This window comes from Achromobacter spanius (genome assembly GCF_029637605.1).
Classification (GTDB): Bacteria; Pseudomonadota; Gammaproteobacteria; order Burkholderiales; family Burkholderiaceae_B; genus Achromobacter; species Achromobacter spanius_E.
In genome coordinates, this window is record NZ_CP121261.1 from 3,245,413 (window position 1) to 3,303,083 (window position 57,671).

At 65.4% G+C, this 57,671-nt stretch carries 49 protein-coding genes (2 of these 49 only partly in view); 35 read left to right on the forward strand and 14 right to left on the reverse strand.

Annotation, left to right across the window (positions count from 1 at the left end):
- The 7 genes from P8T11_RS14495 to fes form a co-directional block, all read left to right on the forward strand.
- Positions 1-43: the end of a DUF2946 family protein gene (locus tag P8T11_RS14495; RefSeq protein WP_268081292.1), read on the forward strand. It extends 362 nt beyond the left edge of the window; 43 of the gene's 405 nt are visible here — the last part of the coding sequence; its start codon lies beyond the left edge, outside the window; it ends in the stop codon at positions 41-43.
- 147 nt (positions 44-190) lie between these two features.
- The gene (locus P8T11_RS14500) at positions 191-2,287 is read left to right on the forward strand and encodes a TonB-dependent receptor (RefSeq protein ID WP_418910330.1); all 2,097 of its coding nucleotides are present in this window, start codon (positions 191-193) and stop codon (positions 2,285-2,287) included.
- A 155-nt stretch (positions 2,288-2,442) separates the two neighbouring features.
- The gene (locus P8T11_RS14505) at positions 2,443-4,620 is read left to right on the forward strand and encodes a TonB-dependent receptor (protein WP_268081290.1); all 2,178 of its coding nucleotides are present in this window, start codon (positions 2,443-2,445) and stop codon (positions 4,618-4,620) included.
- 39 nt (positions 4,621-4,659) lie between these two features.
- Complete coding sequence (locus P8T11_RS14510) at positions 4,660-4,947, forward strand: hypothetical protein (protein WP_268081289.1); 288 nt, start codon at positions 4,660-4,662, stop codon at positions 4,945-4,947.
- Complete coding sequence (locus P8T11_RS14515) at positions 4,934-5,257, forward strand: hypothetical protein (protein ID WP_268081288.1); 324 nt, start codon at positions 4,934-4,936, stop codon at positions 5,255-5,257. The genes P8T11_RS14510 and P8T11_RS14515 overlap by 14 nt, the downstream gene beginning before the upstream one ends.
- Positions 5,258-5,286: 29 nt before the next feature.
- Positions 5,287-6,915, forward strand: coding sequence for a PepSY-associated TM helix domain-containing protein (locus P8T11_RS14520; RefSeq protein ID WP_268081287.1), 1,629 nt, complete (start codon positions 5,287-5,289; stop codon positions 6,913-6,915).
- Between the two features lie 106 nt (positions 6,916-7,021).
- On the forward strand, positions 7,022-8,608 hold the full coding sequence (gene fes, locus P8T11_RS14525; RefSeq protein ID WP_268081286.1) for an enterochelin esterase: 1,587 nt from the start codon (positions 7,022-7,024) through the stop codon (positions 8,606-8,608).
- A gap of 25 nt (positions 8,609-8,633) precedes the next feature.
- Here fes and P8T11_RS14530 read toward each other — a convergent pair whose 3' ends face one another.
- Positions 8,634-9,413, reverse strand: coding sequence for an AraC family transcriptional regulator (locus P8T11_RS14530; protein WP_268081285.1), 780 nt, complete (start codon positions 9,411-9,413; stop codon positions 8,634-8,636).
- A 106-nt stretch (positions 9,414-9,519) separates the two neighbouring features.
- Between P8T11_RS14530 and P8T11_RS14535 the strand changes: the two genes are divergently transcribed.
- Entirely contained in the window at positions 9,520-10,428 is a 909-nt protein-coding gene (locus P8T11_RS14535; protein ID WP_268081284.1) for a DMT family transporter, read from the forward strand.
- Here P8T11_RS14535 and P8T11_RS14540 read toward each other — a convergent pair.
- The 4 genes from P8T11_RS14540 to P8T11_RS14555 all read right to left on the reverse strand — a co-directional run bounded on the left by P8T11_RS14540 (position 10,425) and on the right by P8T11_RS14555 (position 15,810).
- Positions 10,425-12,815: a TonB-dependent receptor gene (locus P8T11_RS14540; RefSeq protein WP_268081283.1), complete on the reverse strand. Its 2,391-nt coding sequence runs from the start codon at positions 12,813-12,815 to the stop codon at positions 10,425-10,427. The two genes, P8T11_RS14535 and P8T11_RS14540, sit on opposite strands and share 4 nt — an antisense overlap.
- A 190-nt stretch (positions 12,816-13,005) precedes the next feature.
- Positions 13,006-13,950, reverse strand: a complete 945-nt coding sequence (locus tag P8T11_RS14545; RefSeq protein WP_268081282.1) for a FecR domain-containing protein — start codon at positions 13,948-13,950, stop codon at positions 13,006-13,008.
- Positions 13,947-14,456 carry a sigma-70 family RNA polymerase sigma factor gene (locus P8T11_RS14550; protein WP_268081281.1) on the reverse strand — a complete coding sequence of 170 codons (510 nt, stop codon included), beginning with the start codon at positions 14,454-14,456 and terminating at the stop codon, positions 13,947-13,949. The genes P8T11_RS14545 and P8T11_RS14550 overlap by 4 nt, the downstream gene beginning before the upstream one ends.
- Before the next feature lie 82 nt (positions 14,457-14,538).
- On the reverse strand, positions 14,539-15,810 hold the full coding sequence (locus P8T11_RS14555; protein ID WP_268081280.1) for a PepSY-associated TM helix domain-containing protein: 1,272 nt from the start codon (positions 15,808-15,810) through the stop codon (positions 14,539-14,541).
- Positions 15,811-16,050: 240 nt separating this feature from the next.
- On the opposite strand from P8T11_RS14555, the gene P8T11_RS14560 reads away from it, so the two are divergent.
- Both P8T11_RS14560 and P8T11_RS14565 read left to right on the forward strand, forming a co-directional pair.
- Positions 16,051-17,052, forward strand: coding sequence for a Bug family tripartite tricarboxylate transporter substrate binding protein (locus P8T11_RS14560; protein WP_268081279.1), 1,002 nt, complete (start codon positions 16,051-16,053; stop codon positions 17,050-17,052).
- A 45-nt stretch (positions 17,053-17,097) separates the two neighbouring features.
- Entirely contained in the window at positions 17,098-18,075 is a 978-nt protein-coding gene (locus tag P8T11_RS14565) for a Bug family tripartite tricarboxylate transporter substrate binding protein (protein WP_268081278.1), read from the forward strand.
- A gap of 14 nt (positions 18,076-18,089) precedes the next feature.
- On the opposite strand, the gene P8T11_RS14570 is transcribed toward P8T11_RS14565, so the two are convergent.
- Positions 18,090-19,013 (reverse strand): LysR substrate-binding domain-containing protein, encoded by a 924-nt coding sequence (locus tag P8T11_RS14570; protein ID WP_268081277.1) that lies wholly within the window; start codon positions 19,011-19,013, stop codon positions 18,090-18,092.
- 241 nt (positions 19,014-19,254) lie between these two features.
- Between P8T11_RS14570 and P8T11_RS14575 the strand changes: the two genes are divergently transcribed.
- Positions 19,255-21,141 (forward strand): CocE/NonD family hydrolase, encoded by a 1,887-nt coding sequence (locus tag P8T11_RS14575; RefSeq protein ID WP_268081276.1) that lies wholly within the window; start codon positions 19,255-19,257, stop codon positions 21,139-21,141.
- The gene (locus P8T11_RS14580) at positions 21,138-21,635 is read left to right on the forward strand and encodes a GAF domain-containing protein (RefSeq protein WP_268081275.1); all 498 of its coding nucleotides are present in this window, start codon (positions 21,138-21,140) and stop codon (positions 21,633-21,635) included. Before P8T11_RS14575 ends, P8T11_RS14580 begins: the two co-directional genes overlap by 4 nt.
- Here P8T11_RS14580 and P8T11_RS14585 read toward each other — a convergent pair whose 3' ends face one another.
- The 3 genes from P8T11_RS14585 to P8T11_RS14595 all read right to left on the reverse strand — a co-directional run bounded on the left by P8T11_RS14585 (position 21,636) and on the right by P8T11_RS14595 (position 25,895).
- The gene (locus tag P8T11_RS14585) at positions 21,636-23,234 is read right to left on the reverse strand and encodes an aldehyde dehydrogenase (NADP(+)) (protein ID WP_268081274.1); all 1,599 of its coding nucleotides are present in this window, start codon (positions 23,232-23,234) and stop codon (positions 21,636-21,638) included. It abuts the gene before it with no gap.
- A gap of 52 nt (positions 23,235-23,286) precedes the next feature.
- Positions 23,287-24,627: an MFS transporter gene (locus P8T11_RS14590; protein WP_268081273.1), complete on the reverse strand. Its 1,341-nt coding sequence runs from the start codon at positions 24,625-24,627 to the stop codon at positions 23,287-23,289.
- 131 nt (positions 24,628-24,758) lie between these two features.
- Complete coding sequence (locus tag P8T11_RS14595; protein ID WP_268081272.1) at positions 24,759-25,895, reverse strand: iron-containing alcohol dehydrogenase; 1,137 nt, start codon at positions 25,893-25,895, stop codon at positions 24,759-24,761.
- Positions 25,896-26,003: 108 nt separating this feature from the next.
- Here P8T11_RS14595 and P8T11_RS14600 point away from each other — a divergent pair, with 108 nt between their 5' ends.
- Both P8T11_RS14600 and P8T11_RS14605 read left to right on the forward strand, forming a co-directional pair.
- Positions 26,004-26,951: a LysR family transcriptional regulator gene (locus tag P8T11_RS14600; RefSeq protein WP_418910303.1), complete on the forward strand. Its 948-nt coding sequence runs from the start codon at positions 26,004-26,006 to the stop codon at positions 26,949-26,951.
- 62 nt (positions 26,952-27,013) lie between these two features.
- A complete protein-coding gene (locus P8T11_RS14605; RefSeq protein ID WP_268081271.1) occupies positions 27,014-28,402 on the forward strand; it encodes an MmgE/PrpD family protein in 1,389 nt (462 codons plus the stop codon).
- Between the two features lie 26 nt (positions 28,403-28,428).
- On the opposite strand, the gene P8T11_RS14610 is transcribed toward P8T11_RS14605, so the two are convergent.
- Entirely contained in the window at positions 28,429-29,157 is a 729-nt protein-coding gene (locus P8T11_RS14610) for an IclR family transcriptional regulator (RefSeq protein WP_268081270.1), read from the reverse strand.
- A gap of 152 nt (positions 29,158-29,309) precedes the next feature.
- Here P8T11_RS14610 and P8T11_RS14615 point away from each other — a divergent pair, with 152 nt between their 5' ends.
- From P8T11_RS14615 to P8T11_RS14635, 5 genes are read left to right on the forward strand one after another with little or no spacing between them, the layout of a single operon-like run.
- The gene (locus P8T11_RS14615) at positions 29,310-30,755 is read left to right on the forward strand and encodes an FAD-binding oxidoreductase (protein WP_268081269.1); all 1,446 of its coding nucleotides are present in this window, start codon (positions 29,310-29,312) and stop codon (positions 30,753-30,755) included.
- A gap of 18 nt (positions 30,756-30,773) precedes the next feature.
- Positions 30,774-32,138 (forward strand): adenylosuccinate lyase, encoded by a 1,365-nt coding sequence (gene purB / locus P8T11_RS14620; RefSeq protein ID WP_268081268.1) that lies wholly within the window; start codon positions 30,774-30,776, stop codon positions 32,136-32,138.
- Positions 32,139-32,177: 39 nt separating this feature from the next.
- Positions 32,178-33,182, forward strand: coding sequence for a Bug family tripartite tricarboxylate transporter substrate binding protein (locus tag P8T11_RS14625; protein WP_268081267.1), 1,005 nt, complete (start codon positions 32,178-32,180; stop codon positions 33,180-33,182).
- A gap of 15 nt (positions 33,183-33,197) precedes the next feature.
- Positions 33,198-34,061, forward strand: coding sequence for a sulfurtransferase (locus P8T11_RS14630; protein ID WP_268081266.1), 864 nt, complete (start codon positions 33,198-33,200; stop codon positions 34,059-34,061).
- Positions 34,062-34,067: 6 nt separating this feature from the next.
- Entirely contained in the window at positions 34,068-36,404 is a 2,337-nt protein-coding gene (locus P8T11_RS14635) for a molybdopterin guanine dinucleotide-containing S/N-oxide reductase (RefSeq protein WP_268081265.1), read from the forward strand.
- Positions 36,405-36,417: 13 nt separating this feature from the next.
- On the opposite strand, the gene P8T11_RS14640 is transcribed toward P8T11_RS14635, so the two are convergent.
- Entirely contained in the window at positions 36,418-37,164 is a 747-nt protein-coding gene (locus P8T11_RS14640) for an IclR family transcriptional regulator (RefSeq protein WP_268082354.1), read from the reverse strand.
- 181 nt (positions 37,165-37,345) lie between these two features.
- On the opposite strand from P8T11_RS14640, the gene P8T11_RS14645 reads away from it, so the two are divergent.
- The 15 genes from P8T11_RS14645 to P8T11_RS14715 all read left to right on the forward strand — a co-directional run bounded on the left by P8T11_RS14645 (position 37,346) and on the right by P8T11_RS14715 (position 52,477).
- Positions 37,346-38,314: a Bug family tripartite tricarboxylate transporter substrate binding protein gene (locus P8T11_RS14645; protein WP_268081264.1), complete on the forward strand. Its 969-nt coding sequence runs from the start codon at positions 37,346-37,348 to the stop codon at positions 38,312-38,314.
- 6 nt (positions 38,315-38,320) lie between these two features.
- Positions 38,321-39,190 carry an amidohydrolase family protein gene (locus P8T11_RS14650; protein WP_268081263.1) on the forward strand — a complete coding sequence of 290 codons (870 nt, stop codon included), beginning with the start codon at positions 38,321-38,323 and terminating at the stop codon, positions 39,188-39,190.
- A 22-nt stretch (positions 39,191-39,212) separates the two neighbouring features.
- Positions 39,213-40,214 carry a Bug family tripartite tricarboxylate transporter substrate binding protein gene (locus tag P8T11_RS14655; protein ID WP_268081262.1) on the forward strand — a complete coding sequence of 334 codons (1,002 nt, stop codon included), beginning with the start codon at positions 39,213-39,215 and terminating at the stop codon, positions 40,212-40,214.
- A gap of 35 nt (positions 40,215-40,249) precedes the next feature.
- Positions 40,250-40,933, forward strand: coding sequence for an RraA family protein (locus tag P8T11_RS14660; protein ID WP_268081261.1), 684 nt, complete (start codon positions 40,250-40,252; stop codon positions 40,931-40,933).
- Positions 40,930-41,877, forward strand: coding sequence for an NAD(P)-dependent oxidoreductase (locus P8T11_RS14665; protein WP_268081260.1), 948 nt, complete (start codon positions 40,930-40,932; stop codon positions 41,875-41,877). The genes P8T11_RS14660 and P8T11_RS14665 overlap by 4 nt, the downstream gene beginning before the upstream one ends.
- A gap of 11 nt (positions 41,878-41,888) precedes the next feature.
- Entirely contained in the window at positions 41,889-42,959 is a 1,071-nt protein-coding gene (locus P8T11_RS14670; RefSeq protein WP_268081259.1) for a cyclase family protein, read from the forward strand.
- 72 nt (positions 42,960-43,031) lie between these two features.
- Entirely contained in the window at positions 43,032-44,018 is a 987-nt protein-coding gene (locus P8T11_RS14675) for a tripartite tricarboxylate transporter substrate-binding protein (protein ID WP_418910302.1), read from the forward strand.
- A 58-nt stretch (positions 44,019-44,076) separates the two neighbouring features.
- A complete protein-coding gene (locus P8T11_RS14680; protein ID WP_418910301.1) occupies positions 44,077-45,075 on the forward strand; it encodes a Bug family tripartite tricarboxylate transporter substrate binding protein in 999 nt (332 codons plus the stop codon).
- Positions 45,076-45,092: 17 nt separating this feature from the next.
- A complete protein-coding gene (locus P8T11_RS14685; RefSeq protein ID WP_268081258.1) occupies positions 45,093-46,010 on the forward strand; it encodes an SMP-30/gluconolactonase/LRE family protein in 918 nt (305 codons plus the stop codon).
- Positions 46,011-46,081: 71 nt separating this feature from the next.
- Positions 46,082-46,612 carry a TetR/AcrR family transcriptional regulator gene (locus P8T11_RS14690; RefSeq protein WP_268081257.1) on the forward strand — a complete coding sequence of 177 codons (531 nt, stop codon included), beginning with the start codon at positions 46,082-46,084 and terminating at the stop codon, positions 46,610-46,612.
- Entirely contained in the window at positions 46,609-47,772 is a 1,164-nt protein-coding gene (locus tag P8T11_RS14695) for an MFS transporter (protein ID WP_268081256.1), read from the forward strand. Before P8T11_RS14690 ends, P8T11_RS14695 begins: the two co-directional genes overlap by 4 nt.
- A gap of 256 nt (positions 47,773-48,028) precedes the next feature.
- A complete protein-coding gene (locus P8T11_RS14700) occupies positions 48,029-48,910 on the forward strand; it encodes a LysR family transcriptional regulator (protein ID WP_268081255.1) in 882 nt (293 codons plus the stop codon).
- Positions 48,911-49,066: 156 nt separating this feature from the next.
- Positions 49,067-49,990: a hydroxyacid dehydrogenase gene (locus tag P8T11_RS14705; protein WP_418910300.1), complete on the forward strand. Its 924-nt coding sequence runs from the start codon at positions 49,067-49,069 to the stop codon at positions 49,988-49,990.
- 82 nt (positions 49,991-50,072) lie between these two features.
- The gene (locus P8T11_RS14710) at positions 50,073-51,074 is read left to right on the forward strand and encodes a Bug family tripartite tricarboxylate transporter substrate binding protein (protein ID WP_268081253.1); all 1,002 of its coding nucleotides are present in this window, start codon (positions 50,073-50,075) and stop codon (positions 51,072-51,074) included.
- A gap of 353 nt (positions 51,075-51,427) precedes the next feature.
- Positions 51,428-52,477: a hypothetical protein gene (locus tag P8T11_RS14715; RefSeq protein WP_268081252.1), complete on the forward strand. Its 1,050-nt coding sequence runs from the start codon at positions 51,428-51,430 to the stop codon at positions 52,475-52,477.
- Positions 52,478-52,489: 12 nt separating this feature from the next.
- Here the strand turns inward: P8T11_RS14715 and P8T11_RS14720 are convergent, their stop codons facing one another.
- From P8T11_RS14720 to P8T11_RS14730, 3 genes are read right to left on the reverse strand one after another with little or no spacing between them, the layout of a single operon-like run.
- Positions 52,490-53,326, reverse strand: coding sequence for an alpha/beta fold hydrolase (locus P8T11_RS14720; protein ID WP_268081251.1), 837 nt, complete (start codon positions 53,324-53,326; stop codon positions 52,490-52,492).
- A gap of 43 nt (positions 53,327-53,369) precedes the next feature.
- Positions 53,370-56,087, reverse strand: coding sequence for a hybrid sensor histidine kinase/response regulator (locus P8T11_RS14725; RefSeq protein WP_268081250.1), 2,718 nt, complete (start codon positions 56,085-56,087; stop codon positions 53,370-53,372).
- Positions 56,080-56,910, reverse strand: a complete 831-nt coding sequence (locus P8T11_RS14730) for a response regulator transcription factor (protein WP_268081249.1) — start codon at positions 56,908-56,910, stop codon at positions 56,080-56,082. Before P8T11_RS14730 ends, P8T11_RS14725 begins: the two co-directional genes overlap by 8 nt.
- 387 nt (positions 56,911-57,297) lie before the next feature.
- Here P8T11_RS14730 and P8T11_RS14735 point away from each other — a divergent pair, with 387 nt between their 5' ends.
- Positions 57,298-57,671, forward strand: the 5' end (the start) of a protein-coding gene (locus tag P8T11_RS14735; RefSeq protein WP_268081248.1) for a ShlB/FhaC/HecB family hemolysin secretion/activation protein. It continues 1,360 nt past the right edge of the window; the window shows 374 of its 1,734 coding nt (coding positions 1-374); it begins with the start codon at positions 57,298-57,300; its stop codon lies off the right edge, out of view.

Consider the following 57,671-nt stretch of genomic DNA (forward strand, 5'->3'; position numbering starts at 1 on the left):
GCTAGGCGCGCGTGCCCCGCCTCTCGTCTCGGTATTTAGCTGATTCCCTTGCCGCCTTCGCGCGGCCTGTCTTCGCTTACCGAGAATTCTCATGACTTTTTCTTCCGCCAGGGCGCGCCGCGCCCTGAAGCGGCGCGTGGCCATTCGCGTCGCAGATCGCGCCACCAATCGCATGCCGAATCGCCTAGTGATGGGCGTGGCTGCCTCCACCGCGCTTGCCCTCACGTCCGTGCTGCACGCGCAACCCGCCCCCGTCGCCACCCTGCCCGTGATTTCCGTGTCGGGCGATGCGCCCTCACCCACCTTGCTGGAACCCACCGCCACCGGCAACCTGCTGGGCCTGACGCCGTTCGAGACCCCCGCCAGCATCGAGATCATCAGCAACGAGCAGTTGCGCGCGCGCGGCGCCACCACCGTCACCGACGCCATCACCCAGGCGGCGGGCATCAGCGCCATGCGTCATCCTGGCAACGGCGGGTCGTCCCTGTCGTCGCGGGGGTTCACCGATTCGAACTCCGTTGCCCAGCTGTATGACGGCGTGCGCCAGTACGGCGGCGTGGGCCAGACCTTCATCTATGACCCCTGGGCCGTCGACCGCATTGAAGTGCTGCGCGGCCCCGCGTCGGTGTTGTATGGCGAAGGCGCCATCGGCGGCGTCGTGAACGTGATCCCCAAAAAGCCCACGCGCGGTCCCATCGAAAACGAGTTGATGACGACCATCGGCACGCACGACACCCAGCGCTTCGGGTTCGGCAGCGGCGGCGCGCTGGATGACAAGTGGTCGTACCGGCTGGACATCAGCGGCAACCACACGGACTCCGGCATCAGCCTGGGGGACTCGCGCGACGCCGCCGTCACCGCCGCCTTGCGCCTGGACGTATCGCCCGCGCTGAACTTCACGTTGACGCAAGCCTATGCCTGGCAGGAACCCACCCGCTACTTCGGCACGCCCTTGGCGAACGGCACGATGGATTACGGCCTGGCCAGGCAAAACTACAACGTGGCCGACAGCAAGATCATCTACCGCGACAGCCGCACGGAACTGAAAGCGGAATGGTCGCCCAACGCGGCCACCACGGTCAGAAGCCGCGTCTACTACATCGGCAGCAATCGCGACTACCGCAACGCCGAAAACTACACCTGGCTGCCGGGCAACCTGATCGAACGTAGCGGCTACACCGAGATCGGCCACGATCAGGAGCAAACGGGCACCGTGACCGATGCCGCCTTCGACGGACATCTGTTCGGCCTGGCGAACAAGGTGGCGGTCGGCTTCGAACTGAACCGCGCATCGCTCAAGCACACCAACAATTCGCCGTACTCGGGCACGTCGGTGGTGGATGCCTATGACGTGGACCATGGCCGCTTCATCAACGTCGCGGGCACCACGCCGCGCTACCGCAACACGGCCAGCCAGTACGCGCTGTTTGCCGAAGACCGGTTGATGCTCAACAGCCGTTGGTCGATTCTGGCGGGGCTGCGCTACGACCATATCGACTTGAAGCGACGTGACCTGGTGGCCGACGAGACCGCTTATCGCACCACGTTCAGCAACGTCGGCTGGCGCGTGGGCACGGTGTACGAAGTGCTGCCCACCGTGTCCGTCTACGCGCAGTATGCCGAGGCCGCGGACCCAATCGGCAGCCTGCTCTTGCTGTCGCCGGCCAACAAGAACTACGAGCTATCGCAGGGCAAGCAGTTGGAGATCGGCGTGAAGCAGACGTTCTGGGACAACAAGGGCCAATGGACCCTGGCGGCCTATCACATCAAGAAGAACAACCTGGTCACGCGCGACCCCAACGACCCCGCGCTGCGCATCCAGGTGGGCGAGCAATCGTCGCGCGGCGTCGAGGCCACGCTGGGCGTGGAACTGACGCCCGCCTGGCGGCTTGACCTGAACGCAGTCGCGCTGCGCGCCCGCTACGACGACTTCAACGAATCGGTGGGCGGCGTTGCCGTGTCGCGCAGCGGCAACGTACCGACGGACGTGCCCGAGCGCGTGGCCAACGCCTGGCTCAGTTGGAAGTTCGCGCCGCAATGGACCGCCAGCGCCGGGGTGCGCTATGTGGGTAAACGCTACGCGGACGCGGCCAACCGATTGGAGATGGCGGGCTACACCACCACCAATCTGGCGCTGCAATGGGAGCCCCGGCGCGACCTGAGCCTGGCCTTGCGCGCATTCAACGTGTTTGACCGCCAATACGCCGAAACGGCCTACTACAACCAAACGCAATGGCTGGTTGGCGAGGGTCGCCGCGTGGAGCTCAGCGCGAATTACCGGTTCTGAAGCACCGGGTGGCGGGTGGAATCAAACCGCCGCCACCCGCCAAATCCTGACAAAAAGCTGACTTCCTTCGCGGGGGCATACGCGGATTGCGCTTCGTTTTATCGCAGATATAATTCCGTCCGATAAGCATTCTCATTTAGATTGGGGCGGAGATTTTGACCAAGAATATTCAAGCTAAGGGCGTGTTGCGCGCCAAATGGCTGGGCCCGGTCGCGGCCTTGCCTTTGGTCCTTCCTTTTTGCAGCGCCTGGGCGCAATCCAGCGCACCCACCACTACATTGCAGCCCGTCACGGTCACTGCGGGTTCTGTGTCGGACGCCGAACTGCCCCCCGCCTATGCGGGCGGACAGGTGGCGCAAGGCGCGAGGCTTGGGTTGATGGGCAACCAGGACGTGATGGACACGCCGTTCAACGTCACGAGCTACACCGCCGAACTCATCCAGAACCAGCAGGCCCGCACGCTGGCCGACGTGATGGCTAACGACCCGTCGGTGCGCTTCACCACATCCAGCGGCCACGCCTACGAAAACTTCCGCATCCGGGGCTTTGACGTCAATCAGAACGATGTGGCCATCAACGGCATGTACGGGCTGGCGCCCATGGGCCGCACGCCGCTGGAATTCGTCGAGCGCGTTGAAGTGCTGAAAGGCCCCAACGCCCTGTTCAGCGGCATGGCGCCCAGCGGCGCGGTGGGCGGCACCATCAACCTGGTGCCCAAGCGGGCCGGCGACACGCCCAACGCCACGTTCGGCGTCAACTGGCAGGCCGACGGGCAACTGGGCACCACCATTGACGCCGGCAAGCGCTTTGGCAGCAGCGGCGAATGGGGCGCGCGCGTCAACGGCGCCTTCAGCGACGGCGCCACCACGCTGGACGGCCAATCCAGAAAGCGCGAGTTCCTGTCGGCTGGGCTGGACTATCGCGGCAGCGCCTTGACGGCGTCCATCGATGCTTATCACAGCCAGGAATCGTTCACGGGCGGCACGCCGGCCATGTTCTGGTTCGGCGGATCTGTCGTGCCAGACGCGCCCGATCCCCGCATCAACCAGTTCAGCACGGGCTATGGCAGCATCCAGAGCAACGCCGTGGTCGCGCGTGCCGAATACCGCGTCAACGAAAGCATCTCGGCCTTTGCGGGCGTGGGCCGGCGCGACAGCCATCAATCCGGCTTGATCAACGGCACCCACGCGCGGCAGATTGACACCAACGGCAACTTCACGGGCATCATGATCGGCCAGCGCGCCTACACCGACGCCACCTCGGCCGAAGCGGGGCTGCGTTCACGCTTCAAGACCGGCAGCGTGGGGCACGAACTGGTACTCCAGGCGTCCATCCTGGACCTGGAAGACGGTTCGGCCACCGGCACGGCGTCCACCTTCCGCTCGAACATCTATGACCCGATCACACCGGTCATGCCGGCGGTGCCGGGCAGCGCGCCCAAGACGGCTGAGAACACCCTGACCAGCCTAGCGCTGGTCGACACGATGTCCTTTCTTGACGACAAGCTGCTTGTCACGGCCGGGCTGCGCAACCAGCGCGTAAAGACCACGAACTTCGACAAGCTGGGCAACACCACGTCGCGCTACGACAAGGACGCCGTGACGCCGGCTGTTGCGGTCGTCATCAAGCCCTGGGGGCCGGATGTTTCGCTATACGCCAACTACGTGCAGGGCCTGAGCAAGGGCGACAGCGTCACCGACACCACGGCAAGCAACTACGGGCAGGTCTTCGCGCCGTACAAGACCGAGCAGAAAGAGCTGGGCATCAAGTGGAACGCGGGCACCTTCACCAACACGCTGGCGCTGTTCCAGATTGACAAGCCCATGCTGGTCACCGAGGGCACAACCGCCAACCCGACCTATGCGGACGGCGGCGAAAAGCGCGTGCGGGGCGTGGAATGGAACACCTTCGGCGAACTGGCCCGTGGCGTGCGCGTGCTGGGCGGCGTGACATATACCCAGGGCACGCAGGTCAAGACGTCGTACGGCCGCTATGACGGCAACACGGCCGTGGGCGCGCCGCGCTGGCAAGCCAACACCGGTCTGGAATGGGATACCCCGTGGGCGCCCGGCCTGACCTTGAGCGGCCGCGTGCAGGCAACATCCAGCCAGTACGCCGACTCGGCCAACAAGCTGCGCGTGCCTGGCTGGGGGCAACTGGACCTGGGCGCCCGCTATGCCACCAAAATCAATGGCCAAGACGTCGTGCTGCGCTTGAACGTCAACAACGTGTTCAACAAGTATTACTACGCAGGCATCTTCAGCGACACGACGCCCATCGCAACGCTGGGGCCGGCGCGTACCGTCACCGCGTCCGCCAGCATCAGCTTCTGATCAGCATGGGCGCGCCCTGCCCGCTTGCCGAGACCGACCATGCAAGTCGTGATTCCTCTTAGCCTGACCGTCATGTTCCTGGGTTGCCTGTGCCTGTATCTGGCCTCGCCAAACCAGCGATGGCGGGCAGCGCCCGCGCGCGCGCTGCCCGCCCGAAGCGCGGGCGCCGTCTTGCTGGCGCTTTCGGCGTGGGGCTGCTTGCACGCGTTCACAGCCGTCGCGGCCGTGTTCGTCTTCTGTACCGGCCTGATGCTGTGCTTCAGCCTCATTCCGTACCTGGGCGCATTCATCGACATGCGCAGAAGGGGTTCGCATGAAGCCGGCTGAGTCCACTACGCCAGGCAAGCCCGCCAAGCCCGCCCCCATCCAGCGCGACTGGATATCCAAAAGCCTGGCGGGCGCGGTGCTCGGCTTCGCGCTGGCGCTGGGGGCCAGCGCCTTGCTGGCGCACCTGACCGCCGACATCGCGCTGGCCACGCGTTCGCAGCTTGCCATGTGGTTGGTGCCGCCGGTGTGGCTGGGCGTGCTGGGCTTCGTCTACTTCTTTACCAGCGGCCTGCGCGCCTGGGCCTGGCTGGGCGGCGCATGCGTAGTCCTGACCGGCGCGCTGTTCCTGACCGGCGCGCTTGCGCTTTAAGAGCCCGCCATCATGCATGCCCAATACCCATGAAAGCCGACTACATCCGCATCTATAAATCGGTTCATACCTGGACCGGCATCCTGACGGGCATGGCGCTTTTCATCGCCTTTTATGCGGGCGCCTTGACGGTATTCAAGGAGCCGCTGGCCCGCTGGGCGTCGCCACAATCGACGGTGTCTTTCGTGCCGCTGGAAGCCGCACCGGACCTTATCGCCAAGACCCTGGCGGCGCGTCCCGACGTGGCCAAGGGTTTCACCATCCATCTGCAAGACGCCGAAAACGTGCCCGCCCGCCTGGGCTGGGAAGTGCGCGACGCGCAGGCCGACGATCACGATGAATCATCGGTGCGCCACTACGCCGCGCATCTGGATGCCAACGCTGAGCTGCATGTGGAGGACACCGCGCCCAGCGGGTTAGCGGCGTTCATCGACGTGCTGCACCGCGTGGTGGGCCTGCCCGTGGACAGCGACCCCAACCGCTGGATCATGGGCGTTATCGCATCCCTGTACGCGCTGGCGCTGGTGTCCGGCGTCATCGTGCTGCTGCCGTCACTGGTGAAGGACTTTTTCGCCTTGCGCATCGGCAAGAACCTGAAGCGCATGTGGCTGGACGCGCACAACGTGGTGGGCATTGTGTCGCTGCCGTTCCATCTCGTCATGGCGCTCAGCTCAGTGGTGTTCGCGTATCACGATGGCATTTACGACCTGCAAGACAAGCTGATGTACGACGGCAAGCTGGCGTCCGTGTTCCAGCGAGCGGGCGGCGCGGCGCCGAGCGGTGCGCCGCGCGACCCGGCCGCCATGCTGACGCCTTCCGAACTGGTGGCGCAAACGCGCGCGCTGGCGCCGGGCTTCGAGCCCAGCATGTTGCAGTATCAGCAGGTGACCGGGCCGCGCGCCATCGTGCGCATCTGGGGCAAGGACGACAGCGCGGTGTTGCCCCGCGCGCGCGGCGGCTTTGTGGCCATGGACCCGTACAGCGGCAAGGTGCTCAACAGCGATTACCTGCCGGGCAAGCAGGACGCGCCCAATCTATGGATCAGCAGTTTCTTTGCGCTGCACATGGCGTCGTTCGGTGGCGTGGCCGTGCAGTGGCTGTACTTCCTGCTTGGGTTGGCGGGCGCGTGGCTGTTCTATAGCGGCAATCTGCTCTGGATTGAAACGCGCCGCAAGCGGGCCGACCGCAAGACGGGCGCGGTGCCCGTACAGCGCCTGGACGCGCGGTTGATGGCGTCGGCCACCGTGGGCGTCTGCCTGGGCTGCGTGTGCGGGATCTCGCTGATGATGATCGCCTCGAAATGGCTGAACGGGCGGGTGGGCGACCTGAACGCCTGGTTGCAAGGCCTGTACTACCTGGCCTTCTTCGCGTGCGTGGCATGGTCGTTCTTGCGCGGCGGCGCGAAGGCGGGCCTGGACTTGCTGTGGCTGGCCGCGGCGCTGACGCTGGCCATTCCGCTGACCTCGCTGTTGGGTGCCTTGTTCCCCGGCACGGGCCTGTGGATGCATACCTCGCCCGCCGCGCTGGCCGTTGATGCCACGGCCTTGGCCGGCGCAGCGGCGTTTGCCTGGATGGGGCGCGCCACCGCGCGTCGCCTGGCGCTTGGGGCGGCCGACAGCGTTTGGGCCCGCAAGCCGCTTGCAGTCCAGCAGGAGTAACGGCGCGGCCCCTCTCTTTGTACTCACGTTAATGATATTGGATATCACGCTTGAGATATCAATTGAGATATCAGTTGAGATACCAGGCGTGCCTACACGGATGTTTATGCAGAAACAGAACGGTTCATATTGGCGCAATGGCGTGGCGTTGGCATCGCTGGCCCTGGCCTTGGCAAGCATGGCGCCGGGCATGGCGACGGCACAGTCCAAGCAAGGCGTGGTCACGCCGCAAGCCCACGCCGACGAGCGGATCAGCCTGCAAAAAGCAGAGTTTCTAGCCGGCACGTGGACGGCGGATAGCGGCGTGACGCTGGATCTGCTGGACGCCGCCGGCCGCCATGTGCGCCGGCTGAGCGACAACGAGAAGCCCGCCGGCATCCTGATGCTGGTGGCGCCCGCCAACGGCGTCTATACGGTGCGCGCGCAAGGCCAGGGCGCCTATGAATGGGCGGTGACCGAGCGCTTGCCCCTATCCGCGCAGCAGGCGCCGGCGGCAACGATAGACAGCCCGCGCCTGGCCGCGCTGGCCGCAACGCTGGCGCAAGGCGGCACCACCGACGCGTTCTGGAAAGACGTTGCCCAGCAAGGCACGCCGCTGGTTGAAGCGGTGGATGCCACGCACGACCGCATCACCTTCCTGTGGCGCGGCGCGCAACGCAATGTGCGCCTGTTCGGCGGCCCGTCGTCAGACCACGCGCAACTGTCCCGGTTGGGGAATTCCGACGTCTGGCATGTCAGCTTTGTCGTGCCCCGGTCGGCGCGCCTGTCGTATCGCCTGGCGCCCGACGTGCCGGAACTGCCGGGCTCGGGCATGGCGCGGCGGCGCGCCATCCTGGCCACGGCGCAGGCCGACCCCTACAACCCGAAGGTGTATCCCCAACAAGGCGTTGACGCCTTTCAGACCTACTCCGTGGTGGCGCTGGCCGACGCCCCGCCGCAGCCCTGGGTGGAACCGCGCGCGGGCGTGCAGGCGGGCACGGTCGAAACGCTGGAACTGCGCAGCGAACGTCTCGGCAACACGCGCAAGATCCACCTGTACCGACCGGCGCGCTGGCAGCCCGGCGCGGCGGACAACCACGTGCTGGTGCTGTTCGATGCCGGCGCCTACCTGGGCCGCGTGCCCACGCCAACCATTCTTGACAACATGATTGCCGCGGGCGTGATTCCTCCGACCGCCGCCCTGCTGATCGACAACCCCACGGCGGAATCGCGGGGCCAGGAATTGCCGCCCAACCCAGACTTTGCCGACTTCCTGGCGCTGGAGCTCATGCCCTGGGCGCGAGGACAAGGCATCAGCGCTCCGGCTGCGCGCACGGTGATTGGCGGATCCAGCTATGGCGGGCTGGCATCCGCCTACGCGGCGCTGCGCCATCCCGAGGTGTTCGGCAACGTGCTCAGCCAATCCGGTTCTTATTGGTGGGCGCCGAAGGGCGAGGAGGACCAGTGGCTGACGCGGCAGTTCGTCACCGCCCCCACCCTGCCGGTGCGCTTCTTCCTGGGCGCCGGCCTGTTCGAATCGGGCCGTGGCAACCAGCCTGGCATCCTTGAAACCAACCGCCACCTGCGCGACGTGCTGCGCGCCAAGGGCTACCGCGTCACGCATCGCGAAGTGGCGGGCGGGCACGACTATCTGGTGTGGCGCGGGACCTTGTCGGATGGTTTGTTGGACCTGATCGGCACGGCAAAGAAATAAGGGCAACAAAGCCTGAGTCCTGGCCTCAGCCCTGCCGGTAAAACGCCCCCGGCGGCACCCCAAAGTGCTTCTTGAACATGGCCGCGAATGCGCTCTGGCTGGTGTAGCCGTGTTCCAGCGCCACATCCACCACCCGCGCCCCGCTGGCAAGATGTTCCAGCGCCAGCAGCAGCCGCGCCTGCCTGCGCCACTGCCCTAGCCGCATGCCGGTCTGTTGCTGAAACTGCCGGTGCAAGGTGCGGGTGGACAGGTGCAGCCGGGCGGCCCACTCGTCCAGTGTCAACGCCGCATCGGGTTCGCGCATCAAGGCGTCGCAGAATCTCCTGAGCCGCGCGTCCGCCGGCATCGGCAGATACAAGGGCAACACCGGCAGGCTGCGCAATTCCTGCAACAGCAAGTGCAGCAAATGCCAATCGCGGGACCCGGGACTGATCTGCGCGCCAAGTTCCACGTCCACCGCCGCCACGATCAGTTCCCGCAACAAGGGCGAGATGTCCAGCACACAACTGCGCGCGGGCAGGTAGGCGGCAGCATGGCCATCGACGAACACGGTGCGCACGCGCACCGCGCCGTGCATGCGGACGGAGTGCGCCACGTCGGCCTCAAGCCAGACGCCGCGGGTGGGCGGCACCACCCATCGGCCGCCTTCCGCGTCGATGGTCATCACGCCCTGGATGGCGTATAGCAATTGCGCACGGTCGTGGCGATGGGGCGCGATGAAGTGGCCGTCGGGGTAGTCCACCGCCAAGGCGGCGGCCGGTGCGCCGGAAGCCGCGAACGCGGCGTAGAAGGGGGAATCATCCATATTGGCGGTTTTGCGAGTTGGCAGTTTTGCGATAACTGGCGACATAGTAGCGCCAGACGGACGCACCCCCGCGCGGCACCATGCAAGGCTCGTTCTGGAGACCTTCATGTCCATCACTTCCCTGCTCTTTCCGTTCATGGCCATCGTGCTGTGGGCGGGCAACGTCATCGTGTCCAAGCTGGCCGCGTCCGCGATTTCACCCACGGCCATCACCTTCTACCGCCTGATCCTGGCGCTGGCGCTGATGACGCCCTTTGTGCTGCCGGCGCTGCGGCGCAACTGGGCGTCGGTGCGGCCGCACCTGGGCAAGATGGCCATCAGCGGCTTGCTGGCCATGGCGCTGTTCCAGAGCCTGTCGTACCGCGCGGCCGAAAGCACCACGGCTACCAACATGGCCATCGTCACCGCGCTGGTGCCCTTGTTGACCGCGATACTCAGCGTGATCGTGCTGGGTGAAGCGTTGACGGTGGGCATGGCGGTGGGCGGCGTGCTGTCGTTCGTGGGCCTGTTGTACGTGGTGGGCCAAGGCGACATCGCCGCCATCGCGCGCAACGGCGTCCATGCGGGCGACCTGCTGATGCTGCTGGCGTCCTTGTCCTACGCGCTGTATGGCGTGCTGCTGCGCCGCTGGCGCTTGACGATTCCGGCATGGCAGGCGGTATACCTGCAAGCCGTGGCCGCGCTGGTCTTCATGCTGCCGTTCTTCCTGGTGCTGCCGGCGGGCGCGGCGTCGCTGGACGCGCGCACCTTGCCGCTGATTGCCTACGCCGGCATTGGCTCATCCATTCTGCTGTCGTTTTTCTGGATTCAAGGCGTGAAGCACCTGGGGCCGAACCGGTGCAGCATCTTCATCAATCTGCTGCCCGTGTTGACGGCCGTGCTGGCCGTGGCGATGTTGGGCGAACAGATGCACGCCTATCACGTCATCGGCGGCAGCATGAGTTTGATCGGCGTGCTGATTGCGCAGACGGTGCATCGGCCGCTGCATGGCGCGCGCGTACCCTCGCCGACCTAGAAGTCCACCGTGGCCGACAACAGCACCGTGCGCGGCGCGCCAATGGTCAGGCCGTTGGACGAGGCCGACGCCCAGTAGGCTTTGTTGAAGACGTTTTCCACGGTGGCGCGCAGCGTGACGGGCGTGTTGCCGGCGCGCCAGGCGTAGCGCGCGCCCAGGTCCACGCGCGTCCACGCGGGAATTTCCTGGGTGTTCCTGGCGTCCAGGTATTGCGAGGTGGTGCGCAGGGCGCGCGCCGAGACAGTCAGGCCAGGCGCGAACGGCGTGTCCCATTCCACGCCCACGTTCATGCTGTAGCGCGGCGTGCCGGGCGCGACGTTACCCTCGGTCGTGGCGTTGCCGGTTTTGGTGAGGCGGCCATCCAGGTACATGACGCCGGCCAGCAGGCGCACGTTATTGACGGGTTCGCCGAACACGTTCAGTTCCAGGCCGCGATTGCGCTGCATGCCGTTGACGGCATAGACGCCGGTGACCGGGTCTGTCAGCCCGCTCGGGCGGCGAATCTGGAAGGCGCTGAAGGTGGCGCCGATGTCGCCGTAGTCCACCTTCACGCCGGCTTCGACCTGTTCAGACTTGATCGGCGCGAACACTTCGTTGGCGTTAACGGCGGTGAGCGGCGCGGTGGGGCCTTCGCTCAGGCCTTCGATGTAGTTCGCGTACACCGACACGTTCTGCGTGGGCTTGCCCAACAGCGCGATGGCCGGCGTGACTTTGCGCTTGTCGTAACGGCTGGTGCGCTTGCCGGTTTCGTCATACTGCTCGGTGACAACGCGCTGCGACCGCGCCCCCACCGTCAGTTGCAGGCGTTCATCCCAGATCGACAGCGTGTCCGCCAGGGCCACGCTGGTCAGCCGGGATTCGCCGGATTTGGGAATGTCGGTGTCCAGCCCCGCAAGCGAAGGCGCGGACGTGGGCAGCGGCGTATACAGGTTGGAGCGGACGGGGTCGAAGTCGTAGCTGAGGTTGCCGAAGGTCTTTTCGAACTGCGTGGCGCTTAGCGACACGGCGTGCGATACCGCGCCCGTGGCAAAGCGAGTGCGCGCGCCGATCTCGCCGGTGTGTACGCTTTCATCGCGCAGAAAATACGTGGGGCTGGCCGAGAAATTGCCGGCGGCGTCGCGCGCCGTGACATTCATGCGCAGGAATTTGTAGTCGCCGTCACGCGCGCCAAACGCGCCGTAGACCATCGTGTGATCGGTGATGTCGTGTTCGGCGCGCAAGGCGATGTAGGTGTCGCGGGAATTGGCGTAGGTCCAGTCGGGTGCGTAGCCACGGTCCACGCGCTTGGCGTCCGGCACAGGTACGCCGGCGGCGACGCCCACGCGCTCCTGCGGGGCATCGACCTTGCGGTCCTGGTGGCCGATGTCCGCCGACCAGCGTGTGCGTTCGCCTCGGTAGTCCAGGCCCAGCGTCATCAAGCCGCGCGTGGTGTGTTGCGAGCCCACGCCCGTGTCGCCGCCCTTGTAGGCGCCATTGACGCGGATGCCCAGTTCGCCCTTGTCGCCAAAGCGTTGGCCCAGGTCCACATGGCCGCCCGCCACGTTGTGCGTGCCGTAGCTGGCGGTGACTTGCCGCGTGGGCGTATCTTCCGCCCGCTTGGGCACCACGTTGATCGCACCGCCCACACCGCCCGACGGCGCCATGCCGTTGAGCAAGGCGTTGGGGCCTTTCAACACTTCAACGCGCTCAAGGCTTTCCACGGCCAGCGCGTAGGTGGGCAAGACGCTGTACAGGCCATTGAACGCGATGTCGCTGTTCAGGACCGGAAAGCCCCGAATGGAAAACTGGTCGAAGCGGCTGGTCTTGGGGTTGGTGTTCTGCACCGAGGCATCGTTGGACACCACGTCGGCCACGCTCTGCGCTTGTTGTTGCTGCATCAAGGTGCTGGTGTACGCCGCTACCGAAAAAGGCGTGTCCATGATGCTTCGCTCGCCCAGCATGCCGACGCTGGCGCCGCTGGCCACCTGGCCGCCGGCAAACGCGGGCATCAAGCCGCCGGTGTAGGCGCCCGTCACCGTTACCGCGTCCAACTGGGTTACGGCATTGGCGGGCACGGCGGACAGCGTGTATTCGTTGGCCCCGGCCGGAACGGCGCGCAGGCCCGAGCCTGACAGCAGCGCGGCAAAGCCTTCCGCCACCGAGTAGTTGCCGTTCAGCCCCGACGACTGCATGCCTTGCACCAGCGTGCCCGGAAAGGACAAGCGCACGTTGGCCTGGGTGGCGAACTGCGACAAGGCCAGGCCCAGCGGGCCGGCGCCTATGCGGTAGTCGCGCGTGACGGACTGGGCGGCGGGCGCCTGGGATTGCGCCACCGCGCCGACGGGCAGCAATACCGAAAAGCACAGCAGCACGGCCGCGCGGACCGGGGAAGAACGGAATTGGGACATGAAGCAAGCACCGCGAGGGAGAGTTTCGGGGAGACGGACAGGGGTCACGCCACGGCCCGATCCCGGCAGGGTTTCAGGGCCTCTATCCTGTACACCGAACGACGCGGAAAAAGATGCCAACCCAAAGGCGGGGGATGCTACGAATGCGGATTGATCCGCTTGATTGGCGCACCGAATCAGCGACCTTCCGCTACGCACCACGCGCCTGGATCTGCACCCAATACCGCGTACGCGTGGCCACGCGCACCGGCAGCGTTCGGGCCAGCAACGCCAAGCTGGCGTCCGTGTCCCGCAATGAAAACGAGCCGTACACGCGCAGGTTCGCGACCTCGCTCGCGCAGTGCAGAAAGCCCGGGCGGTAGCGGGCCATGGCGCGCGTCCAATCGGCCAGGCGCATGTTGTCCGCCGTCAGAATGCCGCTGGTCCATGCGGGCGAAGTTTCCAGCAAGGCGGTGTCGGGCTGCGTCATGGCGGCATTGAACCTGGCCTGCCGACCCGCGCGCACGATCTGGCCGCCGCCATCGTTGGGGCGTACATCCACCGCGCCTTCGTAGACGGCAACCAGCGCGTCGTCTTGTTCCAGGCTGACCGTGAACTGCGTGCCGATGGCCTGCACACTGCCCATCGGTGTCTGCACCAGAAACGGACGCGCGGGCAAGTGGGAATCCGACGCCGTCGCCACGAAGATGCGCCCCGCCCGAAGCGACAGCAAGCGTTGCGAGGCCGAGTAGCGGACGTCGACCTGCGTGCTGGTATCCAGCGTCATCCGCGTGCCATCCGCAAGCGTTGCCTGCCGGATCTGACCGGTGGCGCTTTCCAGGTCCGCTTGCGTGGCGCGCCACGCCCAATAGGCCACGGGAGCGGCGACGGTAAGACCCAGCAGGCGGGCCGCCAGACGCCGTCGATCGGGCTTTGCCAGCCCTTTCAGGGCCTGCGCGCGCATGGGTTGCGGCACTTGCCCGAAGGCGCCCAGCACGCGCTCGGCCCGCGCCCAGGCCTGCGCATGCGCGGGGCTGCGGGCAATCCAGCAGGACAAGGCCTGCAAGCTGGCCGGGTCATCCGGGGCGTCGTGCAAGCGAGCCATCCAGCCCGCCGCTTCGGCCAACAGCGCATCCGGAACGGGCGGCGCGTTCATGGATCAATGGCGGTCAGGCACGCCAGGTACGCCTGCTGCATATGGCGGTTGACCGTGCGTACCGACAGGCCCGTGGCGGCGGCAATCTGCGCATACGTCAGGCCGTCCAGTTGCGACATGAGGAACACGCCGCGCACCCGCCCCGGCATCGCGTCCAACATGCGATCGATGCAGTACAAGGCTTCCAGGATCAAGGCCCGACTTTCCGGAGACGGCGCGGTGTCGGCGGGCAAGGCCGCCACCGATTCCGCGTAGGCCTGTTCCACGCTGCGGTGCCGCCAGAAGTCGACGACCAGGCCTTTTGCAACGTGAGTCAGGAACGCGCGCGGCTCGGGCATTTCCAGCGCGCGGTTGCTGGAATAGACGCGCAGGAACGTGTCGTGAGCCAGGTCCGCCGCATCCCAGGCGTTGCCCAGCCGCTTGCGCAGCCAGTTGTAGAGCCATTGATGATGATCGGCGTAAAGCCCGCTAAGGGCTAGCCGACGGGGCGCGGTGGATTCGGACATGGGAGCGGGAGGCGGCGCGGAATGTCGTATTGATAATGAGTAACGTTAATAATAACGGAAACCCATGCCGCCGCCCCCCGCTTCATCCGAACAGATTGATCCAGCCCATGGCTTCGCTGATGAACAGCGCCTGCGACATCAACAACAACGCCACCCACCCCCAGCGCCACGGGCGCATGCCCGTCCAGGCTTCACGCGCGGGCGCGGCGGGTGCGCCGACATGCCCGGCCTTTGCCCTGAGCGCGGCGCTGCCGCCCGCGATGCGCAGGCCGTAAAGATAGGCACCAGTCAGGCACAACGTGGTCAACGCCGCGCCGAAGACGAACCAGATCACGCGCACGGGCCAGGGGCCGAACGAGCCGAAATGCAGCGGGTCCGCCATTTCCGACAGGCGCTGATGCGGGCTAAGGTCAGCCGCGCCGCGCCGGGCGGCGGCATCGTCGGATAGCGGTAGCCGGATGGCGTTGGCCCGGTCGCGAACCAGCCACGCCTGCGTCTGCCCCTCCACTTGCCCGGCCCGGCCATCGGCATCCAGCCGCAAGACACGGATGTCCAGATCGGGCCACGCTTGATGCACGCGCGCCACGGCCGCGTCCAGCGTCTGGGCCGTAAAAGGCGAGGCGGCACGTGGCGCGTCCGGGGTGGTGATGGCGGGCAGCCGCGGCGCATGCCCGCCCAGCGATTCGACCAGATACCACAGGCCGGTCAACGCAATCAGCGTGCTGAACCACAGGCTCCACACCGCCAGCAGCCGATGGGTATCGCCCCAAGTCAAGCGACGCTTTCCCCGCCGTGGCCATGCCAGAAAGCCGCGCCACCAGCGCTTGTAGACGACCAGCCCCGTCGTGACCAGCACCAGCAGCGGTATCGACAAGGCCGACACCAAGGGCACGCCATAGCGCGTGGGCAGAAACAGATGCCGATGCGTATTGCGCAGCCAACGCTGAAGGCTGAACCAGGACGTGTCCCCGGTGACGATGGCGCGATACGGGTCGATCCATACGAAGCGTTGTTCGCCCTGCGGGGTGCGCATCAAGGCCCGCGCGGCAAAGTGCGAGCCGTGGGCGGCAGTGACGGATTGCAGCGTCCAGCCAGGGCGCGCCGCTTGCGCGGCCTGGACCATGTCGCCCCAACTTGCGCGCTGCGCGGCCGGGTCGACCCGCATGGCTGGCTGCACCAGCCAGTCCAGCTCGGTTGCGATAACGGCAAGCGTGCCGGTCAGACAGATGAACGCCATGAAGAGGCTTAGCTTCAACCCTGCCCAGCTATGCAGCGCAAACCACCATTTGCGCTGGGAAGGACCGGCGGATAGCAGGCGTGAGGTCGGGCTGGGCGGAGTCGAAGGGGATTTCATGCTGGCACGGGTGACTGAGGGCTCCGGCGAAAAGCGCGGACCCATATGAAGGTCACCGTCCAGCGGCGAAAAAGATGCCACAAGATGCCAACGCGATAGCGACCCCATCGCGCCAAAGGAAAAACCTATAGGCGCATAGGAAAGCAGTATTTGAATTGAGCTGACCGCCTGCCTAGCATGGGTCCGCACGCATCACACACAAGAAAGTTCGCGCCAAGCGCGTCAATTCAGGGGAAATCGATGTTCGACCACAGTAAAGCCCGTTCCGCCCGTTACTTGCGCGCGGTCCTTGTCAGCGCGCTGGCCTTTATCGGCCATGCAGCCCAGGCCCAGGCCCAGCCTGCCTATCCCGACCATCCCGTCCGGTTGATCGTTCCGCAATCCGCAGGCTCCGGGGCCGACGTGGTCGCGCGCTTGTTGAGCGAAAAGATGGCAAGCGCCCTGGGCGCTTCTGTCGTCGTCGAAAACAAGCCTGGCGCGAACGGCATCGTGGCCACGTCTTATGTGGCCAAGGCGCCCGCCGACGGCTACACGCTGCTGTTGGCGGGCGTGTCCCAGATGAGCTTCAACCCCAAGCTATACAAGAGCCTGCCCTACGACGCGAATAAGGACTTCACCTACATCGCGCCGGTGGTTGACACGCCCTTCGTCCTGGTCGCCGGAAAGAGCAGCCCCTACAAGAATCTGCAGCAGTTGCTGGCCGCCGCCAAGGCCACGCCCGACAGCGTCACGTTTGCCAGCGCCGGGGCCGGCAACTCCACCCACTTGTCGACCGAGATGATCGCGGCAGGCGCCGGCATCAAGTTGCGGCACGTTCCCTACAAGGGCTCCGGCCCGGCGCTGAATGCCGTGATCGGCGGGCAGGTCGACGTCATGACCAGCGTGCTGGGTTCCGCGTTGCCGCAGATCGAGGCGGGCAATGTCATTCCGTTGGCGATCCTGGCCGAGCAGCGCGCCAGCGACCTGCCCAATGTGCCCACCTTGAAGGAAGCGGGCATACAAGCCCCCGCCATGCCGGGTTGGTTCGCCTTGGTCGGCCCGGCGGGCACCGACGGCGCCATCGTGAGCAAGCTGAACGGGGCCATCCAGGCCGCCATTGCCGACCCGGCCGTCAACAAGCGGCTGAAGGATCTTTACTTCGTTCCGATGCAAGGAAGCGCCAACGCCATGCGCGCCCGGGCGGAAGACGACGCCAAGGTATGGGGCGAGTTCATTGCCAGCACCGGCGTCCAGGTCGATTGACGCCGACCTACCCCGGCCCCTGCCCACGACACCTGGAGATTTCCCATGAAGACGCTATCCCTGCTCGCCGCCATCACCGGCGCCCTGACGATGCTCTCGCCCGCGCACGCGCAACAGGCCGCCGCTTGGCCAGACAAGCCCGTCCGGATCATCGTGCCATTCGCCGCGGGCGGCTCGACCGACATCGTGGCACGCAAGGTGGCCCAACGATTGGGCCAACTGACTAACCAGCCGTTTGTCGTCGAAAACAAACCCGGCGCGGGCGGGACGTTGGGCGCCGCCTACGCGCGCGGGCTGCCGGCCGATGGCTATTCCCTGTTCCTGGGCACGGTCAGCACGCAATCGGTTGCGCCGTTCCTGTACAAGACCCTGCCCTATGACCCGCTGAAAGACTTTCGTGGGCTGGCGATGATTGCGTCCGTTCCCAACGTCGTCGTCGTCAACAAGAACTTGAAGCTGCACGATCTGAAAGGGCTGATCGCCACGGCCAGAAGCAAGCCGGGCGGCCTGACGTATGGGTCCAGCGGTCTGGGTTCATCCAACCACTTGGCGACCGAGGCCTTGCGCGCCAGTCTGGACATTCCCGTGACCCATGTTCCTTATCGAGGCTCCGGGCCCGCCCTGACCGACACGATGGCAGGGCACGTGGACTTCATGCTGGATGTGGCGATGACGTCGTTGCCTTACATCAAGCGTGGCGACCTCAACGCTGTTGCCGTCACGTCCAGGCAACGCCTGGATGTCTTGCCCGACGTGCCTACCGTTGCCGAACAAGGCTTTCCGGACTTTGAAGCGCTGGGATGGTTCGGCCTGTTCGCCCCCGCGCAAACCCCCGAAGACGTGGCCGGCAAAATCGCGGGCCTGGTGCGCCAGGTCGTCACCGAGAAGGACATGACCGCCTACTTCGAAGCGCAAGGCGCCACCGCCAGCGGCGTCACGCTGAAGGACTTCGATGACGTCGTGGCCGCCGACCGCGCCCATTGGGGCAAGGTGGCGGAACTGGCGAAGATCAAGCCTGAATAACAAGATGGGCGTGCTCAGTTTTTCCAGCTTACGCCCGCCCATCGCCCCGTCTCGACCAGGTCTCGTGCCACGTCTATCAAGGTCTGGTGGATGTGGGTGCAGACCACGCTTTTTTCGGTAGACAAGGACATGCAGACCGACACCCTGCGGCTGAACGCCTTGTCTGCAATCGGCGTGGACACGATCCGGTCGGAGTCGGCCTCAGGCCCCACCAGCGCGGACGACGGCAGCACGGTCCAGCCTTTGCCCGCGCGTACCAAGCCAAGCAAGACCGACACCGCGCTGGTTTCCGCAACCAGCGTCAAGGGCAAGGCGTCGTCCGCGAAAGCGCGCGCGGCCAGCACGCGGATTGAATTGGGAAAGCTGGGAAGCACCAGGGGCAACTCCGCCATGTGTTGCAGCGATATCGCATCCACGCCCAGTGCGGGTCCGACCAGATACAGGTTTTCGACCAGCAGCGGCGTCGTGGTCATGCGAGCCGGCTGCGGCTGGACGTCCATCGCCACCGCGATATCCATGCGGTGCAGGGAAACCGCCACGGCCAGATCGGCGCTGCTTCCCTCAATCACTTCCAGCAACACCTCGGGATACCGCTGCGCCACCGCTTCAATCAGCGGCACCGCCAGCACGCGGGACGTACTGGTTGGCAGTCCGACCGTGACATGGCCCGCCGGCGTGTCTCGCCCGTGCTTCAACGCGGATTTTGCCTCTTCAACTTGGCGCAACACCATCTTGGCGTGCCGGTACAAGAGTTTGCCCGCGTCGGTGGCGCGTACCCCGCCCGGGCCCCTGAGTAGCAAGGGGGTCTCAAATTCGCGTTCCAGGTTGGCCACGTGTTGGCTCAATGACGGCTGCGCAATATGCAAGGTCTCGGCGGCGGCCGTAATGCTTTCCAGCTCGACGATGCGGGTGAAGTACTTGAGTTGTCGGAAATCCATCGGTAATTCCTATATCACGCTCGGATCATATTCAACGATGCGCCTGAATAGATGCCCCCTGCGCGTAATCCCTAGGAAATATAGGCACCACGCGCCCCGCGAGCCGCATCGCTTTTTCCTATACCGCTATCCACATTGCATATTGGTGCGGTCAAAGACGCGTCAATAACATTGCTTGTTCGGTCGCTGTGGCCCTCGTCCAGCGCACTTTTCTCACCAAGACAAGGTTTCAAGGAAGTCCATGCCGTCGTACCCAAAAAACGAAGATGTGGCCTGGGTGGTCCCGCCGCAGGCCTACGCGGACACCCGGCCCGAGGTTTACGCCATCCCGGCGCCGCGTTCCCGCTACCTGACGATGCGCGATGGCTGCCGCCTGGCAGTTGATATCTATGTTCCGGAAGACAAGCCCGAACGCGGTGATGATCCGGCACCCGCGCAGTTTCCCGCCATCGTGCTGTTCACGCCGTACTACCGCCGCTTCAAGCTTCATCCGGACGGGGTCGGCGAATGCGCGCCCAATACCGCCAAGTTTCGGGATTTCTTTGTGCCGCGCGGATACGCCGTGGTCGTCATCGACGTGCGCGGCACGGGCGCAAGTTTCGGCACGCGCGACAGCTTCCGCTCGCCACGCGAACGCGACGACAGCCGCGAAGTGGTGGAGTGGATCGTCACGCAGCCGTGGTCCAGCGGCGTCGTGGGCGCCACCGGCATCTCTTACCTGGGGGCCGCTTCTGATTTTCTAGCCAGCACCGGTCACCCGGCGGTGAAGGCCATTGCCCCGCTTTTTTCGGTATGGGACACCTACACCGACAACTACTTTCCGGGCGGCATCCAACTCAAGGCGCTGACGCAAAGCTACGACGACCTGATGGTCGCCCTGGACCATGACCGACGCGAGATGCTGCACCGGTTCGTCTACTACGCAAACCCGCACTTTGAAGGGCCGCGGCCAGTAGACGAAGATCCGGAAGGCGAACTGTTGAAAGCCGCCATCCAGGAACACCTGGGCAACTTCCGCCAGACGGAGTTCATGCCCGAGTTCCGTTTTCGCGAAGACCCCCTGCCCTACGATGCGCAGTTCAGTTCGGCAACGTTCAGCCCCTACAGCCTGGCCGAACACATTCCGCCTGACGTGGCCGTGCTGTCGGTATCGGGCTGGATGGACGGCGGCGGCTACATGAACGGCGCTATCTCGCGCTATCTGACCTTGTCGAAAAACCCCAGCCACCTTTTGCTTGGGCCCTGGGACCATGGCGCGCGCATTGATGTGTCGCCGTGGCGCACGACGCAGATGGCGGACTTTCCCTGGCTTGCCGAAATTCTGCGGTTCTTCGATCACTATCTGCTGGGCAAGCAAACGGGCCTGGATGCCGAGGCGCCGATCCACTACTACGCGCTGCACTCGGAACAATGGCGTAGCGCCGCGCAGTGGCCTCCCTACGACCAGGGCAAAGACAGTGCGCTATATCTGGCGCCCGCCTTGACGCTTGAGGCCGCCCCGGCGCCCAGCCTTTCGCATCAAACCTATCAAGTGGACTTTTCCATCGGCACCGGCGCTGGCACCCGCTACGAGCGCATCGCTGCCATCAACAGCACCGAGTACTACCCCGACTGGCAAGGACGCGGCGACCGCATGTGCAGCTTTACGTCCACGCCGCTGGACGCCGCAGCCGAATTGGCGGGCCACGCCGTGGCGGACCTATGGGTCAGCAGCAGCGAGCCTGACGCCGCCTTGTTTGTCTACCTGACCGAAATCGAGGCCGACGGCACCGAGCGCTATGTGACCGAAGGCCTGTTGCGGCTGCTGCACCGCAAAGCGACACGCTGCCCGCCGCAATACCAGACAACGTGGCCCTTTCGCACATTCAGCCGGCAAGATGCGCGGCCGATGACACCGGGCAAATTCGAACGTGTCGAGGTCCCACTCTTGCCCACCGCCTGGCAATTCAAACCGGGTAGCCGCATCCGGATATCGATTGCTGGGGCGGACAAAGACCACTGCGGACAGGTTCCTCACGGGCGCCCCCCGCTGTTGAAGATCGGCACGGGCGGCGATCATGCTTCACGCATCGACCTGCCGCTTGCGCCGGTTTCACAGACCATTGCCGGCAATGAGGCAAAGCCATGATCGCGCCGTTCAGCTTGTCCGCCTTGGAAATCGACATCCTGCGCGCCGCGCTCTCTCACACAACATCCGCCGAGGAGCCCGGCCTCTTGCTTGGCGCACTGGACGGCATTGCGCAGCGAGCGGTCGGCCACCGTTTGTTCACCGCCTTGCGCTATGACCTTGCAGCTGGCACCGCGCATCGTTTGTACAGCAGCGCCCCCGACCGTTATCCGGCCAGCGGCACCAAGTTGATCAGCGCGGCGCCGGCCATGCAGAAAATGCTGGCGACGGGCAAGCCCTTGCTGACGCCCGACGCGGACGCGGTCCGCATCAACTTCCCCGACGCCGACGCCATCTTCGCCTTGAATTGCCAGAGCGTGCTGAACATCCCGGTGTATGGCCGGGGCCGCCTGCTTGGGCAGATCAATCTATTGCACGCGGCGAATCACTACACGCCCGCGCACACCGACTTCTGCGCGGGCTTGGCGGTCATCGCCGCCACGGCATTCCTCTGATCAACGGCCCCCGTCAGGCGGCACCGGCGCCCCATCCACCAGACGCCAGATCCCCAGGGGGTTGTCTTGTTGCAGGGCGTCTGGCCGCAGCGCATCCGGCAGATCCTGATAGCACACCGGTCGCAAGAACCGGTCGATGGCCGTTGCCCCAACAGACGTGTGCATGGCATTCGACGTGGCCGGGTACGGGCCGCCATGCACCATGGCGTGGCTGACTTCCACGCCCGTGGGAAAGCCATTGGCCAGGATGCGGCCGCACTTGCGTTCCAGCACGCTGAGCAGCGTGCGGGCGGCAGCATGGTCCGGCGCGTCCAGTTGCAGCGTTGCCGTCAACTGGCCTTCCAGATGCTCGGCCACGTTCAGCACCTCTTCCCAGCTTTGCGCGCGCACGATGACCGATGCCGGGCCGAACATCTCGGCCTGCAAGGCCTCGTTGTTCAACAGATTGCGCGCACTGGTCACGTAGAGCGCGGCCTGCGCGGCATTGGATTGATCACGCGCGGCACTGCCGTTTGCCACGGTTTCAACGCCCGGCACGGCCTGGACCTGCTCGCGGCTGCGGTTGTACGCGGCGCAGATGCCGGGCGTGAGCATGACCTGCGCGGCCTTGGCGGCCAGCGCGTCGCTGGCGGCGGCGATGAAGCGATCCAGCTCCGGCCCATCGATGGCGATGACCAGGCCGGGGTTGGTGCAGAACTGGCCCGCGCCCAAAGCCAGCGAATCCACAAAGCCTTGCGCGATGGCCTGCCCGCGCGCCGCCAGCGCGGCGGGCAGCAAGAATACGGGGTTGATGCTGCTCATTTCGGCATACACGGGGATGGGTTCGCGCCGCTGATTGGCAATGTTGACCAGCGCCAAGCCGCCTTGCCGCGAGCCCGTGAACCCCACCGCCTTGATGGCCGGATGCGCGACCAGCGCTTCGCCGATGGTTCGGCCCGCGCCGATCAGCAAGGAGAACACGCCTTCAGGCATGCCCGTGCGTTGCGCGGCTTTTTGCACGGCGCGCCCCACCAGTTCGGATGTGCCCAGATGCGCGCTGTGCGCCTTGACAATGACCGGGGCGCCGGCCGCCAGGGCGGACGCCGTATCGCCGCCCGCCACGGAAAACGCCAGGGGGAAATTGCTGGCGCCGAACACGGCCACAGGCCCAAGCGGCACTTTTGCCTGGCGCAAATCCGCGCGCGGCAGCGGCTGACGTTCGGGTTGGGCAGTATCAACAATGGCGCCCAGAAAGTGGCCGTCGCGCACCACCTGGGCAAACAGGCGCATTTGGCCGATGGTGCGGCCACGTTCACCCGTCAGCCGCGCCACGGGCAAGCCGCTTTCCTGGTGGGCGCGCTGGATCAGCGCGTCGCCCAACGCCAGGATTTCATCGGCTATCGCCTCCAGGAATTCCGCGCGGCGAGCCAGCGGAAGATGGCGATACGGGTCGAACGCGGCAGCAGCCAACGTGGCGGCGCGCTCCACGTCAGCGTGCGTGCCCAGGCCGAAGCTTGGTTCCGCGATGTCGGCATTCAACGTGGGGTTGAAGGCGCATTGCGTACCGGCCGTGCCGCGCACGGCGGCGTGACCGATGAGCATTTCTCCAGTGATCTGCATGATTGAATTCCTTGGATAAGAGTCAGATGGGATGAATGTCGAAGCTCAGGGATCAGTCGTCCAACGGCTGGCCGCTGCGATCGCGCGCAACCGCCACCGCAATGATGGACACCACCGCGCAAGCGGCCAGGAACAGCACCACGGGCACATAGCTGCCGCTGTAGTAGGCGACGAGCGCCGTGGCGATCAGCGGCATGGGGCCGCCCACCAGCGCCGCGCCAATCTGATAACCCAGCGACATGCCGGTGTAGCGGATGGCGGGCGGAAAGGCTTCCGCCAACAAGGTGCCGATCATGGAGCCGTAGCTGGCCCAAATGACGCCGAAGCCCACGGCGATGGCCAGGCCCGCCGCCCACACCGACTTCTGATCCAGCAGCCAGAAGTACGGAAAGATCCACAACAGAAAGGCCACGCTGCCGCCGATGAACACCTTCTTGCGGCCGATGCGGTCAGACAGATGACCGAAGAACAGCATGCACGGAAACGCGATCAAGGCGCAGACCAGCACGATGTTCAGAATGGTCGAACGCGCAAAGCCGTGATCCATCATGTACGAGATGGTGAAGGTGGCGTACAGGAAAAAGGTGGACGTCTCCACGACCTTCGCGCCAATGGCGATCAGCACTTCGCGCCAGTGGTGCTGCAAGGTTTCCTTGAGCGGAATGCGGGCGCTGCTGCGCGTGGCCTGAATCTTCTTGAACGACGGGGTTTCCCCCACGGCGTTGCGGATCCACATGCCCACCATCACCAACACGATGGAACCCACGAACGGAATGCGCCAGCCCCAGGACTGGAATGCCTCTTCGCTCATGCTGGCGCTAAGCAGCGACGTGATGACGTTGCCCAGCGCCAGGCCCAGCACCGCGCCAGTCTGCGGCACGGCGCCATAGAAGCCGCGCTTTTTGCGTGGCGAATATTCCACGGCCAGCAACACGCCGCCGCCCCATTCGCCGCCCAACGCCAGGCCCTGCATCAGGCGCAGCAGCGTCAGCAGAATAGGCGCGGCCAGGCCAATTTGCGCGTAGTTGGGCAACATGCCCATCAGCACGGTGGACAAGCCCATCATCGACAGCGTCATCGCCAGCGTCTTCTTGCGGCCGATGCGGTCGCCGATGTGCGAGAAGATCACGCCCCCCAGCGGACGCACCAGAAAAGCCAGGGCGAAGGTGGCCAGCGCCAGCATCTGACTGACCAGCGCGTTGTCACTAGGGAAAAACTGCTTGGCGAAAATAATGGACGACATGGTTCCGTACAGGAAATAGTCGTACCACTCGATGGTGCTGCCCACTGCGCTGCCCATGAGCGCGCGGCGACGCTCGGCATCAGGGACCAGGGTTTCTTTGTCGGCAGCGCTCAGGCTGGGGTTGGAACCACCAACGGACAGGGTGCTCATGTCTCCACCTATTTGGATTATTTGGTTGTTTGTTTGTTTGAATGCATGTCGCCATCCCATGCGGATGCGGGATGGCGGTTAACGGCAACGCAGGGGTAGCCAAACGCGCATGCGCGCCAGGCGCGCACGTCTTACGTCGATGCGCGCAGCATCGCCACGTAGTCGTCGGCGCTGGCGTCGCGCGGGTTGGTGCGGTGGCTGTGGTCGGCCAGGGCGCCCTTGACGATGCGTTCGTAAAGGTCTTCCGTGACACCCAGTTCGCCCAAGCCCGTCGGCAGATTCAACGCGCGGCTCTTGTTGGCCAGGGCCTCTTCCACTGACAGCGTTGCCGGCAAGCCCATGGCCTGCGCAAGCCGCGCGATCTTGTCTTCATGCGCCACGGTTTCCGCGCCACGGTTGAAACGCACCACCGCCGGCAACAGAATGGCGTTGAGCGTGCCGTGATGCAGCTTGGGGTTGATGCCGCCCAGCGAATGGCTCAGGCTGTGTACGCAGCCCAAGCCCTTCTGAAACGCCAGCGCCCCTTGCAGGGAAGCGCTCATCATGTTGGCGCGCGCTTGCACATTGCCCGGCTCGTTGACCGCCACTTCAATGTGACGCCACGCGCGCCACAGGCCGTCCAGCGCAATGCCATCGGCCGGCGGGTTGAAGGCCGGCGCCAAAAAGGTTTCGATGCAGTGGGCAATGGCGTCCATGCCGGTGGCGGCGGTCAGGCCCGCGGGCAGGCCCAGCGTCAATTCGGGGTCGCAGATGGCAACCTTGGGAATGACGTGGGGCGACAAAATGCCCACCTTGCGCCCATCGTCCAGGATGATGATCGCGCCCCGGCCCACTTCGCTGCCGGTGCCCGCCGTGGTGGGAATGGCGACGATGGGCAGCGTGGCCGCCGTGATGTTCTGCACCCCGCCTTCAATCAAGGCGAACTGGCGCAGCGGGCCTTCATGGCGCGCGGACACCGCCACGGCCTTGGCCAGGTCGATGGAAGAGCCACCGCCCACGGCGATGACGCCGTTGCAATCCGCCTGCTTCAAGCTGGCCACGCCCGCGCGCACCGCCGCTTCCGATGGGTTGGACGGCGTGTCGTTGAACACGGCCAGGTTGGCGTGGCCCAGCGCCGACTTCACGCGGTCGACGATGCCCGCCGCTTCCACGCCCCGATCGGTCACGATCAAAGGTTTGGTAATACCCAGACGCTCACAGACGTCGCGCAGATCCGCCAGGATGCCGGCGCCGAAGCGAATTTCGGTCACGTAATTGATCAGTGCCATGCTGCCTCTTTTCCTTGAAAAACTTGGGCCAGATGAGAAGGCTCGAGTCTAGGCATGGGCCGCGCTTCAGTACACTGACGACTTTCTATACAGCTATAACTTTTATTCATGGCAAACGTTCCCCCCAGCCTGAATTCAGTCATGTCGCGGCTGCATGCCAAGCAGCTCCGGCTGCTCATCACCATTGAGGAATGCGGCTCGCTGCTGGCCGCCGCCGACAAGATCGGCCTGACCCAGCCCGGCGCCAGCAAGGCGCTGCGCGAGCTGGAGCAGACCTTGCAGGTGGAGTTGTTCGCGCGCACCAACCGAGGGCTGATTCCCACCGAGGCCGGCCTGTGTGCGCTGCGCTTCGCGCGCCTGATCCAGGCGGACATCAACAAGCTGCGGTTTGAACTGGATGCGATTGCCAGCGGCGCGGGCGGCCGCCTGGCCATCGGCACCATCATGGGCGCCGTGCCGCTGCTGACCGATGCCGTCACGCACCTGTTGCGCCAGCAGCCGCGCATGTCGGTGGAAATTGTGGAAGACACCAGCGAGACCTTGCTGGGCCTGATCGAACGCGGGCGACTGGATGCGGCCATCTGCCGATCGTCCGTCGGACGTAACCAGGAGCTGTACGAATCCATCGTCATCAAGCCCGAGTCGCTGGCCGTGATTGCCAACGTGCGCCATACGGCGATGGGCGCGAACGCCGTGGACCTGCGCGAATTACAGGACAGCCGCTGGGTGGTCTATCGCGCGCACATGCCGATGCGCCGGCTGCTTGAACGTGAGTTCCACGAAGCCGAATTGAATTTTCCGCTGCACCTCATCGAAACCACCTCGGCGCTGGCTACGCTCACGCTGTTGAGCCGCAACACGGATCTGGTCGCGCTGGTGTCGGAGGACGTCGCCAACTACTTCTGCCGCAACGGCTTGGTGGGCACGCTGGCCTTGGCGCTGAAGTCGCGCAGCGAGCCGTATGAACTGGTGTTCAGGAAGGGCGCGCCGAAAAGCCCGGCGTTGAGTTTGCTGGTGGAGGCGTTGATGCGGGAAGGAAACGCAGGGGTGGCGTAGGGGGTGGCGATGGTTTATTGTTTTATTGAACGAATTATATTTTATTCAATGAAACATAAATCATGACACCCACCCCTGAAGCCTCCCTGGTCGCCCATTTAGGCCGCCTGCGCCAGCAGCCCATTCCCCTCCCCACCCGCGAACGCCTTGCGCAAGCCTTGCTGGACTGGTTCACCGCTGGCTGGTCAGCGGCCGGCACGCCTGCCGCCGACCGCTATCGCCGCACCGCGCACGACTGCCACCCCGGCGCCGGCAACGTCCCGGTCTTCGGCGGCGCGGGCATGAACGCCAACGGCGCCGCTTTCGCCAACGCGGCTATCGCTCACCTGCGTGAGATCGACGACGCGCACCGCGCCGCGATGCTGCACCCCGGCGTGGTGTCGGTCACGCCCACCTTGGCGCTGGCGGCAAGCGGCGGCATGACGCAACGTCAGGTGGCGGACGCCATCATTGCCGGGTACGAAGTGTCGCTGCGGCTGGGCGAAGCGCTGGGCACGCGCCATGCCGCGTCCTTTCACGCCACCGCCACGGCGGGCACGGTGGGCGCGGCGGCGGCCTCGGCCACCGCCTTGGGGCTGGCGCCGCAAGCGCTGCACCATGCGCTGGGCATCGGCGCCACGCAGGCGGCGGGCCTGTGGCAGTTGGTGGACGACGACGCGCACGAAGCCAAGTCGCTGCACCCCGCCTTCGCCGTGCGCAACGGCATGACCGCGGCTTATGCGGCACGTGCCGGACTGCCCGGCGCGCAGCGCTTCGCCACGGGCTCGCGGGGCTTGTATCGCCTGCTGCAAGGCGATGGCCCCTTGGACGCGCTGGACAGCAACCTGGATGCGCCCGAACGCCTGAACACCGCCACCATCAAGGCCTGGCCGTGCTGCGCGCAATTGTTCACGCCGCTGGACGCCACCCAGGAACTGCTGGACATCCACGCGCCTGCGCCGGACGACATCGAATCGCTGGACGTTGAAATCTTCACGCACGCGCTGAAGATCGCCGGGGTCGACTGGCCCGTCAATGCGGCGCAAACCTGCTTTTCCTTGCGCTACGTAGTGGCGCGTCTGGTGCTGGCGGGCAAGCTGGGCATTGAAGACATGGAGTCGCCCGACCTGCATGCGCCCGCGCTGCTGGCCTTGGCGCGCCGCATCACGGTACGCACCAGCGATGTCTTCCAGCAGGAGTTCCCCAGCCTGCGGCCTTGCCGCGTGACGCTCACGCTGAAGGGCGGGCAGCAATGGAGCGTGCTGAGAAAGCTGCGTCGTGGCGACCCGGAAGACCCCTATACCTGGGTTGCGCTGCAAGCACGCATGCGCGCGTTTGCGCCGGCCATGGACGATGCGCAGGCCGCGGCCATTGTCGCTTGGTGCGAGCGCTTTACGGACGCCGGCCAGGACGGGGCGATCTGCCTGCCGGCGCCTGGATTGTTCAGCAGCGCAGGCCAGCGCCAGCAGTAGAGACACAAGCGGGCGCCGCAGCCCGCTTACGCCTTGCCCTTGGGCGTACAGGCGGCCGGCGGCGTGGTCCGGAACCCCTGCTGCGCAAGCTCGTGGCGCACGATGTCCACGGCCTTGAGTTGCGCGGCTTCGTCGTGGCGCGATGCCAGCCCCAGCACGACCAGCGCGCCTATGAAGGCGTCATCCGCGTCGAACACCGGCACGGCCACCGACGCCATTTCGGCGACCCGCTCAGACCGGGTCATGGCGTAGCCGTTTGCATGAATGCTGTCCGCCAGCGGCGTGACCCCACCGGTAAAGGCGCGCAGCACATGCGCCGACGACCCGCCGTCTTTCAGGCTGATGCGCTTGCCGACTTCAACGTGGTGGCGCACTTCGCGCGAGGTGTTTTCGCGATACAGGCAGATGCGGTCTTCACCACTGCGCACGTACAGCGCCACCGTTTCGCCCGTCTGTTCCATGATGCTGCGCAACACCGGCTGCAAGCGCGAACCCAGGTCGAAGGTGTCGCGATAAAGCATGCCCATGTGCAAGAGCGCGGGCCCCAGCGCGTAGGTGCTGCTGTCAAAACGATGAATCATGCGCGCCTTGATGAACACGCCCAGCAGACGCAGCAAGGTGGCTTTGTCCAGCCCGGTGCGTTCGGCCAGGTCGCGCAGTGACAGGCGCAGATTGTTTTCGTCGAAGCATTCCAGAACGGAGATGCCGCGTTCGAGCACGCCGGCGGGCGGCTTAGGGGAATTCTCGCTTGACACGGTTTCGGATGCTTCCTATAGTTTTATTCAATAAAAGACATTTTAACCAATGAAACGAAAGTCGGCTACCGGACCAGGGACCGCCGCCTGCGTTTCGACCAGGAGACCACACGCGCCGCAGCGTTACGCCCGGCCGTGCGAACCGTAGCATTATGCCCAATCAGAGTGATGCATTCGCCACGGCGCTGGGCGCCATCGTGGGCCCCGCGCAGGTACTGACGTCAGCGGCGGACACGGCCCGCTACACGGCCGACTGGCGCCGCAACTTTCCCGGCGCGGCGCGGGCTGTGGTGCGCCCGGCCACTACACAGGAGGTGTCGCGCGTGGTGGCGCTGTGCGCCGCGCAAGGCGTGGCCGTGGTGCCGCAGGGCGGCAACACGGGGCTGGTGGGCGGATCCACGCCCGACGCCTCGGGCCGCGAACTGGTGCTGAGCCTGGACCGCATGACGGCGGTGCGCCGCGTGGATGCGCTGGACAACAGCATGACGCTGGAGGCCGGCTGCACGGTGCTTGCCGCGCAGCAGGCGGCCGCGAACGTGGGCCGCTTGTTTGCCCTGTCGCTGGCCTCGGAAGGCAGTGCCACGGTAGGCGGCGTCGTATCCACCAATGCGGGCGGCGAGCAGGTGCTGCGCTACGGCAACACGCGAGACCTGACGCTGGGCCTGGAAGTGGTGCTGGCCGACGGCAGCGTGCTTGCGCAACTGGGCACGCTGCGCAAGGACAACACCGGCTACGACCTGAAGCAATGGTTCATCGGCGCGGAAGGCACTTTGGGCGTGGTCACCGCCGCGTCATTCAAGCTGTACGCGCCGCCGCGCAAGGTGGTGACCGCCTGGGTGGCGGTGCCCACGCCGCAAGCGGCGGTGGATCTGCTGGCCCGGCTGACCGACGCCGTGGGCGAACGGGTCACGGCTTTTGAAATCATCGGCCGCCAGACCTTGACCCAAGTGCTTCTGCACCCCCTGGATGGCATGCGCGACCCCTTGGCCGAGCCCGCGCCCTGGATGGTGCTGTTCGATGTGTCTGAGACATCGGCATTGATGGACCCCGAGCCCGCGGTGCACGGGGTGCTGGAAGCCGCCATGGAAGACGGCGGCGTGACCGATGCGGTGATCGCGGCCTCAAACCGCCAGGCGCATGAGCTATGGGCGTTGCGCGAACACGTGCCCGAGGCACAGCGGCTGGAGGGCCCGTCCATCAAGCACGACATCTCGGTGGCGGTGTCCCGCATTCCCGAATTCATCGCCACCGCCGACAGCCGCTTGCAGGCGCTGATGCCCGGCATCCGCATCGTCTGCTTCGGCCATGTGGGCGACGGCAATCTTCACTACAACCAAAGCAAGCCGCTGGCGATGGACGACGCCGCCTTTCGTGCCCAGGAAGATGCGGTGCATGACATCGTGCACGAAGTCGCCGCCGCGTTGGGCGGTTCGATTTCCGCCGAGCACGGCATTGGCCGGCTCAAGCAGCAAGCGTTCCTGCAATTCAAACCCGCCGTGTCCGTCGAGCTCATGCAGCGCATCAAGCAAGCGCTGGACCCGCGGGGCACCTTCAATCCGGGACGCCTGTTGCCGCGCCCCGCCCCCACGCTTTCCTAATCACCAGGACCCTGCGCCATGCCCGTTTCCGTTTTCGATATGCAGTCGCTCCAGCATCTGTGGAGCACCGACGAACTGCGCGACATTTTCTCGGAAGAGAACCGCATCCAGAAGTGGCTGGACTTTGAAGCGGCGCTGGCCGAAGCCCAGGCCGAGCTGGGCATCATTCCAGAAGCCGCCGCCCGCGAGATTCGGGCGCAGGCCAAGATTTCCAACATCGACATCACGCAGATGTCGGCCGAAATTCGCCGCATCAAGCATTCACTGGTGCCCGCGCTGAAGCAACTGCAGGCGCGTTGCGGCCCGGATCATGGCGAATGGGTGCACTACGGCGCCACCACGCAAGACGTGGTGGATACCGGCGTGGCCTTGCAGCTTAAGGAGGTGCATAGCGTCATCCTGCGCGACGTGACCGCAGTGGGGCAGGAACTGGCTCGCCTGGCACAAACGCATCGCGACACCCCCATGGCGGGGCGCACGCACGGCGTGCAGGCGCTGCCGATCACCTTCGGGCACAAGTGCGCGGTGTGGCTGGACGAGCTGTCGCGCCATCACGACCGCCTGAAAGAATGCGAAGCGCGCATGCTCGTCGGCATGGTGGCCGGCGCGGTAGGCAGCCAGGCCTCGCTGGGCGAACAGGCCGAAGAGGTCGAACGCCGCACGCTGGCCAAGCTGGGGCTGGCCGCGCCCGCCGTCAGTTGGGCACCGGCGCGCGACCGCTTCACCGAATACGCGCTGGTGCTGGCCATGCTGGGCGCCACCTTGTCGAAGATCGGCAACGAACTCTTCAACATGCAAAGAAACGAATTTGGCGAAGTGGAAGAGGCGTTCTCGGCGGGCAAGCTGGGGTCGTCCACCATGCCGCACAAACGCAATCCCACATCTGCTGAAAACCTGGCGGGCCTGTGCCGGCCCTTGCGCGCCAACGCGGCGCTGATGCTGGAAGGCATGGTGCAGGAAGGCGAACGCGACGGCGTTGCCTGGAAGATCGAATGGAAGGCCCTGCCCGAATGCTGCCTGATTGCCGGCGCCATGCTGTTCCAGGCCAAGAACCTGCTGGCGGGCCTGCGGGTGGACGCGGACGCCATGGCACTGAACCTGGACCGCATGCGAGGCTACCTGCTGTCCGAACACGTGATGCTGGAACTGTCCGAGCGCGTGGGCAAGCAGACCGCCCACGAATGGATCTACGACGCGTCCATGCACGGCATCACTCACAAGCTCGATTTCGCTCAGGCGCTGCGCCAGCATAAGGACCTGGCGGCGCTGCTGGGCGAAGCAGAGATTCTGCGCCTGACTGATCCCGCGGGTTACCTGGGACAGTGCGCCACCTCGGTGGACAGGGTGGTGCAGAAACATCAGACGGGATGGCTCGACGCCTGAGCCTGACCCTGAAAAAAACAACACTGGAGACAAACAAAAATGGGCAATTCTTTGGCAAGCCGGTTTGTCCGGCAGTTTGGGGGCCGCGCCATCATGGTGGCGGGGCTGGGTTTGGCCAGCTTGGCCGGGGGCACGGCGCACGCCGCGTTTCCCGACCGCCCCATCACGTTGGTGGTGGGCTTTCCACCGGGTGGCGGCGGCGACCTTTACGGACGCCTGATCGCCACCGCCCTGGGTAAAGAGATCGGCCAGACCGTCATTGTTGAAAACCGCCCCGGCGCGGGTGGCAACATCGCCGCGGGCCTGGTCGCCAAGGCGGCCCCGGACGGCTACACCATCCTGCTGGCCATGAGCGGCAACCTGGCGGTGTCGCCCGCCTTGAAGCCCAAGACCCTGCCCTACAAGGTGCCCGACGACTTTGCACCGATCGGCTTGATCCTGGAAGCGCCGCACGGCCTGTTCGTGGCCACGCAGTCGCGCTTCAAGACTGCCCAGGAAGTGATCAAGGCCGCCCAGCAAAAGGAGCTGACTTTCGCCTCCACCGGCACGGGCGGGGCTGCCCACATCGGCATGGAAACCATCAAAGAGCTGGGGCACCTGAAGCTGCTGCACGTGCCGTACAAAGGCTCCGGCCCGGCCATCACCGACATGATGGGCGGGCAGATCGATATGTTCTTCGCCACCGCATCGCCCCTGGTACCGCAGGTGCAGCAAGGCCAGTTACGCGTGCTTGCCCTGACCGGCAACAAGCGCAGCCCGATCCTGCCGGACGTGCCCACGTTCAAGGAACTGGGCATCAACATGACGATGACGCAGTGGTACGGCCTGGTGGCGCCCGCCGGCACACCGCCCGAAATCGTCAAGGTGCTGTCCGAAAACCTGTCGCGCGCCTTGAAAGAGCCGTCGGTGCAGAACGCCATCCGCAAGGACTCCGCCATGGAACACGACTTGCCGATGGACCAGTTCAAGCAGTACATCGTGGAAGACATCGCCAACTACCGCAAAGCCGCCACCCCCGCCCTGCTCAAGCAGATCGGGCAATAGCATCAGGAGATCTACATGCGCAACACCTTGATTGGCGTGGACGAGCTGCACCGCGCCTTGGGCCAGGCCGGGCGGGACGACATCGTGGTCCTGGACTGCGGCTTTGACCTGACGGACCCGCAAGCGGGGCGCCGCCAGTACGAAGCCGGCCATATCCCCGGCGCGGCCTACGTGCATCTGGACGACACGCTCAGCGGCGTGAAGACAGGCAAGAACGGGCGCCACCCCTTGCCGGATCGCGCCGGGTTCGCCCGCGCGATGGCCGCGCTGGGCATCGGCAGCCAGACGCAGGTGGTCGCCTACGACAACGCCGGTGGCATGTTCGCCGCGCGCCTGTGGTGGCTGCTGCGCTGGCTTGGCCACGACGCCGTGGCGGTGCTGGACGGCGGCGTCGCCGCATGGACGGCCGCGGGCTATCGGCTCACCACGGAGGCGCCGCCCAAGCGGGCCGCCGGCCAACTGCCGGTTGGCGACAGCCTTCAGCCCACGATCGACTACGCGCAATTGCGCCAGGCGCTGGGCGCGGGCAGGCACGTCGTGCTGGATGCGCGCGCGCCGGACCGCTATCGCGGTGAAAACGAAACGCTGGACGCGGTGGGCGGCCACATACCCGGCGCCCGCAATCGCTTCTTCCGCGACAACCTTGCTCCCGACGGCCGCTTTCTGGCGCCCGAACAACTGCGTCAGGAGTTCACCGCGCACATGAATGGCCGCGCACCGGCCGACGTCATCAACCAGTGCGGCTCCGGCGTGACCGCCTGCCACAACCTGCTTGCCATGGAAGTCGCCGGACTGACGGGCGCGGCCCTGTACCCCGGCTCGTGGAGCGAATGGAGCGCGCAAGCCGACGCGCCTGTCGCCACCGGCCCTGATGCGTAAACCCTCATGAACGCCCCCGTCCTCCCGCCGGCCCGTCCGGACACCGACAGCAAGCCCCACAGCGCCCACTGGGGCGTGTTTTCCGCCGCCTGGAAAGACGGCGCGCTGAAGGTGTTGCCGTATCCCGGTGACCCCGACCCCAACCCGCTTATCCAGAACTTCACCAACGCGCTGGACCACCCCGTGCGCGTCACCGCGCCCATGGTGCGGCGCGGCTGGCTGGAACGCGGGCCGGGGCCGGACGCCAGCCGGGGCCGCGACGACTACGTGCAAGTGACTTGGGACCATGCGCTGGACCTGCTGGCCGCTGAACTACAGCGCGTCAAGGATCTGCATGGGGCGGAGGGCGTGTTCGGCGGGTCTTACGGCTGGTCCAGCGCGGGCCGCTTTCATCATGCCCAAAGCCAGGTGCACCGCTTCCTGAATACGGCGCTGGGCGGCTACGTGCGTTCGGTCAACAGCTACAGCGCGGGCGCGTCGGGCGTGATCCTGCCGCATATCCTGGGCAGCATGGACGACGTGGCGCGCCGCAACGTCACGTGGGAACAGATCGTGCCGCACACCGACGTAGTGCTGGCGTTCGGCGGCATGGCGTTGAAGAATTCGCGCGTGGCCAGCGGCGGCATCAGCCGCCACATCGAACGCGAGTCCATGCGCCAGGCTGCCGCGCGCGGTTGCCGTTTTATCAACATCAGCCCCTTGTCCAGCGACTTCCCCGAAGACGCCAATGCGCAATGGGTGCAGGCCGTGCCGGGCACCGATGTGGCGCTGATGCTGGCCCTGGTGCACCACGTTGTCGCCAACGGCTGGCATGACCAAGCCTTTCTGGCCGAGTTCTGCGACGGCTGGGAAGGCTTTGAAGACTATCTGATGGGCCGGCAGGACGGGCAAGCCAAGGACGCGAACTGGGCCGCCCCCCTTTGCGGCCTGCCGGCGGCAAAGATCACTGAACTGGCGCACCTGTTGCCCGGCAAGCGCGTGCTGGTGACCGTTTCACATTCCTTGCAGCGCGCCGAACACGGCGAGCAGCCGGTCTGGATGGCCGCCGTGCTGGCGGCCGCCTTGGGCCAACTGGGTTTGCCCGGCGGGGGTTACGCCTATGCGCTGGGCACGCTGGCGCACTACGGCAAGCGCAGCAACGCCGTGCCGGTGGCGTCATTGCCGCAAGGCATGAATGGCGTGAAGGACTTCATTCCTGTCGCGCGTATTGCCGACATGCTGCTGCATCCCGGCCAGCCCTTTGACTACAACGGCAAGCGCATGCGGTATCCCCATATCCGCCTGGCGTATTGGGCGGGCGGCAACCCTTTCCATCATCATCAGGACCTCAAGCGCCTGACCCGCGCGTTCGCCACGCTGGACACCTTCATCGTCCATGAAATTGGCTGGACCGCCACCGCGCGCCATGCCGACATCGTGCTGCCCTGCACGATGACACTGGAACGCGAAGACATCGGCGGTTCGGCAACCGACCCGCTGCTGGTGGCCATGCACCGCATCGCCGCGCCCAATGCGCAGGCGCGCGATGACTACGACATTTTCGCGGACCTCTCCGACCGGCTGGGCACGCGTGATGCCTTTACCGAAGGACGCACCAGCGGCGAATGGCTGCGTCATTTGTACGAGCGGACGCGGTCGGCCTTGCAAGACCAAGGCCTGGAAGCGCCCAGCTTCGAGCAGTTCTGGGAGCGGGGCGAATTGCCGCTACCCCAACAAGACGACGACGGCGGCATCTTGCGCGCCTTCCGCGATGACCCGACCGGCAAACCCTTGCCCACGCCTAGCGGCAAGGTGCAGATCAGTTCCCAGGTGATCGCGGGCTTTGGCTATGCGGACTGCCCCGGCCACCCGGCGTGGTTGCCGCCCGAAGACGCGCCCACGCCTGACTACCCTTTGTTTCTGGTGGCCAATCAACCTGCTACCCGGCTGCATAGCCAACTGGACTTTGGCGCGCACAGCGTGTCGCAAAAGCGGCAAGACCGTGAAGTGTGCACGCTGCACCCCCAGGACGCCGCCGCGCGCGGCATTGCGGAAGGCGACATCGTGCGGCTGTTCAATGCGCGTGGCGCCTGCCTGGCCAGCGCCACCCTCAGCACGGCCATCATGCCCGGCGTGGCGCAACTGCCCACCGGCGCCTGGTACGACCCGGTGACAGATGCCAGCGGCAACGTGGTGCTGTGCGGCCACGGCAACCCGAACATTTTGACGCGCGACGTCGGCACATCGTCGCTGGCGCAAGGGTGCAGCGGGCAACTGACGGCCGTGCAGGTTGAGCGCTATGACGGCGTGTTGCCGCCCATGCGGGCGTTTGATCCGCCGCGAGCGGTGGAGATGGATGGGTAGCGGGATCGTCTGGCTACGCCGCCCCACCCTGCCGCGCGCCCATCATCGAGCGCGACAGGCGGCTGGCCGTGGAAAGAATGGCCTCTTTATGGCCAAGCAGCACCGCTTCGTTCAAGCGCGAGATCGGGCCCGAGATGCAGATGGCGCCCAGCAAGGTCCAATTGATGCCATAGACCGGCGCGGAAATACTGGACACTTCCGCGTCGCGCTCGCCCAGCGAAATCATGTAGCCGGCGCGCCGCACGGCCTCGTACTCTTCGCCTGCTTCGCCTGAGAACGCCAACAGCACGCGGCCCGGGCTGCCCAGGTTCAAGGGCAACGCCGCGCCCACGCGCACGTGATGGCGGATGGACTTCGGCCCTTCCACGCGCGCCATGCAAATTCGCTGATTGCCCTCGCGCACGTAGAACGTTGCGCTTTCCCCGGTTGCGCCCGACAGCTCTCGCAGTACGGGCTGCACCAATTCCTGCACGTTGAAGGTGGCCTGATAGCAGGCGCCCAGCCAACCGGCCGCCCGCGCCAGGCGCCACGTGCCGTCCGCGCGCTGCGCCAGGTAGTCGTCCATGGCCAAGGTGCGCGCCAGGCGCAACACCGTGGACCGGTGGCAGCCCGTGCGGCGGCTCAGTTCCGCCAGCGTCAAGTGCGCATCGTCGATACCGAAGGCTTCCAGGATGCGCATTGCCCGCCTGACCGCGACCACGCCTTCTTCGGGCGCATCGTCTTCGGGGGCAACGTCTTCAGTCAAGCGCGCGTCTTCCATGGCGTCATCCGTGGTGACTTTCCGCTTGGTTTTATCCACTTTGCCGACCTTCTTACCACCGCTTTTGCTGTCTTTGGTATCGACCATGGTATGCAACATGTTTCGCTGTACGAACCTGGATTGTATTAGGCGGAACACGATCGCACAATGCGCGGATCAAAACAACGACTGGAGACAAACCATGAAAGTCATTGCGCGCGTGCTGTCTGGCTTGGCGCTTGTTTGCGTGACGGGGCTGAGTGCTGCCCAGGGCTACCCCGACAAACCCATCCGCCTGATCGTCCCGTTCCCGCCCGGCGGCGGCACGGACGTGCTGGCCCGCGAGGCGGCGCTGAAGGTGGCAAAAAGTACCGGCTGGAACATCGTCACCGAGAACCGTCCGGGCTCAGGCGGAAACATCGGCGTGGATGCCGTGGCCAAGTCGGCGGCCGACGGCTATTCACTGGTGCTGGGCCAGACCAGCAACCTGGCCATCAACCCCACCCTGTACGCCAAGCTGCCCTACGACCCCGAGAAAGACCTGACCGCCATCGGCCTCGTCGCCGACGCGCCGCTGGTGTTGGTGGTGCCGGCCAATTCCCCGCTGAAATCGTTCGACGACATGATCGCGGCGGCCCGGGCCAAGCCGGAACTGCTGACCTACGCCAGCTCGGGCAACGGCACCGTGGCGCACCTGGCCGCCGTGCAGTTGCAGAATGCGGCGGACATCAAGCTCACCCACATCCCGTACAAGGGCGCAGCCCAAGCGTCCAATGACTTGATCGGCGGGCAGATCGACATGTACCTGTCGTCGGTTCCCACGCTGATTGGTCACATCCGCAACGGCAAGATGCGCGCCCTGGCGGTGACCGCCGCGCAACGCGCGTCCGATCTGCCTGACGTGCCCACCATCGCCGAACGCGGCTATCCGGGCTTTGAAGCCGTGACCTGGTTCGGCTTGGCCGCGCCGGCCGGCGTGCCCCCGGAGATCGTGCAGCGCCTGAACGCGGAATTCAACAAGGCGCTGCAAACCCCGGACCTGAGCCAGAAGTATCAGGAACAGGGCGCGCGCGTGCTGACAAGCACGCCTGAAGAATTCGCCAAGCTGATTCACGACGACCGCATCCGCTGGGGCAAGATCGTGAAGGATTCCGGCGCCCGCGTCGAGTAAGCCCGCATGTCCGTGCCCTACCCCTACTCTGCCGGGCTGGCTCCCGCAGCCGTGGCCGTTCCCGACGGCGCCTGCGATTGCCACATCCACGCCTACGATGCGCGCTACCCCGCCGTGCCGGGCGCGCGGCTGTTGTCGCCCGACGCGACGATGCAGCAGTACCGCGCCATCCAGGGCAGGCTGGGCACGCAGCGCGCCGTGTTGGTGACGCCGTCGACCTATGGCGCGGACAACCGAAGCATGTTGTCCGCCCTAGCCGAACTAGGCGGGCAAGCGCGCGGCGTGGCCGTCATCGACGGCTTGGAGACCGACGCGCAATTGCAAGCGCTGCATGCGGCGGGCGTGCGCGGCATTCGGTTCAACCTGTCGCTGGGCGTGGTGAATGCCGTTGCGCAGCTTGAACCGCTGGCCGCGCGCGTGGCGCCGCTGGGCTGGCATGTCCAGCTACTGATGCCGCCTGACCAACTGGTGCAGATCAGCGACGTGTTGGCGCGCCTGCCCACCCCGCTGGTCTTTGACCACATGGCGCGCATTGCGCCGAAGCAGGCTGGCGCACACCCGGCTCACGCTCTGGTCCTGCAATGGCTGGGCACGGGCCGCGCCTGGGTGAAGCTGTCGGGCGGCTATCTCGTCAGTGAGCAACGCTCGGTGCAAGACCCCGCGCTTGACGGGCTGGCTCGCTCCTTCATCGACGCCAACCCCGATCGCGTGATCTGGGGCAGCGACTGGCCCCACGCCTCGGCATCGGCCGGCATGCAACCCATGCCAGACGACGCGCACCAGATTGAGCAGCTTGCCGAATGGACCCGAACGGACGCCACGCTGCACCGCGTTCTTGTGCAAAACCCGGCGGCCCTCTACGGCTTTCCGGCATGAAAAAAATACTCAGGAGACAAGCATGACATTGACCGATACCCCGTCGTTTGCGCGCCGCCGCTTCCTGGCACTGGGCGCCACCGTGGCCGCCAGCGCCGCGTTCGGCGTGCGCGCCGCGCAAGACTGGCCTGCCGGCCAGACCATTACCTGGGTCGTGCCCTACCCGGCCGGCGGCAGCACCGACGTGCTGGGACGCGCGGTGGCCCAACAACTGGACGCGCTGCTTGCCACGCGCGTCATCGTCGACAACCGCCCCGGCGCCACCGGCACCATCGGTGCGGCCCGCGTCGCGCGCGCCGCGCCCGATGGCCTTACGTTGCTGGGCACCTCGATCGGGCCGCAGGCCATCGCCCCCCATGTGATGGGCAAGCTGACCTATGACCCCGTCGCCGACTTCGCGCCCGTCATCATGATCGGCACCATCGCCCACCTGCTGGTCGTGGGGGCCGCCCAGCCCTACCGCACCGTGGCCGATCTGCTCGCCGCCGCGAAGGCCGCGCCGCAAGGCCTGGCCTATGCCTCGGGCGGCACCGGCACCATCCTGCACATGCAGGGCGAATTGCTGCAACAAAAAACCGGCGCGCGCTTTCTGCACGTGCCCTACAAGGGCGACACGCCCGCGTTGCAAGACACGCTTGCCGGCCAGGTCCAGTTTGCTTTTCTGCCGGCAGCCGCCGCGCTGCCGCATGTGCAGTCGGGCGCGCTGCGCGCCCTGGCGGCCACCTCCGCGCAGCGCCTGCCCGTGCTGCCCGATGTTCCGACCATGCAAGAGGCCGGTATTCCCGATTTCGTGGCCGAGCAATGGCAGGCCGTCTTCGCGCCGGCCGGCACGCCGGCGCCTGTTATCCAGCGGCTTAACACCAGCATCGGCAAAGCATTGCAAAGCCCGTCCTTGACGGAATTGGCGCAGAAGCTGGGCATCACGCTGGTCGGTGGATCGCCGCAGGCGCTGGACCAAACCCGCAAGGCCGACTTCCAGAAGTGGGGCAAGGTCATCCGCGAATCCGGCATCCAACCCACCTGACATTCTCATCCCCCATTTTTTACACAGGAGCCGTTATGGCAAACCAGGACATCATCAAGGACTTTCCCCGCGTCGACGCCGATGTCGTGCGCCGCGCCGCGCAATTGCAACCCGCCATCCTCGCGGACGTAGCCGGCCGGCGTGGCGCGCTGCATGGCCGGATCCGGCCTTTGGACCCCGGCATGAAGCTGGCCGGCCCCGCGTTTACCGTTGAAGTCCGGCCCGGCGACAACCTGATGATTCACGCGGCGATCTCGCTGGCCAAGCCCGGCGACGTGTTGGTGATCGATGGCAAGGGTGATCTGAGCGCCGCGCTGATGGGCACCATCATGATGAACGCCTGCCGTCAGTTGGGACTTGCCGGCGTGGTGATCGACGGTGCCGCGCGCGACACCACTGAAATCATCGAAATGGGCTACCCGGTGTTCGCCGCCGGCGCCAACCCCAATGGCCCCACCAAGAACGTGCCCGGCCGCATCGGCCACCCCGTGTCGGTGGGTGGCGTTACCGTCAACGCCGGCGACTTCATCATCGGCGACGCCGACGGCCTGGTCGTCGTGGAACGCGAAAAAATCGAAGGCCTGCTGCCCGCCGCCGAAAAGAAGGTGCGCGACGAAGCCGCCCGCATCGCCGCCATTCAGGCCGGTGACACCGAAGCCAAGTGGCTGACCGCCGCCCTGCGCAGCGCCGGCGTGTTGAAGGAAGGAGAGGCGCTGTGAAACCCTCTGCCGCCCCGAAACCGGCGCTACTCGTCACCGCGGCTGACCTGGCCCCCGAGGCCCTGGCGCTGCTGGAAGGGTTCAACATCGTCTATGCGGGCAAGACACCCACCGAAGACGACATCGTTGCGCTGTGCCGCCAGCACGATCCCGTGGCCATCATCGTGCGCTACAGCAAGGTCGGCGCTGCCGCGATGGACGCCGCGCCTTCACTGCGCGTGATCTCCAAGCACGGCAGCGGCACCGACACCATCGACAAGGCCGCCGCCGCACAACGCGGCATCGACGTCGTGGCGGCGGCGGGCGCCAATGCCGCCGCCGTGGCCGAACAAGCGCTGGCGCTGCTGTTGGGTTGCGCCAAGTCGCTGGTGACGCTGGACGCGCGCATGCGTGGCGGGCATTGGGACAAGTCCACGCACAAGAGCATGGAACTGGACGGCAAGACCATCGGTTTGATCGGGCTGGGCGCCATCGGCCGGCGTTTCGCGGCCATGGCGCACGGCATGAACATGCGGGTCATCGGCCACGATCCCTATGCGCAAGACCTGCCGTCCTACATAGCCGCGGTGCCGTTGCAACAGCTCTGGCAGGAAGCCGACGCCATCTCGCTGCACTGCCCGTTGACGGATGAAAACCGTGGCCTGATCAACGCCGACACGCTGGCGCAATGCCGGCCCGGCGTGATCCTGGTGAACACCGCCCGAGGCGGGCTGGTGGACGAAGGCGCGCTGCTGGCCGCCGTGCGGTCCGGCCAAGTCGCCGCCGCCGGCCTGGACAGCTTCGCCGTCGAACCCATGACGGCCGGCCACCCCTTCCAGCATGAACCACGTATTGTCCTCAGCCCGCACATCGGCGGCGTGACCCGCGCCGCCTACGTCAACATGGGCGTGGCGGCGGCGCGCAATGTGCTGGCGGTGCTGGCCCGCAACACCAGCGCAGCCTAAGGAGCCGCAACATGCCGCAACGATGGAAGCACGCGCCGGACGGCAGCAATTGGGGCGAATTTGGCCCGGACGACCAGCGCGGCCGCATGAACCTGGTTACACGCGCCAAAGTCCTGCAAGGCATTGCCGAAGTTCAAGAGGGCAAGACCTTCTGCCTGTCGCTGCCGCTCGACCTGCCCGGCGGCACGGCGTTGAACCCCAAGCGGCTACCGACGCAGCGATACGCCACGTTGCGCGACGGCAAAAGCGCCGGCGTGCAAGGCTACTGCTGGTCATACGCTTCTGAAGACCCGCTGCTTACCGACGTGGTTTGCGACGACGTGCTGCTGATGAACACGCAGTACTCCACCCAGTGGGACAGCCTGGCGCATATGGGCAGCCGCTTCGATGCCGATGGCGACGGCGAAGCCGAGGCCGTGTTCTACAACGGCTTTCGGGCCGGCGTGGAGATCATGGCGGCGTTGCCCGACCCGCACGCCAGCGCTGACTGGGCCCGCTATCCCGGTCCGAACGCCAACGCGCTTGGCATTGAAAACCTGGCCGAGCACGGCGTGCAGGGCCGCGCGGTACTGATCGATCTGGAAGCGCATGTCGGCCGCGAGCGCGCCGCCATCGGGTATGAGCAACTCATGCGCATCATGCAGGCCGATGGCGTCGTGGTTGAGGCCGGCGACATGGTGTGCCTGCACACCGGCTTCGGCGACATGTTGATGGCCATGAACGGGCAACCGGATGTCGCGCGCTTGCATGCAAGCGGCAGCGGTCTGGACGGCAATGACCCCCGCCTGCTGCAATGGATCGTCGATTCGCGCCTGGCCTGCTTGATCGCCGACAACCCGGCAGTGGAATTGGTGCAAACCATCAGCCTGAGCGGCGCGTCCACGCCCTTGCGCCGCCCCCGACTACCGCTGCATGAACACTGCCTGTTCAAGAACGGCATTCATCTGGGTGAACTTTGGTGGCTGACGCCGCTTGCGCGATGGTTGCGTGCCCACGGCCGCCATCGCTTCCTGCTTACCGCCCCCCCGCTGCGGCTGCCTGGCGCGGCAGGTTCCCCTGCAACCCCCATCGCCACCGTCTGATCCCACGATTTTTTTCACCAGGCACAGCGGCCGGCACAGGCCGCAAGCCAACCATGCACGAAGGAGACAAACGTGAATACTTTTCGTACGCTTATCCGCCTGCCATCCCTTGCGCTTTCGGCGGCCGCGCTAACGCTATGCGCTAACGCAGCCCTCGCGCAATACCCGGATCGACCCGTTCGTATCGTCGTCGGCTTTTCCCCCGGCGGGCCGACCGACGTGGTCGCGCGCGCCTTCGCTGCCTATGCCGCGCAGGCATTGGGGCAGAGTTTCGTGGTGGAAAACAAGCCCGGCGCCAACACCATTCTTGCCGCCGAAGCCGTCGCCAAAGCCGCGCCTGACGGCTACACGCTGCTGGTGGGTGCCACCAACCACACCATGATCCCCGCCCTGTACAGCAGTCGCGTCAAGTTTGACGCCTTGCGCTCGTTCACCCCCGTGTGCGCGATAGCGGTCAGCCCGACGGTACTGGTCGTGGGCCCCGCCCTACCCGTAAAGACACTGGACGCATTTCTGGCACGGGTGCGCGCGGAGCCCGGCCGCATTACGTACGCCACGCCGGGCACAGGCAGTTCGGGTCATTTCGCCACGGCGCAATTCCTGAACCTGACGAAGACGTCCATGAATCACATCCCCTACAAGGGCGCGTCGCAGGCCGTTGCCGATTTGATGGGCGGACAAGTCGATAGCTCGCTGGCCACGCTGGGTTCGGTGCTGCCGCAAGTGGAGTCCGGCAAGCTGACAGCGCTGGCGGTGGCCGCGCCCCAACGCCTGCCACAGCTACCGCAAGTGCCCACCTTCGACGAGGCGGGCGTCCACGGATACACCGCCGACGCGTGGTACGGCGTGCTTGCGCCGGCAGGCCTGCCCCAAGACGTGCGCAGCAAGCTGGAGCAGGTGGCCCGGGATTTCGCCCGCGCGCCCGCCACCGCCAAGAGTCTGGATGCGCTGGGCATGCAGGCACGCCAAACTTGCGGCAACGATTTCAACGCGCAACTGGCCAGCGAGATCGATGCAAACCGCAAGCTGGCCGAGAACCTGGGGCTAAAGGCCGATTGAGCCGCGCCCGGATATAAAAGCAAACAACGAAAAATACACATCATTCAGAGGAAGACAAATGACGTTTCTTACCCAACCCTACGCGCGCCGCAAGACCGCGGCATTGATCCTGGCCTGCTCCGCCCCGCTGCTGGGCATGTCCGTCTCTCACGCAGCCGACACCTGGCCCGACCGGGCGGTGCGTATCGTGGTGCCCTACGGGCCGGGCGGCGCGGTCGATGTGGCCACGCGCAAGATGGCGCAAATGCTGTCCAGCCAGACCGGACAGAGCTTCGTCGTGGAAAACAAGCCCGGCGCCACCGGCACCATCGGCGTGAGCCAGGTCGCGCGCGCAACGCCCGACGGCTATACGCTGGTGGCCAACGACACTACGTATTCGCTCTTGCCGTACATCTTCAAGAAGTTGCCGTTTGATCCCGCAGAGGACCTGCAACCCGTCTCGGCCTTCGTCTTCGCCCCCATGGCCTTGGCCGTGTCGGCCGACAGCAGCAGCCACACACTTGACGACCTGATCGCGCAAGCCCGCGCCAAACCCAACATGATCACGTACGGATCAGGCGGGCCAGGCACCACGCCGCATTTCGCGGCTGAAGCGCTGGGCCTGGCGACCGGCGTGAAGTTCATGCACGTGCCGTTCAAGGGCGCGGCCGAGGCCACTCAGGCCGTGCTGGGCAAGGTGATCGATTTTCAGTTTGCGTCCACCACCGGCGTCATGGGGCCGGTGCAAGGCGGCCAGCTAAGGCTCCTGGCCGTCAGCGGCAACAAGCGCCTGCCGGTGTTGCCTGACGTGCCCACCTTTGCCGAAGCGGGCGTGAAGGACTTTGGCGTGGTCAACTGGACCGGCCTGTGGGCGCCAAAGGGTACGCCCCCGGACGTCACCGACCGGCTGCAACGCGAGATCGCCACCGCCATGGCCTCGGAAGAGATGAAAACGTTTGCCACCAAGATGGGGGCGGAGCCACGCGCTGCCGACGCCACAGAGTTTCGCGGCATCCTGGCCGATAGCGGCCAGATGTGGGGCAAGGTGGTCCGCAGCATCGGCTTCGACGCCAAATAAACCCAGGAGGATTCGCCATGTTCTGCTTGCACGCCCCCGAAGTCGTTGACTTTCAGGTCTGGTCGACCATGCCCGATCACTTGCGCCGCCCCCGGCGCAGCGCCTGGGCCGACGCCAACCGGGGCGGCATGCCGGTCGACTCCTTTCTTGAAGGGCCGGTCTTTGATGAGTCCGGCAACCTTTACGTCACGGACATCCCCTGGGGCCGCGTGTTCCGGATCACGCCCGACCGCCAATGGTCATTGGTGGCCGAATACGACGGCGAACCCAACGGCATGAAGTTTCTGGACGCCGGCCGCCTGCTCATTACCGATTACAAGAATGGGCTCATGACGCTGGATATCGCGACCGGCGCCGTCACGCCCTATCTTGAACGCCGCAACAGCGAACGCTTCAAGGGCGTCAACGATCTGATCTTCGACACCCAAGGCAACCTGTATTTCACCGACCAGGGCCAAAGCGGGCTACACGATCCCAGCGGCCGCCTGTATCGACTGCGGCCCAACGGCCAGCTAGACCAACTTCTGGATAACGTGCCCAGCCCGAATGGCGTGGCGTTGTCGCCCGACGAGCGCGTGCTGTACCTTGCCGTCACGCGCGGCAACTGCGTGTGGCGCGTGCCCTTGCTGCCCGACGGCAGCGTCAGCAAGGTCAGCCAGTTTTTTACATCCTACGGCCCCAGCGGCCCCGATGGCCTGGCCGTTGACACCGAGGGCAACTTGCTGGTCTGCAACCCCGGGCTGGGCTATGTCTGGCTGTTAAACCATCGCGCCGAACCCAGCATCGTCTGGCGCAGCGTCACGGGCGCGTCCACCACCAACCTTGCCTTTGGCGGCGAAGACAGGCGCACGCTGTTCTGCACGGAATCGACCAGCGGCTCGATTCTTTTTGCGTCCGCGCCCCACGCGGGCCTGGCCCTGGCGCGCAAGGCCTGACAGCGCCAAACAAAATACGCGTGGCCGCCGCTTGAGTTGACAGTGTAAAACGACCGTTTTACATTGGACGCATGGATACCAAGACACAGCTGATCTCCACGGCGGAACTTCTTTTCAACCGACACGGTTTCACGGCCACCGGCATGGACCGCTTGACCCAAGGCGCCGGCATGTCAAGCCGAACGCTCTACAAGCATGTCGGCAGCAAAAACGCGCTGATCGCCGCCGTGCTCACCGAGCGCGACAAGCGCTTCTTTGCGCAAATTCAAGAAGCAAGCAGCGTCGACGCGATCTTCAAGGCGCTGGAAAACTGGATGAAAACCGAAGACAACCTGGGTTGTCTGTTCTTGCGTGCCTACGCGGAAACCGGTGGCGACACACCGGAAATTGCCGATGCCGTGTCCGCGCACAAAGCCGCTTTCTGGCGAAAAATTCGGGAAGTCGTCTCGGCGGAAACCGGGGGCCGCAGCGACCCGGTGCTGGCCGAACAGATCTTGGTCTTGTTCGAGGGCGCGACGGCCGCCGCCATCTATCGCGGCGCAAAATCCGTGAAGGCGGCACGCTTGGCGGCCATCGCCCTGGTGGAACGGGCGCGGCCATGAGCCTTGCGCTGAGTCCCGCCGCAACGCTGGGCGCAACCGGTTTTGCGCTGATCGCCGTCTGCTATGGCTTTGCCCGCTTCGCCTTCGGCTTGTTCCTGCCGCGGATCGATGCTGACTTGTCCTTGTCGTCGACGCTAAGCGGCTTGATCTCGGGCGGGGCGTTTCTGGGCTATTGCCTTGCCATCGCGCTGTCGGCCTGGTTGACCGAACGGATAGGGCCCCGCGCTGTCGCCGTCGGCGCAGCCCTGGTCGCGGCGGTGGGCATGGCCGGCATCGCCGCCGCGCCCTCGGCGCCCTGGCTGGCGGGCGCGGTCATGCTGGCGGGATCCAGCACGGGACTGGCCTCGCCGCCCCTGGCCGCAGCCGTAACCGCAGCGGTCAAGCCGAACCGGCAGAACGCCACCAACACCATCATCAACGCCGGCACCGGCGCGGGCGTGGTGCTGTCCGGCCCCGTGGCGCTGATGATGGGAGACCAATGGCGCCTTGCGTACGCGGGCTTTGCGGTGGCGGCGGTCGGCCTGGCGTTTGCCGCGGCGCTCTCCCTGCCGCGAGGCTCCCAGGCAGCCACGAACAATACCCATGGCTTACCGTCCCTTAACGGAGAGCTGCGGCGCTTGATCGCCGCCGCCTTCCTGACCGGCGCGGCCAGCACCGCGATCTGGTCCTTTGGAGCGCAGCTGGTCGCGCTGCGGCTCGACTGGAGCAGCGCAGGCGCGGGCCTGCTGTGGATCGCCATCGGAGCGGCCGGTATTGCGGGCGCGGGCGCGGGACATCTGATTGCGCGCTTCGGCATGGACCTGGTCCATCGCGTATTCCTGGCGGCAATAGCGGCAGGCATGCTTATGATCGGCATCACAGGCACCTCGGCGGCCCTGACCCTGGGCGGCGGCCTTCTGTTTGGCGCCGCTTACATCATGCTTACCGGGGTCTATTTGCTGTGGGGCGTCCGGGCGCTGCCGGACCGGCCCGCCACGGGCGTGATGATCGCCTTTCTGGCGCTTGCGGTCGGTCAGACCGCCGGGGCCGCCGTCTTCGGACTGTTGATGGAGCATCTGGCGGCCAATTCCGCCGTGGTTATTTTTGCCAGCCTTGCCATCACGGCGGCGTTGGCGCGGGTTGAAGAGGCAAATCCAAGACCGTGTGTGGCGGGTCGATAGCGGGCGGCGCGGGGGGGATTGCTTGCTGTTGCTTCGGGTTGCCAGTCCCGCTGGGCAGCGTCGCGCTCAGCGCTTTCAAGACGAAAGGATCTACAACATGACTTGCATGAGCCGCTGCTTTTTTCACTGAATCCGCGCCTTTCAACATTTGTTGAAAGGCGCACTTTCACTGAAATTAATGTGCAGTATCCAATCAGCTCTTCACCCCGCAGCCCACGTGTTAACGTAGCCGCCACCCCACAGCCCCACCCTACTCATGCAAAGCCGCTCCCTGCGCGCTTTCCTGGCGCTACACCAATTCGGCACCGTGACCGCCGCCGCGCAGGCCGTGCATTTGTCGCCCGCGGCGGTCAGCGTTCAGCTGCGGAACCTGGAAGAAGAACTGGGTGTCGAGCTATTCGTACGCACCGGCCGCTCAATCCTGTTGAACGATCGCGCGCACCAGCTTCTGCCGCTTGCCCGGCGGGTCTTGGACCTGGAAAGCGAGATGGCGTCGTTGGGCAATTCCAGCCGTCTCAAGGGCAGGCTGGCGCTGGGCATCATCACCAGCACATTGAGCGGGGGGCTGCCGGATGTGCTCAAGCGCCTGGGGGCCGAACACCCCTCCCTGGAATTGCGCATCACCGCGAAGCGGTCGCCAGACCTTGCGTTGCAGGTGGAAGCCGGCTTGCTGGATGCGGCGGTCATTTCGATGCCGCCGCCGCATTTTTCCACGACGCTTTGCTTTCACGAGCTGTATACCGAGCCCCTGGCGCTGGTCATGAGCGCCAAGCGAAATTTCACCAACGTCAAAGCCGCGTTGGAGGAATATCCCTATATTGCTTTCGACAAAACCACCTGGATCGGCAAGCAGATCGACGCGTTCATCCAGGACAGCGGCGTCTCGGTACGGCCCGCGATGGAGTTGGACTCGCATGACGCCGTACTGTCCATCGTGCGCCACGACATCGGCGTCACCGTCCTGCCCGTGCTGAAAGGCCCCGCGCGCAGCGACGGCGCGCTGAAGTTCATTGACCTGCCGGGCTTGTACCGCACGGTGTGTCTGGCCGTGCGCCACGCCAATAACGACAGCCGAACCACGCAGGTGCTGGTGAACTGCTTCCGGGAATTCGGGGAATCTTCTCCGCTGGCGAAATAGCCGTCGTGCTTGTCATCCCACGAGCATCGTTTTTGCCGATGCTCAGATGTAAAAAAATTAGCTTTTGATAAATCTCTCGCCTTCTTAGTATGGATCTTGGCATCGTGCATGGGCCGGATCACATCAAGCGGCCAGTGCCGTCGGAAGGAGGGATTTTTGAACATCGTCGTGACTGAATTCATGGACGCACCCGCGGTCGACCGACTACGGGAAAAAGCAGACGTCACCTACGACCCGAAGCTGGTCGACGACCTGCCGCGCTTGTGTGAAGTGGCGGCCACTTGCGACGCACTGATCGTGCGCAACCGCACGCAGGTGCGCGGCGAACTGCTGGCGTCGCTCAAACAATGCAAGGTGGTGGGACGGCTGGGTGTCGGCCTGGACAACATCGACCTGGCCGGCTGCGAACAACAAGGCATACAGGTGTTTCCCGCCACCGGCGCCAACGCCAACAGCGTTGCCGAATACGTGATCGCGACCGCGATGGTGTTGCTGCGCGGTTCGTACGCATCCTCGGCGGCGGTCGCGGCAGGCGAATGGCCGCGCGACGCGCTGTCGAAGGGCCGAGAGATCTCGGGCAAGACCCTGGGCCTGCTGGGCTTTGGATCGATCGGGCAATTGACCGCGCGGCTGGCCAAGGCGCTGGGCATGTCGGTGCTCGCGTTTGACCCGGCGTTGGCGCATGACGACCCGCTGTTCGCGAAGCTTGGTGTCGCGCCCGCCGCCTTGGACAACGTGCTGGCGCAAGGGGACGTGCTCAGCTTGCACATGCCGCTGCTGGAGTCCACGCGCAATCTGCTCAATGCCACGCGCATACAGGCCATGCGGCCCGGCGCCATTCTGATCAACACCGCGCGTGGCGGCATCGTTGACGAGGCCGCCGTGGCAAGCGCCCTGCGCAGCGGACAGCTTGGCGGCGCCGCGCTGGACGTCTTCGACGTCGAGCCGCTTGCCCTGGCGCCGCACTTCCAGGGTTGCCCGAACCTTATTCTTACGCCCCACACAGCAGGCTTGACCACCGAATCCAACCAACGGGTAAGCAGTCTGGTTGCAGAGAAGGTGCTGGCGGCGCTGGGCTGATTTTGCAACACCGCATTGGCAGCACCGACCTTGCAGCACCGACCTTTGCAACACCATAAAAAATACACGGACAGGAGACAAAATGATTACCAGAAGAATGTTGCTGGCCTCGGCCCTTGCGCTTGCCGCCATCGCCCCCGCCGCCGGCGTACAAGCACAATCACAAGCCCAAGCACCGGCCACCGACTACCCCGCCAAAGGCAGCGTGTTGAAATACGTCGTGCCGTTCCCGCCGGGTGGATTGACGGACGTCATGGCTCGCCTGGTGGGCCAACAACTCAGCGAGCGGCTGGGCGTTACCGTGGTGGTGGAAAACCGCCCGGGCGCGGGCGCGATGATCGGCGCCGAACAGGTATCGCGCGCGGCGCCCGATGGCACCACGCTGCTGGCCATCACCATGACGCACTCGGTGAACGCCACCTTGCTGCGCGACAGAAGCCGGTTCGACATCACCAAAGACCTGAAGCCCGTCGCGCTCTTGGCTTCGACACCGATCCTGGTCGTGGTGCCGGCCAACAGCAAGATACGCACGCTGGACGACCTGGCCAAGGCGGCAAAGGGCAAGGAACTGAATGCCGGGTCCAGCGGCGTGGGCACGCCATCGCATTTGTCCCTGGCCTTGTTCAACCAGATCAATAGCACCAACATCCTGCACATCCCCTATGCCGGCGGCGCGCCGTCATTGACCGACCTGATGGGCGGCCAGCTTGATGTGATCTTCAGCAACTACGCCGAGTCCCTGCCCTACGTGCAGTCGGGCAAGCTGCGCGCCATTGCCATTGCCAGCGCGGCGCGCAATCCGCAAGTGCCGAATGTGCCGACGTCCGCCGAGGCAGGCATGCCGAAGCTGAACGTCGAACAATGGACCGCCGTCATGCTGCCCGCCGCAACCCCGGACGCGATCGTTCAACGCCTGGGCAAGGAACTCGTCGGCATCATGGCGCGGCCCGAGGTCGCGGAAAAGACGCGCTCGCTAGGCTTCAGCGTCGATGCGCGCGGGCCGGCGGAATTCGCGCCGTTCTGGAACAGCGAGGTGCAACGTTGGCGGGCACTGATTCAATCGGCGGGGATCACCGCGCAATAGCATTCCTACGGGGGGACGAACGGATTATCCGCGTAGACGCAGGGGCAAGATCGGATAGAGGGAAAAGGCCAACAAAGGCCCAGGCCGAAACAATGGCAACAATAAATTTCCAAGCCCGCTATTCGTCTTGACCCGGGTCCAGGCGGATGCCCGAGATCCCGGAAGGGCCGCAGCCCTCGCCATTTCTCGGTTCCCACCGCGCCCCTCCAGCCCAGGCAAGCACCGCAGACCCGGAGGGTTCGCACCCACCCGGCCTGCGCCATGTTTCAGGCCACCGTCCGGGTATTGCAGCGCCGTCCCAAATCAGTAGCATGCGCGGTCATCCGACTCAGCCTCCTTCAAGGATCGACCTCATGATGCTGCCGCGACCGCGCGTTGCCCTTTCCGCCCTGACGCTTGCCCTGGCCTTGTCGGGCTGCGTGCACGTGCCGGACTACAACGGCGAGGGCAGCATGGACGACCCGCGCTACGCGCAACTGCTGGACCTGATCGGCGAGGCCTTGAAGGACGACATGGCCGTGGTGCTGGTGGCCGACGTGATGCCGCACGCCAGCTTGAACGACGCGGAGTCCATGACCAAGTGGACGGGCAACACGGTCTGGATGCACGAACAGCAGCCGAAGATCACCTTTGGCCGCAAGTTCCAGAACAATTCGCTGCAACGGGACAAGCAGGCCACCTACCTGTTCAAGGCCTTCGAAGTGCATATCCTGCCGCCCGGCAAATACCTGCTGACCGGCGGCGACGACTACAAGCTGAATGCCTTGCTGGACCAGGTGGGCGCGCGCCCCGGCCCGGTGGGCTCGGGCCGGGGCGCCAACGGCACCGCCTATCTGTCGCCGGAGCTTTATCGCGAGTTCTACAAGGAAACCAACTGGCATGAAGGCACCACCGGCACGCAGCTCAAGACGCGCAAGGTGTGCACCGCCGTGCACCGGGCGTCGGGCAACTGCGTCAGTTGGGGCGAAGAGCAATACACCGAAACCACGCAGGGCTCCCGCGCCGGCTACTACGAGCAGACGGATTCACGCGATATTCCCGCCATCAAGGTGCAGTCGCGCGTGCCGCCGAAGCTGGCCTTGGCCAGCTTCACCCTCAAGGGCGGCCAACTTGTGCTGAGCCAGCGCATGCACATGAAGACGCCCAGCTACAAGTACAAGCAATCGGGCTGCCGCGCGGTCGACCCCAAGATGATCGAATGCCCGCTTGAAGACTTCACCGTCTACACGCGCCCGGCGCCGATGGATTTCACGCAGAAGCTCATCGCGCAGCGCCACAGCTTGAGCGACGCGCACCGACAGTTGCTGTCCACGCTACAACCCATGCAGATCACGCCGCTGGGCAAGCAAGGCATGGAAGATCCAATCTGGGGCGTGCCGCTGTCGATGGGTAAGGGGAAATAAGTCAGGCGGCGCTTAGCCGCCCGCAATCTGCTTCAACACCGCCGCCACAATCGCCTCGGGCCGGTCTTCCTGAACAAGATGGCCGGCATCCGCAATCGGCATGCACGGCGCGCCAGAAATCAGCGCCGCCAAGGCCTCGCCTTTCGCGTAGGGAATCCAGTTGTCGTTCTGACCCCATAGCACTTGCACCGGGCAGTCCATCCGCCCATACATGCCCTGGACCTCGTCGGTGTACTTCTGATCCATCTGCGCAATTTGCCGGTAAAAGGCGGGTTGGCCGATCTCGCCCAGCCATGGCTGGGTATACACATCCAACGCCTCGTCCGACAGCGGTTGGCAGGCCGCCGTCTGTAGATAAGCACGCAGCAGCGCGCGGTGCATGTAGTCGGGCATCCCCGCGAACGCGCCCTCGTGCTTGCGCACGTGCTGCACGAAAGGCGAGCCCCACGGGGCCAGCGCCACTGCGTCAAAGATCGTCAACGAGCGGTAGCGCAAGCCATCCAGATAGTAGGCGCGCAACGCGGTGGCACCGCCAAAGTCATGCGCCAGGACATCCGGGCGATCCAGTTCCCATTCCTTGAACAAGGCCGCCAGTACCTTGTTCTGCACCGCCAGCGACACGTCTTGCCCGTCGCGCATTTCAGACTGCCCGTAGCCCACCAGGTCAAAGACATAAACCGTTCTGCGATCCGCGAACGCCGGCACGATCCTGCGCCATACCTGCGAGGAAAACGGCGTGCCATGAATCGCCACCAACGGCGGCCCTTCGCCGCACGTTCCCCATCTGACGGCGTTTCCTTCGATGATCGATGTGTTCGGCAAATGCAGCACAGTGATCTCCTTTGTCATATCGCCAATCAACGGCAGTTTACGGTGCCGGGGTAGTTCGAGGTCAAGTGCGTTCCCGCATGGTCTCGCACAGCTTGCGTATCGCCGCGATGTCGCCCTGTCTGGCCATGCGCCGCAGTTGTTCGCTGAAGTCCTTGAACGCCGCATCGCGCGTTTGCAGCGCCTGCGCCCAATCGATCAGGTCCGAGATGGCGCCGCTTTCCAGCAGCAATTGCACCTGCGCCGACTCGGCGCTGGACAGATGCGGGGTCTTCGGCGACGCCGATTCCACATCGTCGCTTGCGTGCTTGATGGGCAACTGCAACAGCCTGCCCAGCACATGGCGAAGCTCTACCAGGTTGATGGGCTTGAGCAAGCTGGCGTCATAGCCTGCACCGCCCAAGGCATGCGTGTCGTGGGGCGTTGCCGACACCGCGATGACGGGCAGGTCCGGCCAGCGCGCGCGGGAGGCCGCCAGCACGGCCGAGCCGTCGACACCGTCCATGCGGTGGTCCGTCAGGATCAGGTCGGGCCGGCGGGCCTCGTCTGCCTGGATGCGCGCCACCATGCCCTGGCCACCGGCCTCGCTATCCACCTGAAAGCCCATGCTGGCCAGTTCCTCGACCAGGAATTCTCGAATCTCCGGCGTGTCTTCGGCCAGCCACAGGTGCTTGCCGGACCCGTCCAGCGTCGGCAGCACATGCGACGCGGCGGCAATGTAGTGGTGCGAGATGCGGGACTCGTCCATCTTCCTGACCGGTAGCGTGACGCCGACCCGCGTCCCTTGACCCAGCTCGCTGTCGATGCTGATCGCGCCTTTCATGCGCTGCACCCATTGCTGCACGATGGGCAGGCCCAGCCCCACGCCCGGCTGGTTCTCGGCGGCAGCCAGCCGCTGGAAGGGTTCGAAGATGCGTTGCCGGTCTTCCGGCGCGATGCCGCAGCCGGTGTCGCGCACCGATAGCACAAGCCGTCCCGCACCCTCGTTCGCGTCGCCCGAGTCCGGCACGATGTAGTCGGCGGTCAAGGTCAGGACGCCACCGCGCGTGAACTTGGCGGCGTTGTCGATCAGGTTGGACAGCACCTGGCGCACGCGCTTGCCATCCATTTCCAACACGGCCGGTACAGACTCCGACACCCGCAACACGAATTGGTTGTTCTGCCTGGCGGCGATCGGCGCGGATTCCTTGGCAACCGCATCCAGCAAGGCATGCACGTATTCAGGGGACACGCGCAACGCCTGGCCGCCCGCGCCCGCGGCGTAATCGATCAGGTCATTCACCATGCCCAGCATGTGGTCGGCGCTGCGACGAATGATCGCGCCGCGCGGCGCGTCGTCGCGGCCGCCCGCCTGGATCAGGTCCGCAAAACCGATGATGGAAGTCAGCGGCGTGCGCAGGTCATGGCTGATGCGGGCCAGGAAATCCTGGCGCACGCGGCCGGCCTCGTCAGCATGGATAAGCGCTTCCTGCAACGCTTGCGTGCGCTGCCTGACAGCCAGATCCAGCCGCTGGTGTTCGCGTTCGCGGGCCTGCGTCAGTTGCTGCTCTACCGCCAGCTTTTCCTGACGATGCTGGCGCGTGCGGCCATGCACCAGCACGGCCAGCATCAGCGACACCGACAACAGGTCCCAAGCCACCTCCGGCCCGCCTTCCCAGCGCCCGGGCAGCAAACCGTTGATGAAAGCCAGCCGCAAAAAGAGCAAGGCGCAATACACCGCGAAGGACAGCAGGAAGATCCGCGCATTGGCGTGCCCGCGCCGCCAGCCGTCGGCCATGGAAACCGGCCAGACCAACCCCCACAGAAACACCAGCCCGACCACGGCCTGCGCGCTGGCGCGATAGTCGCCCAGCGCGGCCCAGACCGAGCCCGCCAAACCCAGGGCGATCAGCACGCCGTACACCCAGCGCCAGAGCCGCACCCGATGCAGGTCCGCGAACAACATCACCGTGAAGGCGAACACCGTGGCGGCCAGCGTCCCCAGCACACTGGGCGCGCGTAACACCGTTTCACCGCCGCCCGTCAGCACATAGCGGTAGAGCAAGCCCTGGAACGACAGGCTGTAGAGAATTTCGATGATGATGGCGGCGGCCAGAAACAGGAACACCCGATCACGCTGGGCCACGCCCAGCACCCCGGTGTAGATCGCCACCATCAGCAGCGCGCCGATCAGCAGCGCCAGGACCACCGTGCCGCGCTGCGCCGCGTCCACGAACGCCGCCGGCGTCCACAAGGTGGGTTCCATGCTGATGGCAGAGCGGCTCTGCACCCGCACCAGCACTGTCACGCGCTCACCCGGCATCAGCAGCAGCGAAGCCACCGACACGGAAGACGGCACTTCGCGCGCGGCGAGCGGCTCGCGGTTGCCCGCCAGGACGACTTTGAAGGGCTCGCGTTGACCGTCGTGATACAGGTAGAAGCGCACGTCTTCCAGCCTGGGCACGCCGAAGGACAGCCAGCGTTCCAGGAAGCGATGGGTGGGGTTGTGCACGTCCAGCTTCAGCCAGTACACGGATGGCGAAAAGCCCCGGTTCAACCAGGCGGGGGTGACGGGCTGCCAGGATCCGCCAAGGATCTGGCTGGCGTCCAGGGTTCCCGCCGTGTCTTCCACGCCCAGCAGTTCGTGATTCAGCGGCAATTTGCCGGTGACGGCGCTCAGGTCCACGGGCGGCGGCGCAGCCTGCGCTTGCGCGGGCAGCAGCAGGCAAGTCAGGGCCAACAACATCGACAACAACGACAACAACGGCAGCCAACCCGGCAAGCCCAGGCGGTGCTCAAGCATAGGGGTCCAATTCCTGGCGCAAGGCCGTGGGCGGCATGCCGAAGCGTTCGCGGAAAGCGGTAGAGAAATTGCCACGGTTGCCATACCCCACCGCTTGCGAAATGGCCTGGATATCCAGGCTGGTCTCGCACAGCAGGCGGCGTGCCTCGCGCATGCGCTCTTCGCGCAGGAACTCGAAAACGGTCGTGCCCGCGCAGCGCCGGAACGCCTGGTTCAGCCGCCGCGCGTTGGTGTTCAGCGCCTGGGCCAGCGCCATCAGTTCGGGCGTGTGATCCAGCCGTTCGCGCAACAGCTTGCGCGCCGCGCGAAACAGCACACCGTCCAGCGTGGCTCCGGCGGCGGCGGCCGACGTGCCGTCTTCCGCGCTGGCCTCGGCCACCGCCGGCGTCGACGCGGGCACGGGCACAGGCGTTGCAGCCACCCGCAGATGAATCAACAGGCGCAGGCGCACCTCTTCAAAATCAAACGGCTTGGCCACGTAATCGACGGCGCCCGCCGACAGCCCCGCCACCCGCTCACCGGGCAGGCAAGCCGCGGTCAGGAAGATGATGGGAATGCCGCGCGTGGCCTGGTCGGCCTTCAACAGGCGGCAGGCGGCCAGGCCGTCGCAGACCGGCATGTTCACGTCCATCAGGATGATGTCCGGCTGCACCAGTTGCGCCTTGCGGTAGCCGTCGTTGCCGTCCTCGGCCACATAGACGCGGCAGTCCTGGCTAGTCAGGAAATCCACGAGCAGCATGCGGTCTTCGGGGCGGTCCTCAACAACCAGCACACGCAAACCGGCGAGCTGGCCCGGAGCCAGCGGAAAAAAGGCGTCGTTCATGCCCCGAATTCTTTCATGTCGGCTGGCGCCAGCGTTGGTAACAAGCGACAAAACCGAGGCCCCGGTTCGAATAATTTTCCTTGCGGCAAACCTACCTGGCATTCCAGCAAACCTCGGTAATGGAATATTTGCGTACTTACGATAATGTTTGTTACAGCGCGAAACTGGTCAGGATGCCGTTTTTTCCACCCCTTTGTGGCGTTGCCGCGACAACCCGACGGAAGCGGAATTTCCCCGTATTTTCCTGCACCTACCAGTGACGGCGTCACGAGCGAAGGCATATTTCAGCGCTGCTCGGTTGCAAAAATGTTGTGTACCGAAGCGTGACTTATATGTCAAATAGCGTCCATCAATTCTAAATGTAACAACTCGCCGTCCGATCCCCCCATGCGCCGTCTATCCCGAGTTTGCCGTCCGTTCGTCCTCTGCCTGACCCCCATTTCCTTGCATATCGGTCTTGCCACCACGGCACTGGCGCTGGCCGCCGGACCCGTCATGGCGCAAAGCGTGCGTCCGCAATTGCCGTCTGCCGCCGAGCCGGGCCGCACCCTGCCGCAACCGGCCATGCCGGAAAGCACGACCGCCGCGCCGCAGGTAACGGTGCAGCAAGGCAGCGCGTCAGAGGCGCCGGCAGGGGCCGAGAAGCTGAGCTTCACGCTGAGCAACATGCGCGTGGACGGCGTGACCCACTATCCCCCTGAAAAAATCAGCGCGTTCTACCAGGGGCTGGTGGGCAAGACGATCACGGTGGCCGACGCTTT

Excerpts from the sequence above, each read along its gene's own strand:
- P8T11_RS14500 (WP_418910330.1), top strand. The coding sequence starts at position 191 with ATGGGCGTGGCTGCCTCCACCGCGCTTGCCCTCACGTCCGTGCTGCAC.
- P8T11_RS14510 (WP_268081289.1), top strand. The coding sequence starts at position 4,660 with ATGCAAGTCGTGATTCCTCTTAGCCTGACCGTCATGTTCCTGGGTTGC.
- P8T11_RS14515 (WP_268081288.1), top strand. The coding sequence starts at position 4,934 with ATGAAGCCGGCTGAGTCCACTACGCCAGGCAAGCCCGCCAAGCCCGCC.
- P8T11_RS14520 (WP_268081287.1), top strand. The coding sequence starts at position 5,287 with ATGAAAGCCGACTACATCCGCATCTATAAATCGGTTCATACCTGGACC.
- fes (WP_268081286.1), top strand. The coding sequence starts at position 7,022 with ATGCAGAAACAGAACGGTTCATATTGGCGCAATGGCGTGGCGTTGGCA.
- P8T11_RS14530 (WP_268081285.1), bottom strand. The coding sequence starts at position 9,413 with ATGGATGATTCCCCCTTCTACGCCGCGTTCGCGGCTTCCGGCGCACCG.
- P8T11_RS14535 (WP_268081284.1), top strand. The coding sequence starts at position 9,520 with ATGTCCATCACTTCCCTGCTCTTTCCGTTCATGGCCATCGTGCTGTGG.
- P8T11_RS14540 (WP_268081283.1), bottom strand. The coding sequence starts at position 12,815 with ATGTCCCAATTCCGTTCTTCCCCGGTCCGCGCGGCCGTGCTGCTGTGC.
- P8T11_RS14545 (WP_268081282.1), bottom strand. The coding sequence starts at position 13,950 with ATGAACGCGCCGCCCGTTCCGGATGCGCTGTTGGCCGAAGCGGCGGGC.
- P8T11_RS14550 (WP_268081281.1), bottom strand. The coding sequence starts at position 14,456 with ATGTCCGAATCCACCGCGCCCCGTCGGCTAGCCCTTAGCGGGCTTTAC.
- P8T11_RS14555 (WP_268081280.1), bottom strand. The coding sequence starts at position 15,810 with ATGAAATCCCCTTCGACTCCGCCCAGCCCGACCTCACGCCTGCTATCC.
- P8T11_RS14560 (WP_268081279.1), top strand. The coding sequence starts at position 16,051 with ATGTTCGACCACAGTAAAGCCCGTTCCGCCCGTTACTTGCGCGCGGTC.
- P8T11_RS14565 (WP_268081278.1), top strand. The coding sequence starts at position 17,098 with ATGAAGACGCTATCCCTGCTCGCCGCCATCACCGGCGCCCTGACGATG.
- P8T11_RS14570 (WP_268081277.1), bottom strand. The coding sequence starts at position 19,013 with ATGGATTTCCGACAACTCAAGTACTTCACCCGCATCGTCGAGCTGGAA.
- P8T11_RS14575 (WP_268081276.1), top strand. The coding sequence starts at position 19,255 with ATGCCGTCGTACCCAAAAAACGAAGATGTGGCCTGGGTGGTCCCGCCG.
- P8T11_RS14580 (WP_268081275.1), top strand. The coding sequence starts at position 21,138 with ATGATCGCGCCGTTCAGCTTGTCCGCCTTGGAAATCGACATCCTGCGC.
- P8T11_RS14585 (WP_268081274.1), bottom strand. The coding sequence starts at position 23,234 with ATGCAGATCACTGGAGAAATGCTCATCGGTCACGCCGCCGTGCGCGGC.
- P8T11_RS14590 (WP_268081273.1), bottom strand. The coding sequence starts at position 24,627 with ATGAGCACCCTGTCCGTTGGTGGTTCCAACCCCAGCCTGAGCGCTGCC.
- P8T11_RS14595 (WP_268081272.1), bottom strand. The coding sequence starts at position 25,895 with ATGGCACTGATCAATTACGTGACCGAAATTCGCTTCGGCGCCGGCATC.
- P8T11_RS14600 (WP_418910303.1), top strand. The coding sequence starts at position 26,004 with ATGGCAAACGTTCCCCCCAGCCTGAATTCAGTCATGTCGCGGCTGCAT.
- P8T11_RS14605 (WP_268081271.1), top strand. The coding sequence starts at position 27,014 with ATGACACCCACCCCTGAAGCCTCCCTGGTCGCCCATTTAGGCCGCCTG.
- P8T11_RS14615 (WP_268081269.1), top strand. The coding sequence starts at position 29,310 with ATGCCCAATCAGAGTGATGCATTCGCCACGGCGCTGGGCGCCATCGTG.
- purB (WP_268081268.1), top strand. The coding sequence starts at position 30,774 with ATGCCCGTTTCCGTTTTCGATATGCAGTCGCTCCAGCATCTGTGGAGC.
- P8T11_RS14625 (WP_268081267.1), top strand. The coding sequence starts at position 32,178 with ATGGGCAATTCTTTGGCAAGCCGGTTTGTCCGGCAGTTTGGGGGCCGC.
- P8T11_RS14630 (WP_268081266.1), top strand. The coding sequence starts at position 33,198 with ATGCGCAACACCTTGATTGGCGTGGACGAGCTGCACCGCGCCTTGGGC.
- P8T11_RS14635 (WP_268081265.1), top strand. The coding sequence starts at position 34,068 with ATGAACGCCCCCGTCCTCCCGCCGGCCCGTCCGGACACCGACAGCAAG.
- P8T11_RS14640 (WP_268082354.1), bottom strand. The coding sequence starts at position 37,164 with ATGGAAGACGCGCGCTTGACTGAAGACGTTGCCCCCGAAGACGATGCG.
- P8T11_RS14645 (WP_268081264.1), top strand. The coding sequence starts at position 37,346 with ATGAAAGTCATTGCGCGCGTGCTGTCTGGCTTGGCGCTTGTTTGCGTG.
- P8T11_RS14650 (WP_268081263.1), top strand. The coding sequence starts at position 38,321 with ATGTCCGTGCCCTACCCCTACTCTGCCGGGCTGGCTCCCGCAGCCGTG.
- P8T11_RS14655 (WP_268081262.1), top strand. The coding sequence starts at position 39,213 with ATGACATTGACCGATACCCCGTCGTTTGCGCGCCGCCGCTTCCTGGCA.
- P8T11_RS14660 (WP_268081261.1), top strand. The coding sequence starts at position 40,250 with ATGGCAAACCAGGACATCATCAAGGACTTTCCCCGCGTCGACGCCGAT.
- P8T11_RS14670 (WP_268081259.1), top strand. The coding sequence starts at position 41,889 with ATGCCGCAACGATGGAAGCACGCGCCGGACGGCAGCAATTGGGGCGAA.
- P8T11_RS14680 (WP_418910301.1), top strand. The coding sequence starts at position 44,077 with ATGACGTTTCTTACCCAACCCTACGCGCGCCGCAAGACCGCGGCATTG.
- P8T11_RS14685 (WP_268081258.1), top strand. The coding sequence starts at position 45,093 with ATGTTCTGCTTGCACGCCCCCGAAGTCGTTGACTTTCAGGTCTGGTCG.
- P8T11_RS14690 (WP_268081257.1), top strand. The coding sequence starts at position 46,082 with ATGGATACCAAGACACAGCTGATCTCCACGGCGGAACTTCTTTTCAAC.
- P8T11_RS14695 (WP_268081256.1), top strand. The coding sequence starts at position 46,609 with ATGAGCCTTGCGCTGAGTCCCGCCGCAACGCTGGGCGCAACCGGTTTT.
- P8T11_RS14700 (WP_268081255.1), top strand. The coding sequence starts at position 48,029 with ATGCAAAGCCGCTCCCTGCGCGCTTTCCTGGCGCTACACCAATTCGGC.
- P8T11_RS14710 (WP_268081253.1), top strand. The coding sequence starts at position 50,073 with ATGATTACCAGAAGAATGTTGCTGGCCTCGGCCCTTGCGCTTGCCGCC.
- P8T11_RS14715 (WP_268081252.1), top strand. The coding sequence starts at position 51,428 with ATGATGCTGCCGCGACCGCGCGTTGCCCTTTCCGCCCTGACGCTTGCC.
- P8T11_RS14720 (WP_268081251.1), bottom strand. The coding sequence starts at position 53,326 with ATGACAAAGGAGATCACTGTGCTGCATTTGCCGAACACATCGATCATC.
- P8T11_RS14725 (WP_268081250.1), bottom strand. The coding sequence starts at position 56,087 with ATGCTTGAGCACCGCCTGGGCTTGCCGGGTTGGCTGCCGTTGTTGTCG.
- P8T11_RS14730 (WP_268081249.1), bottom strand. The coding sequence starts at position 56,910 with ATGAACGACGCCTTTTTTCCGCTGGCTCCGGGCCAGCTCGCCGGTTTG.